The 56,412-nt window shown below is 72.5% G+C and carries 55 protein-coding genes (2 of these 55 cut by a window edge); 24 read left to right on the top strand and 31 right to left on the bottom strand.

The features are described from left to right. Both HF526_RS09330 and HF526_RS09325 read right to left on the bottom strand, forming a co-directional pair. Positions 1-918, bottom strand: the 5' portion of a protein-coding gene (locus HF526_RS09330; protein ID WP_239028476.1) for an aldose 1-epimerase family protein. It extends 21 nt beyond the left edge of the window; 918 of the gene's 939 nt are visible here — the first part of the coding sequence; it begins with the start codon at positions 916-918; its stop codon lies off the left edge, out of view. Positions 919-983: 65 nt separating this feature from the next. Then, a complete protein-coding gene (locus HF526_RS09325) occupies positions 984-1,724 on the bottom strand; it encodes an IclR family transcriptional regulator domain-containing protein (RefSeq protein WP_169380943.1) in 741 nt (246 codons plus the stop codon). 47 nt (positions 1,725-1,771) lie between these two features. Between HF526_RS09325 and HF526_RS09320 the strand changes: the two genes are divergently transcribed. After that, positions 1,772-2,956: an FAD-dependent monooxygenase gene (locus tag HF526_RS09320; RefSeq protein WP_338051378.1), complete on the top strand. Its 1,185-nt coding sequence runs from the start codon at positions 1,772-1,774 to the stop codon at positions 2,954-2,956. Positions 2,957-2,985: 29 nt separating this feature from the next. Here the strand turns inward: HF526_RS09320 and HF526_RS09315 are convergent, their stop codons facing one another. Beyond that, positions 2,986-3,612 carry a response regulator gene (locus HF526_RS09315; RefSeq protein ID WP_169380942.1) on the bottom strand — a complete coding sequence of 209 codons (627 nt, stop codon included), beginning with the start codon at positions 3,610-3,612 and terminating at the stop codon, positions 2,986-2,988. After that, positions 3,609-5,255 carry a GAF domain-containing protein gene (locus HF526_RS09310; RefSeq protein WP_169380941.1) on the bottom strand — a complete coding sequence of 549 codons (1,647 nt, stop codon included), beginning with the start codon at positions 5,253-5,255 and terminating at the stop codon, positions 3,609-3,611. Before HF526_RS09310 ends, HF526_RS09315 begins: the two co-directional genes overlap by 4 nt. A gap of 208 nt (positions 5,256-5,463) precedes the next feature. On the opposite strand from HF526_RS09310, the gene HF526_RS09305 reads away from it, so the two are divergent. The 5 genes from HF526_RS09305 to HF526_RS09285 all read left to right on the top strand — a co-directional run bounded on the left by HF526_RS09305 (position 5,464) and on the right by HF526_RS09285 (position 10,668). Then, entirely contained in the window at positions 5,464-7,803 is a 2,340-nt protein-coding gene (locus HF526_RS09305; RefSeq protein ID WP_169380940.1) for a penicillin acylase family protein, read from the top strand. 26 nt (positions 7,804-7,829) lie between these two features. Further along, positions 7,830-8,750: a polysaccharide deacetylase family protein gene (locus tag HF526_RS09300; protein WP_169380939.1), complete on the top strand. Its 921-nt coding sequence runs from the start codon at positions 7,830-7,832 to the stop codon at positions 8,748-8,750. Positions 8,751-8,848: 98 nt separating this feature from the next. Continuing rightward, on the top strand, positions 8,849-9,754 hold the full coding sequence (locus tag HF526_RS09295; protein WP_169380938.1) for a 2-dehydropantoate 2-reductase: 906 nt from the start codon (positions 8,849-8,851) through the stop codon (positions 9,752-9,754). A 233-nt stretch (positions 9,755-9,987) separates the two neighbouring features. Then, complete coding sequence (locus HF526_RS09290; RefSeq protein ID WP_169380937.1) at positions 9,988-10,344, top strand: DUF5335 family protein; 357 nt, start codon at positions 9,988-9,990, stop codon at positions 10,342-10,344. Positions 10,345-10,371: 27 nt separating this feature from the next. Further along, positions 10,372-10,668: a hypothetical protein gene (locus HF526_RS09285; protein ID WP_169380936.1), complete on the top strand. Its 297-nt coding sequence runs from the start codon at positions 10,372-10,374 to the stop codon at positions 10,666-10,668. 339 nt (positions 10,669-11,007) lie between these two features. Here the strand turns inward: HF526_RS09285 and HF526_RS09280 are convergent, their stop codons facing one another. After that, positions 11,008-11,613 (bottom strand): MarC family protein, encoded by a 606-nt coding sequence (locus HF526_RS09280; protein WP_169380935.1) that lies wholly within the window; start codon positions 11,611-11,613, stop codon positions 11,008-11,010. A gap of 168 nt (positions 11,614-11,781) precedes the next feature. On the opposite strand from HF526_RS09280, the gene HF526_RS35230 reads away from it, so the two are divergent. The 3 genes from HF526_RS35230 to HF526_RS09265 all read left to right on the top strand — a co-directional run bounded on the left by HF526_RS35230 (position 11,782) and on the right by HF526_RS09265 (position 13,784). After that, the gene (locus HF526_RS35230) at positions 11,782-12,081 is read left to right on the top strand and encodes a DinB/UmuC family translesion DNA polymerase (protein WP_476705396.1); all 300 of its coding nucleotides are present in this window, start codon (positions 11,782-11,784) and stop codon (positions 12,079-12,081) included. 327 nt (positions 12,082-12,408) lie between these two features. Continuing rightward, positions 12,409-12,840, top strand: a complete 432-nt coding sequence (locus HF526_RS09270; RefSeq protein ID WP_169380933.1) for an Hsp20/alpha crystallin family protein — start codon at positions 12,409-12,411, stop codon at positions 12,838-12,840. A gap of 518 nt (positions 12,841-13,358) precedes the next feature. Then, positions 13,359-13,784: a hypothetical protein gene (locus HF526_RS09265; protein ID WP_211176981.1), complete on the top strand. Its 426-nt coding sequence runs from the start codon at positions 13,359-13,361 to the stop codon at positions 13,782-13,784. 19 nt (positions 13,785-13,803) lie between these two features. Here HF526_RS09265 and ald read toward each other — a convergent pair whose 3' ends face one another. Further along, on the bottom strand, positions 13,804-14,922 hold the full coding sequence (gene ald, locus HF526_RS09260; protein ID WP_169380932.1) for an alanine dehydrogenase: 1,119 nt from the start codon (positions 14,920-14,922) through the stop codon (positions 13,804-13,806). A gap of 67 nt (positions 14,923-14,989) precedes the next feature. Between ald and HF526_RS09255 the strand changes: the two genes are divergently transcribed. After that, positions 14,990-15,514 carry an Lrp/AsnC family transcriptional regulator gene (locus tag HF526_RS09255; RefSeq protein ID WP_169380931.1) on the top strand — a complete coding sequence of 175 codons (525 nt, stop codon included), beginning with the start codon at positions 14,990-14,992 and terminating at the stop codon, positions 15,512-15,514. Between the two features lie 16 nt (positions 15,515-15,530). Here the strand turns inward: HF526_RS09255 and HF526_RS09250 are convergent, their stop codons facing one another. Further along, entirely contained in the window at positions 15,531-16,238 is a 708-nt protein-coding gene (locus HF526_RS09250) for an FCD domain-containing protein (RefSeq protein ID WP_169380930.1), read from the bottom strand. 146 nt (positions 16,239-16,384) lie between these two features. Between HF526_RS09250 and HF526_RS09245 the strand changes: the two genes are divergently transcribed. Next, on the top strand, positions 16,385-16,930 hold the full coding sequence (locus HF526_RS09245; protein WP_211176980.1) for a gluconokinase: 546 nt from the start codon (positions 16,385-16,387) through the stop codon (positions 16,928-16,930). 3 nt (positions 16,931-16,933) lie between these two features. After that, positions 16,934-18,355 carry a GntP family permease gene (locus HF526_RS09240; RefSeq protein WP_169380929.1) on the top strand — a complete coding sequence of 474 codons (1,422 nt, stop codon included), beginning with the start codon at positions 16,934-16,936 and terminating at the stop codon, positions 18,353-18,355. 59 nt (positions 18,356-18,414) lie between these two features. Here HF526_RS09240 and HF526_RS09235 read toward each other — a convergent pair whose 3' ends face one another. Beyond that, positions 18,415-19,293, bottom strand: coding sequence for a YceI family protein (locus tag HF526_RS09235; RefSeq protein ID WP_211176979.1), 879 nt, complete (start codon positions 19,291-19,293; stop codon positions 18,415-18,417). A 418-nt stretch (positions 19,294-19,711) separates the two neighbouring features. On the opposite strand from HF526_RS09235, the gene HF526_RS36860 reads away from it, so the two are divergent. Continuing rightward, complete coding sequence (locus HF526_RS36860) at positions 19,712-20,404, top strand: GntR family transcriptional regulator (protein ID WP_338051377.1); 693 nt, start codon at positions 19,712-19,714, stop codon at positions 20,402-20,404. 33 nt (positions 20,405-20,437) lie between these two features. Here HF526_RS36860 and HF526_RS09225 read toward each other — a convergent pair whose 3' ends face one another. The 6 genes from HF526_RS09225 to HF526_RS09200 all read right to left on the bottom strand — a co-directional run bounded on the left by HF526_RS09225 (position 20,438) and on the right by HF526_RS09200 (position 27,679). Then, positions 20,438-21,370, bottom strand: coding sequence for a fumarylacetoacetate hydrolase family protein (locus HF526_RS09225; protein ID WP_169380927.1), 933 nt, complete (start codon positions 21,368-21,370; stop codon positions 20,438-20,440). 9 nt (positions 21,371-21,379) lie between these two features. Then, entirely contained in the window at positions 21,380-22,321 is a 942-nt protein-coding gene (locus HF526_RS09220) for an MBL fold metallo-hydrolase (protein ID WP_169380926.1), read from the bottom strand. 28 nt (positions 22,322-22,349) lie between these two features. After that, on the bottom strand, positions 22,350-22,880 hold the full coding sequence (locus tag HF526_RS09215) for a (2Fe-2S)-binding protein (RefSeq protein ID WP_169380925.1): 531 nt from the start codon (positions 22,878-22,880) through the stop codon (positions 22,350-22,352). After that, positions 22,877-23,719 (bottom strand): FAD binding domain-containing protein, encoded by an 843-nt coding sequence (locus HF526_RS09210; protein WP_169380924.1) that lies wholly within the window; start codon positions 23,717-23,719, stop codon positions 22,877-22,879. The genes HF526_RS09215 and HF526_RS09210 overlap by 4 nt, the downstream gene beginning before the upstream one ends. Continuing rightward, entirely contained in the window at positions 23,716-26,115 is a 2,400-nt protein-coding gene (locus HF526_RS09205; protein WP_169380923.1) for a xanthine dehydrogenase family protein molybdopterin-binding subunit, read from the bottom strand. The genes HF526_RS09210 and HF526_RS09205 overlap by 4 nt, the downstream gene beginning before the upstream one ends. Positions 26,116-26,182: 67 nt before the next feature. Next, positions 26,183-27,679 (bottom strand): helix-turn-helix domain-containing protein, encoded by a 1,497-nt coding sequence (locus tag HF526_RS09200; RefSeq protein WP_169380922.1) that lies wholly within the window; start codon positions 27,677-27,679, stop codon positions 26,183-26,185. Positions 27,680-27,798: 119 nt separating this feature from the next. On the opposite strand from HF526_RS09200, the gene HF526_RS09195 reads away from it, so the two are divergent. The 8 genes from HF526_RS09195 to HF526_RS09160 are packed head-to-tail and all read left to right on the top strand — an operon-like array spanning position 27,799 to position 37,883. Then, the gene (locus HF526_RS09195; protein ID WP_169380921.1) at positions 27,799-28,932 is read left to right on the top strand and encodes a DUF917 domain-containing protein; all 1,134 of its coding nucleotides are present in this window, start codon (positions 27,799-27,801) and stop codon (positions 28,930-28,932) included. Further along, entirely contained in the window at positions 28,922-30,478 is a 1,557-nt protein-coding gene (locus HF526_RS09190; protein ID WP_169380920.1) for a hydantoinase/oxoprolinase N-terminal domain-containing protein, read from the top strand. Before HF526_RS09195 ends, HF526_RS09190 begins: the two co-directional genes overlap by 11 nt. Positions 30,479-30,525: 47 nt before the next feature. Then, the gene (locus tag HF526_RS09185; protein WP_169380919.1) at positions 30,526-31,428 is read left to right on the top strand and encodes an FAD binding domain-containing protein; all 903 of its coding nucleotides are present in this window, start codon (positions 30,526-30,528) and stop codon (positions 31,426-31,428) included. A 7-nt stretch (positions 31,429-31,435) separates the two neighbouring features. After that, entirely contained in the window at positions 31,436-31,909 is a 474-nt protein-coding gene (locus HF526_RS09180; RefSeq protein ID WP_169380918.1) for a (2Fe-2S)-binding protein, read from the top strand. Beyond that, positions 31,906-34,215, top strand: a complete 2,310-nt coding sequence (locus HF526_RS09175; protein WP_169380917.1) for a molybdopterin cofactor-binding domain-containing protein — start codon at positions 31,906-31,908, stop codon at positions 34,213-34,215. The genes HF526_RS09180 and HF526_RS09175 overlap by 4 nt, the downstream gene beginning before the upstream one ends. Beyond that, complete coding sequence (locus tag HF526_RS09170; RefSeq protein WP_169380916.1) at positions 34,212-35,243, top strand: LLM class flavin-dependent oxidoreductase; 1,032 nt, start codon at positions 34,212-34,214, stop codon at positions 35,241-35,243. Before HF526_RS09175 ends, HF526_RS09170 begins: the two co-directional genes overlap by 4 nt. Further along, positions 35,243-36,811: a hydantoinase/oxoprolinase N-terminal domain-containing protein gene (locus HF526_RS09165; protein ID WP_169380915.1), complete on the top strand. Its 1,569-nt coding sequence runs from the start codon at positions 35,243-35,245 to the stop codon at positions 36,809-36,811. Before HF526_RS09170 ends, HF526_RS09165 begins: the two co-directional genes overlap by 1 nt. Then, complete coding sequence (locus HF526_RS09160; RefSeq protein WP_169380914.1) at positions 36,798-37,883, top strand: DUF917 domain-containing protein; 1,086 nt, start codon at positions 36,798-36,800, stop codon at positions 37,881-37,883. The genes HF526_RS09165 and HF526_RS09160 overlap by 14 nt, the downstream gene beginning before the upstream one ends. A gap of 144 nt (positions 37,884-38,027) precedes the next feature. Here the strand turns inward: HF526_RS09160 and HF526_RS09155 are convergent, their stop codons facing one another. The 10 genes from HF526_RS09155 to HF526_RS09110 are packed head-to-tail and all read right to left on the bottom strand — an operon-like array spanning position 38,028 to position 46,650. Further along, positions 38,028-39,566: an NADH-quinone oxidoreductase subunit N gene (locus tag HF526_RS09155; protein WP_169380913.1), complete on the bottom strand. Its 1,539-nt coding sequence runs from the start codon at positions 39,564-39,566 to the stop codon at positions 38,028-38,030. Then, a complete protein-coding gene (locus HF526_RS09150) occupies positions 39,566-41,050 on the bottom strand; it encodes a complex I subunit 4 family protein (protein WP_169380912.1) in 1,485 nt (494 codons plus the stop codon). Before HF526_RS09150 ends, HF526_RS09155 begins: the two co-directional genes overlap by 1 nt. Next, positions 41,047-42,825 (bottom strand): NADH-quinone oxidoreductase subunit 5 family protein, encoded by a 1,779-nt coding sequence (locus HF526_RS09145; protein ID WP_211176978.1) that lies wholly within the window; start codon positions 42,823-42,825, stop codon positions 41,047-41,049. Before HF526_RS09145 ends, HF526_RS09150 begins: the two co-directional genes overlap by 4 nt. Continuing rightward, positions 42,822-43,139 carry an NADH-quinone oxidoreductase subunit NuoK gene (gene nuoK / locus HF526_RS09140; RefSeq protein WP_169380911.1) on the bottom strand — a complete coding sequence of 106 codons (318 nt, stop codon included), beginning with the start codon at positions 43,137-43,139 and terminating at the stop codon, positions 42,822-42,824. Before nuoK ends, HF526_RS09145 begins: the two co-directional genes overlap by 4 nt. 1 nt (position 43,140) lies before the next feature. Beyond that, entirely contained in the window at positions 43,141-43,695 is a 555-nt protein-coding gene (locus HF526_RS09135; protein WP_169380910.1) for an NADH-quinone oxidoreductase subunit J family protein, read from the bottom strand. Next, positions 43,692-44,171, bottom strand: a complete 480-nt coding sequence (locus HF526_RS09130; protein WP_169380909.1) for a 4Fe-4S binding protein — start codon at positions 44,169-44,171, stop codon at positions 43,692-43,694. The genes HF526_RS09135 and HF526_RS09130 overlap by 4 nt, the downstream gene beginning before the upstream one ends. Further along, positions 44,168-45,127, bottom strand: a complete 960-nt coding sequence (nuoH, locus tag HF526_RS09125; protein ID WP_169380908.1) for an NADH-quinone oxidoreductase subunit NuoH — start codon at positions 45,125-45,127, stop codon at positions 44,168-44,170. Before nuoH ends, HF526_RS09130 begins: the two co-directional genes overlap by 4 nt. 4 nt (positions 45,128-45,131) lie before the next feature. Continuing rightward, positions 45,132-45,764 carry an NADH-quinone oxidoreductase subunit C gene (locus HF526_RS09120; RefSeq protein ID WP_211176977.1) on the bottom strand — a complete coding sequence of 211 codons (633 nt, stop codon included), beginning with the start codon at positions 45,762-45,764 and terminating at the stop codon, positions 45,132-45,134. After that, a complete protein-coding gene (locus tag HF526_RS09115) occupies positions 45,761-46,288 on the bottom strand; it encodes an NADH-quinone oxidoreductase subunit NuoB (RefSeq protein WP_338051376.1) in 528 nt (175 codons plus the stop codon). Before HF526_RS09115 ends, HF526_RS09120 begins: the two co-directional genes overlap by 4 nt. Beyond that, on the bottom strand, positions 46,279-46,650 hold the full coding sequence (locus tag HF526_RS09110; protein WP_211176976.1) for an NADH-quinone oxidoreductase subunit A: 372 nt from the start codon (positions 46,648-46,650) through the stop codon (positions 46,279-46,281). Before HF526_RS09110 ends, HF526_RS09115 begins: the two co-directional genes overlap by 10 nt. A 218-nt stretch (positions 46,651-46,868) precedes the next feature. Here HF526_RS09110 and HF526_RS09105 point away from each other — a divergent pair, with 218 nt between their 5' ends. Further along, entirely contained in the window at positions 46,869-47,078 is a 210-nt protein-coding gene (locus HF526_RS09105) for a hypothetical protein (protein WP_169380906.1), read from the top strand. Between the two features lie 22 nt (positions 47,079-47,100). Here HF526_RS09105 and HF526_RS09100 read toward each other — a convergent pair whose 3' ends face one another. From HF526_RS09100 to HF526_RS09075, 6 genes are all read right to left on the bottom strand, one after another. Further along, positions 47,101-48,249, bottom strand: a complete 1,149-nt coding sequence (locus HF526_RS09100) for an NADH-quinone oxidoreductase subunit D (protein ID WP_169380905.1) — start codon at positions 48,247-48,249, stop codon at positions 47,101-47,103. Continuing rightward, positions 48,246-49,250: an SAM-dependent methyltransferase gene (locus tag HF526_RS09095; RefSeq protein WP_169380904.1), complete on the bottom strand. Its 1,005-nt coding sequence runs from the start codon at positions 49,248-49,250 to the stop codon at positions 48,246-48,248. The genes HF526_RS09100 and HF526_RS09095 overlap by 4 nt, the downstream gene beginning before the upstream one ends. A gap of 1 nt (position 49,251) precedes the next feature. Next, positions 49,252-50,148, bottom strand: a complete 897-nt coding sequence (locus HF526_RS09090) for a LysR substrate-binding domain-containing protein (RefSeq protein WP_169380903.1) — start codon at positions 50,146-50,148, stop codon at positions 49,252-49,254. Between the two features lie 31 nt (positions 50,149-50,179). Then, positions 50,180-51,133, bottom strand: coding sequence for a phosphoribulokinase (locus HF526_RS09085; protein WP_169380902.1), 954 nt, complete (start codon positions 51,131-51,133; stop codon positions 50,180-50,182). Between the two features lie 124 nt (positions 51,134-51,257). Further along, entirely contained in the window at positions 51,258-51,710 is a 453-nt protein-coding gene (locus HF526_RS09080; protein WP_169380901.1) for a histone-like nucleoid-structuring protein Lsr2, read from the bottom strand. A gap of 208 nt (positions 51,711-51,918) precedes the next feature. Further along, positions 51,919-52,638, bottom strand: coding sequence for an SDR family oxidoreductase (locus HF526_RS09075; protein ID WP_338051375.1), 720 nt, complete (start codon positions 52,636-52,638; stop codon positions 51,919-51,921). Between the two features lie 529 nt (positions 52,639-53,167). Here HF526_RS09075 and HF526_RS09070 point away from each other — a divergent pair. Then, on the top strand, positions 53,168-55,447 hold the full coding sequence (locus HF526_RS09070) for a molybdopterin cofactor-binding domain-containing protein (protein ID WP_239028475.1): 2,280 nt from the start codon (positions 53,168-53,170) through the stop codon (positions 55,445-55,447). A gap of 9 nt (positions 55,448-55,456) precedes the next feature. Next, complete coding sequence (locus tag HF526_RS09065; protein WP_169380898.1) at positions 55,457-55,933, top strand: 2Fe-2S iron-sulfur cluster-binding protein; 477 nt, start codon at positions 55,457-55,459, stop codon at positions 55,931-55,933. Between the two features lie 37 nt (positions 55,934-55,970). On the opposite strand, the gene HF526_RS09060 is transcribed toward HF526_RS09065, so the two are convergent. After that, positions 55,971-56,412: the final stretch of a threo-3-hydroxy-L-aspartate ammonia-lyase gene (locus HF526_RS09060; protein ID WP_169380897.1), read on the bottom strand. The gene runs 533 nt beyond the window's last position; the window shows 442 of its 975 coding nt (coding positions 534-975); its start codon lies off the right edge, out of view; the stop codon is at positions 55,971-55,973.

The raw sequence follows: 56,412 nt of genomic DNA, 5'->3' as shown, positions 1-56,412 counted from the left end.
GCTGCCGGTCCAGGTCTCTCCCGGCGCCAGCGTGATCAGGTCCTGCCCGGAGTTCAGCGCGTCGGGTGGGCAGGTCATCGGTTCCACCGCGACGACGCGACCCCGGCCGGGGCGGTCGTCGGGGGTGTAGACCTGCACCCAGCGGAAGTCGGGATCGGCCCACAACTCGACCGCGCCGTCCGGGGCGTCCAGCCGGTGCCGGACGAGATCGTCCCCGGGTGCCGGCGCGGCACCGCCGAACGCCGCGTCGAGCACCCGCCCGCGCAGCGGCAGGCCGCCGCGGAAGTCGTCGTCGCCGGTGACGGGCACCGCGGGACCGGCAGGCAGCTGCCGGTCGTCGAGCGGCAGCACCGTGCTCGCGGCGAGGGTGAGCACGATGTCGTCGGTGGCGGCCTCGCCGACCCGCGGGTAGGGATGCGCACCGACGCCGAAGGGCACCGGCTCGGGGCCGGCGTTGCGCACGGTGTGGGTGACCCGCAGCCCGTCCGGGCCGACGGCGTACCGGACGGTCGTGGCCACCGGCACCGGCCACCCGGGTTGCGGTACCGCCACCGCGGCCAGCGTGATCGAGTCCGGGGTGCGCTCCACCGGCCGCCACTGCGTGTAGCGCAGCAGGCCGTGGATGGCGTTGCCCGCGGCCGGCTCGGTCAGCGCGAGCTGCTGGGTCGTGCCCCGCCAGGTCCAGCGCCCGTCGCGGACCCGGTTCGGCCACGGCACCAGCACCGAGCCGGACCCGCGCGGCGGGCGCTCGGTCTCGTCGAAGGTCTCGGCATAGGCGCGCCCGTCGACCTCGAACGCGCGCAGCACGGCGCCGACCTCGGTGACCACGGCGCGGGTGCCACCGTCAGCGATCACGAACTGCTCGCCGGTCGGCGGCATCGGTGCGTTCACGGCGTACAGACAACCATCCTCGCTCATCGGTGGTGCCCGCCCTCCCCTCCGCCACCCGGTGAAGGGGCCGCGGTGTGAGTCCGCCGCCCGCGCTACGGCTGAGCCGCCAGGTCCCGCTCGATCCCGGCGACCGCCCGGGACAGTGCGCCGACCAGGCCGGGCAGCCGGTCGCGGTCGAACCGGACGCTGGGCAGCGAGACCGACACCCCGGCCAGCGGCACGCCGTGCGGATCGCGCACGGCCATCCCGACGGCCATCACCCCGGGCTCGGTCAGCTGGTCGTTGATCGCGAAGCCGCGCTCCCGGATGAGCTCGAGCTCGCGGGCGAGCACGGCCCGGTCCGGTCCGCCCGCGGCGCAGCGCGCGTCCACCTCGGACGGCGCCAGCGCGGCCAGCAGCGCCTTGCCGCCGGAGACCAGGTGCGCGGGCAGCTCGCGGCCCTCGCGATCGCCGACGCGGAGCACCTGCTCGCTCTCCACGGTGGCCACGAACCGGATCACCGTGCCCACCAGAACCTGCAGGTTCGCGGTCTCCCCGGTGCGCTCGACGAGTGCGCGCAGGTGCGGCAGCGCGACCCCGCGCAGCACCGTGACCGGTTCGGGCGTCACGCTCGCCGGGCGCAACGCCGGTCCGGCACGGTAGCGGCGCTCGTCGTCCTGCACGGCGAAGTCGCGGTAGACCAGCATCGCCAGCAGCCGGTGCGCCGTGGACCGCGCGATGCCCAACCGCTCCGCGGCCTCGGAGACCCGCAGCGGGCCCTCCACCTGCAGGATCCGGGCCAGACGCAGGGCGTGGTCCACCGACGTGATCGCGTACGCGGGCTGGTTCCGCACAGCAGAACGATAGATCCCGGCGAGCAGAACCCACTTACGGTGCGGGCGTGCACACTGTGACGGGTGACGTCGATGTGGTCGTCGTCGGTGGGGGCATCGGAGGCCTGGCGAACGCCTACGCGCTCTCGCTGGCCGGTCTGCGGGTGCGGGTGCTCGAACGCGCGGCCGCGTTCGGCGAGGTCGGGGCCGGCCTGCAGCTCGCGCCCAACGCGACCCGGATCCTGCGCGAATGGGGCCTGCTCGACGAGGTCGTCGGGCGCGGCTGCATGCCTCGCAGGCTGGTCTTCCGTGACGCGGTCGACGGCACCGAGCTGACCCACGTCCCGCTCCGCGACGACGTCGAGGCCCGGTACGGGGCGCCGTACGCGGTGATCCACCGCAGTGACCTGCTGGACGCGCTCTACGCGGCCTGCCGGCGGATCGGCGTGGACCTGGTGACCGACAGCGCCGTCACCGACGTGCGGACCGACGGCCGGTCCGCGACCGCGATCACCGCGCGGCAGCAGCACACGGCCGCGGTGGTGCTCGCCGCCGACGGCCTGCACTCCACGCTGCGCGCCCGGTTGAGCCCCGACGAACCGGTCTGCTCGGGTTACGTGGCCTACCGCGGCACCGTCCCGACCGCGGACCTCGATGCCGACCGCGCCGCCGCACTCGACGACGTCACGGTGTGGTTCGCCCCCGGCTGCCACCTCGTGCAGTACCCGCTGCGCGGCGGTGCGCTGCTCAACCAGGTCGCCGTCTTCGCCTCCCCCGCATGGGCGCACGGCGCGAGCACCTGGGGCACCCCCGGCGAACTCGACGCCGCCTTCGCCGACACCTGCGCCCCGGTGCGCGGCGCGCTCGGCGACCTGTGGCGGGACCGGTGGTGGCCGATGTACGACCGGGCGCCGATCAGCCGTTGGGTCGACGGCCGGCTGGCGCTGACCGGTGATGCCGCGCACCCGATGCTGCAGTACCTCGCGCAGGGCGCCTGCCAGGCCCTGGAGGACGCGTACGTGCTGGCCGAGCAGGTCGCCAAGGGCGGTGACGGCGGCGAGCCGGACTGGGACCGGGTGCTGCGGGCCTACCAGGAGCTGCGCGAACCCCGCACCACCCGGATCCAGCGGACGGTTCACGTGTGGGGCGACATGTGGCACTGCGACGGGCTCACCCGCACCTTGCGCAACGCCCTGTTCCGCGACCGGGATCCGCTCGACCACAAGCACATCGGCTGGCTGTGGGGCGGCTGAGGTACCGGGCGGGCAGGCCTGCCCCGTCCTCAGTCCAGGACGTGCAGCTCCATCGCGAGCCGGACCAGCTCGGCACGCCGTCGCAGCTCGTGGCGCCGCAGCATCGTGGTGACATGGAACTTCACGGTGTGCGGGCTGATATGGAGCCGCTCGCCGATCTCGTGGTTGTTCTCCCCCCGCGCGATCCGGCGCACGATCTCGAGCTCGCGTTCGCCGAACGCCTCGGGCGTCGCGGACGGCGATGCCGACCGGCGCAGCAACCGGCCCGCGATGCGGGGGTCGAAGTAGCTGCCGTTGCGGCGGAGCTCGCGCAAGATGTCGGGGATCCGGGCGGTGCTGGTGTCCTTGAGGACGTAGCCCGCCGCGCCCGCCCGGATCGCCTGCGACAGCAGCTCGGCGTTGCCGTAGGCGCTGAAGACCAGAACGGTCAGCTCGGGAAACCGGCGGGTGAGCTCCGCGCACAGGTCCGTGCTGTTCTCCTCGCCCAGCCGCAGGTCGAGCAGCAGCACATCGGGCCCGGCCCGCTCGATCAGGGCCGGGGCGTCGGCCGGGGAGGTCGTCGCCCCGGTGAACTCGAGGTCGTCCTCGCGGGCCGCCATCGCCCGCAGGCCGTCATGGACGATCTCGTGGTCGTCCACCACGCAGAAGCGGATCACGCCGGTTCCGGCCGGGCGTCGTGCGGGATCACCGCGCGCACGGTCAGGCCGCCCGCGGTCCCCGGCTCGACGCAGACGTGGCCGCGGGCGCGCTCGGCCGCCGCCCGCATCGCCCGGAAGCCGAGGTGCGTTGCCGCTCCGGCGAGCACCTCGTCGAGCGCGGCTGCATCGAGCCCGCAGCCGTCGTCGCTCACGGTCAGCACAGCGTCGGTCGCGGTCATCTCGAGACAGATGCTCGCACGCCGGCACCCGGAGTGGATCTCCGCGTTGACGAGTGCCTCCCGGCCGATGCGGACCAGCGCGTCCGCGATCGGGCCGGCGAGCAGGGTGTCCGGACCGCGCAGCTCGAACGAGCGGGTGACGCCCGCCCGGCGGCCGGCTGCGGCGACCCGGTCCAGCACCTCCGACGCGCGGGGGCCGACCGGGCCGTCGCGGTCCTCGGTAAGCAGCACGAGCTGGCCGCGCAGCTTCTCCATGCACTGCTCGGCGGCCAGCCCGATGGTGGCCAGCCGGCTGCGCAGCGCCGGATCCGTCGCGGTGAGCCGGCCCTCCTCGGCCGCGAACCCGATCTCCACGAGCCCGCGGACGACGGAGTCGTGCACGTCGAAGGCCAGGCGTTCGCGCTCCTGGCGCTGGATCATCCGGACCCGGTAGTCCTCGACCGCGCGCCGCTTGAGCCCGAGCGTGGCGTATCCGGCGAACTCCCCGAGCAGGTCCTCGTCGAGGTCGGTGAACGGCCGCAGGCGCCGGTTGCCGATGTAGAGCACGGCCTTGATCTCGTCCTCGACGAGGACGGGGGCCGCCATCGCCGACACGATCCCCTCCCGGACGGTCTCGGCGACCGGCGCGGCGTACAGGCGCCCGTCTCCGGCGTAGTCGAGGGAGCGCACCGGGCGCTGCAGCGAGCGGGCCAGCCCGCCGAGCCCCTGGCCCAACCTGATCCGCAGATGCCGGAACTCGGCCGTGCGGATGCCCAGGACCTGGTCGAACGTGAACGTGTCCACGTCGTGCTCGGGTAACGAGAGGTAGGCGACCTCGGACCCGAACAGGTCGCGTACCGAGACGAGCATCGACGCGAGCGCCGCCGCCACGTCATCGCTCGTCACCGCCGCCTCGGCGACCTCTCTGACGGCCCGCTGCAGGTCGGCGTTGATGCGCAGCGCGCCGGCACGCCGGCCCCGCCGCAGGGCGGCGCCGACGGCGCGGCTGCAGCGCGCCTGCATCTCCGGCTCGGCAGTGCGCGGCAGGGGCTGCGGTGAGGTCGTGCCGACGACGACGGCGCCAGCCCCGAAGGCATCGGTCCACGGGATGGCGACGGCCGAGCGCAGCAGCAACCGGTAGGGCCGCAGGGCCGAGGCGATCTCGAGATCCACGAGCACCCGCGGCGATCGCCGCGGTACCGGCCGGCCGAGCACCAGTGGCTCGTTCGGCAGTGGCAGGTCGCCGGGATCGCGGGCGCTGGCGGCGAGCACGAGGACATCGGCGCCGGGCGTGTCCGGTCGGTAGACGACGAGCCCGATGTCGGCGCCGAGCAGCATGCGGATTTCCGCGAGCACCGGCTGCAGGGCGTCGTCGATGGCGTTCGAGCGGCCGGCGTCGACGTGGTACTCGGGGCGCAGACCCACTGTTGACGTCGGGGGCACCGGCGCCCTCCCTTCCGCTGCCGACCGGGCCCGCCCAGTAAAGCCCCACACCGGGCCCGGCGAAACTCCGGCGCACCGGTCGGGATTGCCCGAACGGGCAGGTGTCGCATGGCCGTCTCGGCATGGGTTTTCTGCCGACACCGGTACCTGCGGTCTTGATTCACTCGGCGTGCCGCCCGCCGATCCGCGTCCCACGAGGAGACACCGCATGACATCACCCACCCGGACGTCGTTCGTGCTGCCCGGGCTCACCGAACCCGCGGAGATCGTCGTGGACCGGTGGGGGGTGCCCCACATCTATGCGGAGAGCACCTACGACGCCTTCCGTGTGCAGGGCTTCAACGCCGCCCGCGACCGGCTCTGGCAGATCGACTTCTGGCGCCGGCGCGGGCTGGGCCGGTTGTCCGAGGTGTTCGGCGACGAGCACGTCGAGCGGGACCGGGCCGCCCGGCTGTTCCTCTATCGCGGCGACATGCACGGCGAGTGGCTGTCCTACGGCTCGGACACCAAGCGGGCGTCCACGGCGTTCGTCGAGGGGATCAACGCCTACGTCCGGCTCACCCGCGACGACCCGGACCTGTTGCCGGTGGAGTTCCGGGAGCTGGGTTACCAGCCGGCGTTCTGGGAGCCGGCCGACGTGGCGCGGATCCGCAGTCACGGGCTGTTCTACAACCTGCGCGAGGAGGTCGCCCGCGCGCTGACGCTGCGCGACCATCCGGCCGAGGTCGAGGAGCTGCGCCGCCGTCGCGAGCCGGAGCGCACGCTGTCCATCCCGGACGGACTCGACCTGAGCCTGATCCCGGACGACGTGCTGCGCGTCTACGATCTGGCCACCACTCCACCGGTCTTCGCCCCGCCCGCTCCGTACGACGCCGGGGGCAAGGTCCTCCCCGAGGGCAGCAACAACTGGGTACTGGCCGGCGACCGCACCGCGACCGGCCGCCCGATGCTGGCTAACGACCCGCACCGGGCGGCCGCGGCGCTGCCCGGCCTGCGCTACCTGGCCCATCTGTCCGCCCCGGGCTTCGACGTGATCGGCGGCGGCGAGCCCGGGCTGCCGGGCATCTCGATCGGGCACAACGGCCGCATCGCGTTCGGCCTGACGATCTTCTCGATCGACCAGGAAGATCTCTACGTCTACGAGACCAACCCGGAGAACCCGCGCGAGTACCGCTACCAGGACCGCTGGGAGCCCATGCAGGTGGAGCGGGAGACGATCGCGGTGCGCGACGGGGCGCCGGTCGAGGTGGAGCTGCTGTTCACCCGGCACGGACCGGTGATCTACACCGACGAAGGCAAGCGGACAGCGTTCGCCGTCCGGGCGGCCTGGCTGCAGCCGGGGATGGCCCCCTACCTGGGCAGCATGGACTACATGCGGGCCCGGGACTGGGACGAGTTCCTGGCCGCGATGAACCGCTGGGGCGCGCCGCCGGAGAACCAGGTCTACGCGGACACGGACGGCAACATCGGCTGGAAGACCGGCGGGCTGACCCCGATCCGGCCCAACTGGGACGGCACCCTGCCGGTCCCCGGTGACGGCCGCTACGAATGGGCCGGCTTCTACGACATGGACGAGCTGCCCGGGTCGTTCAACCCCGAGCAGGGCTTCATCGCCACCGCGAACGAGATGAACCTGCCCGAGGACTTCCCGTCCGACCGGCACATCACCTACGACTGGTACGCCCCGTACCGGCGGCACCGCATCGACGAGGTGCTGGCCGCCGCGACGGCGCCGACGCTCGCGGACATGGTGGCGTTGCAGGGCGACTACGTGAGCGTGCCCGCCCGGCGGATCCTCGCCCGGGTCGCGGCGCTGCCCGTGCAGGCCGACGTCGACGGTCTGGATCTGCTGCTCGGCTGGGACGCCGACCTGCGGCCCGACTCGGCGGCCGGCGCGCTGTTCGAGGTCTGGTACCGCCGCCACCTGCGCCCGGCGCTGATCGCGAAGGCCCTCGAACCGCTGGTCGGAGCCGAGCGGGTCGCCGGCACGATGGCGCGGATCGCGAACTCCGAGGACCTGCTGGCCGACGCCCGGATCGACCTCGAGCTGATCGAGAAGCCCGGCGACCGGCTCGGCGCCGACCCGGAGCGGTTCCTGACCGGCACCGTGGCGGCCACCCTGCCCGCCGCCGTCGCCGAGGTCGAGCAACTGCTGGGCCCGGACCGGGCGGCCTGGAGCTGGGGCCGGTTGCACGTCGCCCGGGCCGTGCACCCGCTCAAGGCGCTGCTCACCCGGGTGCCCGAGGACCAGCTGGTCGCCGGCCCGCTCCCCCGCGGCGGCAGCGGCGACACCGTCGGCAACACCGCTTACGGGCAGAACTTCGTGCAGAGCGCGGGTTCCACCTTCCGGATCGCCATCGACGTCGGCGAGTGGGACGCCTCGCTGGCGATGAACGCGCCCGGGCAGAGCGGGCGCCTCGACGATCCGCACTACACCGACCTGTTCGAGCCCTGGGCGCAGGGCGCTGCGTTCCCGCTCGTCTACTCGCGCGAACGCGTCGACGAGGCCGCCGAGCAGATCATCTCGCTCGCTCCCCCCACCAGCTGATCCCCACGAGGAACGGAGACCGACGCATGGGACACCTGCAACTACCCGCCGGCAAGAAGATCGCCGTGAACCTGGGTACCGACTTCGACGCGCAGTGCCTCTGGCTCGGCGCCTTCAACCGGACCAGCCCGGCGTTCATGTCGCGCGGCGAGTTCGGCGCCGAGGTCGGCGTGCCGCGGCTGCTGGAGCTCTACGACCGCTACGACGTCACGTCGACGTGGTTCACCCCGGGCCACTCGGTGGACACCTTCCCGCAGTGGTGCAAGAAGATCCTCGACGCCGGCCACGAGTTCGGCCACCACGGCTACTACCACGAGATCCCGCCGGCGATCAGCCGCGACACCGAGCGCCGCCTCGTCGACCTCGCGTTCGCGACCTACAAGAAGGTCCTCGGCATCCGGCCCACCGGGTACCGCTCGCCGTACTGGGACTACAGCGAGAACACCCTCGACATCATCGAGGAGTCGGGCTTCCGCTACGACACCAGCCTGATGGCCCGCGACCTGGTGCCGTACCACCCGCGGCGCTGGCAGGTGAACTGGGAGCAGGGCAACGTCGCCGGCAAGGCCAGCGAGGTCCTGGAGATCCCGGTCAACTGGTACCTCGACGACTTCCCGCCGCTGGCCTACACCGGCACCTCCACCGGCATGCAGGACACCGAGACGATCTTCCGGCGGTGGCGGGACATCTTCGACTACGCCTATGAGCGCGTCGAGAACCCGGTCTTCGCCTCGTGCGTGCACCCGCAGATCATCGGGCAGGCACACCACATGCTCTGGTACGAGCGGCTCATCCAGCACATCGCGTCCAAGGACGGCGTGTGGTTCGCGACCTGCGACGAGATCGCCCAGGCCTGGGTCGACGACGAGGACGACAAGAAGCTGATGGCACTGGAGGACGTCCGCGGGGTTCAGCCCCCGCCCGCGGACTCCAGCTGGGCGCAGTAGCGCCCGTGCGCCCGGCGGCGGCCACTGACAGGCCGTCGCCGGGCGGATGACAGGCTGGGGCCGGCCCGGGCCACGGACCCGGCAGGACAGGAGCGCCCATGACCGCGACGGCAGCCGATCCCGTGGCCGTGGTGGGCGCCGGCGCGGTCGGCAGCACGCTCGCCGCCGGACTCGCCGAGGCCGGCCACCCCGTCGTCGTGTGCGGCGGGACCCCCCTCGACGCGATCACGCTCACCGACCACCGCGGCACGCACCGCTACCCGGTCCGCTGGGCCGAGCGCCCCGGCGACCTGCCGCAGGTCCGCTGGGTGTTGCTCGCCACCAAGATCCACCAGACGCCGTCGGTGCTGTCCTGGCTGTCCGCGCTGGCCGGCCCGGACAGTCACGTGATCGCCGCGCAGAACGGCGTCGACCACCGCGACCGGCTCTCCCCCGTCGTCGACGGCGCCGTCGCACCCGCGCTGGTCTACATCAACGCCGAGCGCACCGCCCCCGGCACCGTGCGCGCCCGCTTCACCGAGCGCGAGCTCGTACTGCCTGACGACGAGGCCGGCCGCGCCGCCGCGAGCCTGTTCGGCGACACCTGGGTGCGCGCCGAGGTCGTCGCGGACTTCCGCACCGCCGCCTGGCGCAAGCTGCTCACCAACGCCACCGCCAACCCGATCACCGCGCTGACCGGGCGCCGGATCGAGGTGCTCAGGGAGTCCGTCGTCGCCGAGCTGGCCACCGGCGTGCTGCGCGAGGCGGTCGCGGTCGGCCGCGCCGAGGGCGCCACGCTGCCCGACGAGTGCGTCGAGCAGACCCTGCGCTGGCTGCAGGACCTGCAACCGGGCAGCACCTCGTCGATGTTGCAGGACCGGCTGGCCGGCCGGGCGCTGGAGTACGAGGGCCTGACCGGCACGATCGTCCGGCTCGCCGACCGGCACGCCGTCCCGGTGCCGGCCAACCGGGCGCTGCTCGCGCTGCTGAGCGCGCTGGAGCCGGGCTCAGGCCGGTCCGGCTAGTCCCGTCGAAGCGCGCCCGGATCACGTCGCGGGCCGCGCCGGCCCGATCGGCGGGCTCAGGATCGGGAGATCGACGCCGGCCTCTCGGAAGGCCGCAAACCGTTCCTGACAGCGCATGTCCACGCGCATGTCCAGTGGTAGCGCCGTTCGTGCGGTTGCGTTTTCGACGACCCCTGCTGGGTACGTGGGATTCGGCGGACCGAGACGGCCCCGGAGCAGGAAGGCGGACCTCCATGACCCAGCCAGACACGAAGGTCGACAAGGACGACTGGCGACGCGTCCTCGACCAGCTGACCGCGGAGCACGAAGGCGACTACATCACCATCGAGCTCAACGCCCCCGAGATCGGTCACGAGCACGAGGCGGAACAGAAGCCTTTCGCCTATGCGACCTACGACCCGAAGGACGACGTCGTCATCGTCGCGGTGGGCCAGGACGATCCGGAGGAGCCGGTGCTGCGGCACATGGTCTGGCACCCCACCGAGGTCATCGCGGCGCTCGATTCCGACAGCCCACCGGCGTTCGAGGTGGTCGAGCCGGACGGGACAACGACGCTGGTGACGTTCTACCCTCAGCATGTGATGGCCTGAGGTTGTAGATACCGATCGGAGAATCCGATGACAACCGGTGCGCAGACCCACGCGGATCACGATCACGAACACGGCGCCGGCTGCGGGCACGTCGCGTTCCAGCACGGCGACCACACCGACTACGCCCACGGCGGACACGTGCACAGCAAGCAGGGCGATCAGTGGGGCGAGTGCGAGGTCAGCGGGCACACCACCCACGACGCCCATGACCACCAGCACGAGCACGGCTGCGGGCACGTCGAGGTTCCGCACGGCGACCACGTCGACTACGTGCACGACGGCCATCGGCACGCCGCCCACGCGGGTCACTTCGACGAGCACTGAGCGGCGCCGACCTCTGGCCCGCCGAATTCCCGGCGCACCGCGGTGCGCGCCGGAGGGCTGCCGCCAGGCGAGCCCGCGCGCCGGGCGGGATGGTCGTGGGATGGCCGAGGCCGTACTGATCGGCGGGGCGTGGGACGGTCATCGCGAGCAGGTCGCCCTGGGCGTGGACGGCCTGCCGCCCGAGGGCCTCCCCCGCTTCCGGGAGACGACGATCTACACCGAGGACACCGGGCACATGCCGGTCCGGGTCCCGGAGCGCGGTTGTCGCCGCCGCGGCCCGGATCCCGAGGACCCGGCGGGAACCCGCTGGCTCTACGAACCCGACGACGACCCGTTGGCTCAGGCGCCCTTGACGAACGCGGTGACGGAATTGGCCACCAGTTGCACCGCAATGGCCGACAGGAGCAGACCCGAGATCCGGGTGATGAGCGTGATGCCTCCGTCGCGGAGCAGATGGAGCAGGCCCACCGAATAGCGCATGATGAGCCACAGCGACAGGTGTACGGCGGTCACGCCACCGGCCAGGGCGATGGCGTCTGCGACGGTGTGGACCTGCCGGACGAAGACGATCGTGGCCACGATCGCTCCGGGACCGGCGAGCAGCGGCGTCCCGAGCGGGACCAGGGCGACGTTGACGTCGCCCGCCTGGGCCGGCATCTGCTCGTGCCCGGTCAGCAGTTCGAGGGAGACGAGCAGGAGCAGCAGCCCGCCCGCGCCCTGCATCGCGGCCACCGTGATGCCGAGGTAGTTGAGGATCGACTGGCCGAAGAGCGCGAAGACCGCGATGACGAAGAACGAGACGAGAACCGCTTGTCCGGCGAGCCGCTTTCGCTCCTGACGGCTGCGGCCGCCGGTCAACGCGAGGAAGATCGGGATCGTCCCGACAGGGTCCATGATGACGAACAGCGTCACGAAGACCGAGATGAAGAACTTCAGGCTCGTCACGGTCGGGTCTCGACAGCCACGTTCGGCGTCCCTTCGATCGTCCACGCCGGCCAGGACGGACGGATGCCGGGCCGCCGTGCGGCGGCCCGAAGCCTTGATTGCCACCTCGGGCCGCCGGAAAACGGATCGGGCTCCATCAATCGCGGCAATTCCCGGCACACTGCGGTCGTGTCCTCGGCGCGCTGGGTGCTGCACGTCGACCTCGACCAGTTCATCGCCGCCGTCACCGAGGTCGCCACGCTCGCCCGCCGGGTCGCCGCCGACGTCGTGGCCGACGGGCGCCCGGCCGTCCGGGTGGGCGTGAAGGTGCGGTTCGTGCCTTTCCTCACGCGCACCCACAGCCCGACGCTGGACGCCCCGACCAGCGACGCCGCTCACCTGGAGGCGGCCGCACCGGAGGTGCTCGAGCGGTTCGACCGCGACCGGCCGGTGCGCCTGCTCGGGGTGCGTGCGAAATTCTCGGAGTGACCGGCGCCGTCCGGGCGGCTGCACGATGTGCAGCCGCCACGGCCCGTCGGCACTCGGGTTGACCGTGATGTGGCGCTCGGCCGGCGCGACATCCTCGACGAGCAGCCCCCCGGCCCGGTGCGCACCGAGGTGCCGTCACCGGCGTAGGTCACGAGGTGGCCCCGCGCTGTGTTGCACAGGCTCTCCTGACGTGCATGGGCCTCAAAATTTCTACACTGATGACTACAGAACTCTTGCATCTACTGATGCATGTCGCCCATACTTTCGGGCACAGCTCCACGCTGCAGGTGGCATCGCAGTCCGAGCCTCAGAAGGGAGAGATCCGCGATGCTGATGCGTACCGACCCGTTCCGGGAACTGGACCGACTGAGTCAGCAGCTGTTCAGCACGACCGGTACCGCGGCGCGACCGGCCGTCATGCCGATGGACGCTTTCCGCCAAGGCGAGCAGTTCGTCGTGCAGTTCGACATCCCCGGCGTCGACCCCGGCTCGATCGATCTCGACGTCGAGCGCAACGTCCTCACCGTCCGGGCCACGCGCGACGGGCAGCTCCCCGACGACGTCGAGATGCAGGTCGCGGAGCGCCCGCGCGGGGTGTTCACCCGGCAGCTGTTCCTCGGCGACACCCTCGACGCCGACAAGATCGACGCGACCTACGACTCCGGCGTGCTGACCCTGCGCATCCCGATCGCCCCGCAGGCCAAGCCTCGCAAGATCCAGATCGGGGGCGGGTCCGGGGTACAGCAGATCGACGCCTGACCCGCGGGCGACCGGCTGGAGTGACGACCATGCCTGCACCAACACCGCACGGACGGTCCGCATCAGGCCCGGAAACCGAGCAGTTCGCCGAGATCATCTGCAATGATGCCGACTGGCTCCGGCAGGAGTTCGACGCGATCGTCGCCGCCGGCTGGCCCGTCGCCGACCATCCGGTTCCCTGCTCGCCACCGCCGCGGGTCGGCGTTCGCTGCGCCCGGCTGCCGGTCCCGGCCGGACTCCCGGGGCCGCACCGGCTCGTCGCGTCACCCGGCGTTCCCGGGCCCCCGCCCGGGCCCTACGAGCGGTCCCCGCCGCGGGGCACACCCGGATCGCCGTCCTCACATCAGCCAGGAAGCCGCACCACGGACGGAGGTGATCGTCTGGATCGACCGGCGAACATCACATCGACAAGAGTTTCTCCCTGACGGCGGGGCCCGGCGCGGTGCCGGGCCCCGCTCCGTGTACGGCTGCCCGGCCGACCCGCCACCACAGCCGTCCCCTGCGAACCCGGAGTGATGATGGCCCTGCACAACGTCTGGATCGCGACCGCCAGCGACGGCCTGGTCCGCGCCGATCAGATCGTCGGCATCGGTACCCACCAGACGCCCCGGCTCGCCGGCAAACCCGCCCACTGGCTGTTCTACGTCAACGTCGCCGTGCCGGCGGGCAGCGGCACCCCGGGCGGCTGGGACGTCGGCATCCTCAACCGCACCATCGTCCAGTGCTCGCAACAGCCGACCGAGGCGCCGGTCCAGCTGGCGCAACTGCTCTCCCACCTCGACGCCACCGGCGCCGCCGGGCTCGTCGAGGCCCGTTACTCGGGTCCGCGCGGCAACGGCGGGGACACCGCCGAGGTCGATCTCGGCTTCACGCCGTTCCCCGTCCTCGCCGCGCAGTCGCGAATCCACGCCGTGCAACCACAGCCCCCCGCCGACAGGACGTGACCGTCGGCGGTCCTCAGGGTCAGGCCGCGGGCAGCCGGGCGGCGTCGCGGCCGGGCAGCCCGTGGGCCTCGGCGACCTCGCGGCTGACCAGCTCGCCGTCGTGCGTGCTCAGGCCGCGGGCCAGGGCGGGATCGGCGGCCAGTGCCCGCTGCCAGCCGGCGTCGGCGAGGCGGGTGACGTAGGGCAGCGTGGCATTGGTGAGGGCGTAGGTGGAGGTGTGCGGCACCGCGCCGGGCATGTTCGCCACGCAGTAGAACGTCGACCGGTGCACGACGTAGGTGGGGTCGGCGTGCGTCGTCGGCCGCGAGTCGGCGAAGCAACCGCCCTGGTCGATGGCGATGTCGACGAGCACCGAACCGGGCCGCATCGCGGCCACGAGATCGTTGCCGACGAGCTTCGGCGCGCGGGCACCGGGCACGAGAACCGCGCCGATCACGAGGTCGGCCTCGGTGACCGCGCGCTCGACGGCGAGCCGGCTCGACGCGATCGTGCGGACCCGGCCGCCGAACCGGGCGTCGATCTCGCGGAGCTTCGGGATGCTGAGGTCGAGCACGGTGACGTCGGCACCCATCCCGACGGCGACGGCCGCAGCGTTCTGCCCGGCCACCCCACCGCCGAGGATCACCACCTCGGCGGGCTTGACACCCGGGACACCGCCGAGCAGCACCCCGCGCCCGCCCGCCGCGCGCATCAGGTGCGCCGCACCGGCCTGCGGGGCCAGTCTGCCGGCGACCTCGCTCATCGGGGCGAGCAGCGGCAGCGACCCGTCCGCCAACTGCACCGTCTCGTAGGCGATCGACGTGGTCCCGGCGGCGAGCAGTGCCTCGGTGCAGGCGCGCGACGCGGCCAGGTGCAGGTAGGTGAAGAGCACCTGGTCGCGGCGGAGACGGTGGTACTCCGACTCGACGGGCTCCTTCACCTTCAGCAGCAGCTCCGATTGCGCCCAGACCTCGTCTGCGGTGGGAACGATGGTCGCACCCGCGGCGACGAACTCCTCGTCGGTGATCGAGCTGCCTTCCCCGGCACCCTGCTCGATGAGCACCTGATGGCCCGAGCTGGCGAGCTCGTGGGCACCCGCCGGGGTCAGCGCGACGCGGTACTCGTGGTTCTTGACCTCGCAAGGAACTCCGATTCGCATACGGCAAGCATGAAGATTATGCGGATCTGCCGCAACAATTCCGCAGCATGTTCGGTAAACTGCCGCGATGAAGCCCGACAGTTCGAAATCGATCCGATCGCGGGGCCGTCCACCGCAGGATGTTCGGCCCGTCACACCCGCCCTGGACGACACCGACCGCGCGATCCTGCGCGCGCTCGCCACCGACGCCCGCATCCCGAACAACGCGCTCGCCGAGCAGGTGGGCATCGCCCCCTCGACCTGCCTCGCCCGGGTCCGGGCGCTGCGCGAACGCGGCGTGATCCGCGGCTTCCACGCCGACATCGATCCCCGGGCCGTCGGCCACGACCTGGAGGCGATGATCGCGGTCCGACTGCAGGCACATGCGCGCAGCAACATGGCCCAGTTCGTGGCCCGCATCAGCGCATTGCCGGAGGTCCTCGACGTCTACTTCGTCGCCGGCGCCAACGACTATCTGATCCACGTGGCCACCTCCAGCACCGATGAGCTGCGCTGGTTCGTGGCCGAGCAGCTCAGCCGCCACCCCGACGTCGCGAACACCGAGACGAGCCTGATCTTCGAGCACATCCGGGCGGCCGGGCGCAGCGCCTGACGGATCGAGGCCCTGGTCAGGGCCGGTCGCGGAGTATCGCCTGGGCAGCCTCCGTGACGATGTCGCGCATCGCCCGTTCCGCCGCTGCGACGTCTCCGGCCTGCACAGCCTGCGCGACGTCGGCGTGCAGCCGGATCGCGGCGGGTTCGGGATGAGGCGGCATCAGATCGTGGCGGGTGCGTCCGGCGAGCACCTCGGCCACGACGTCGACGAGCGCGGCGAGCATCTCGTTGCCAGAGGCCTCCAGCAACGTCCGGTGGAACCGGACGTCGGCCTCGAGGTAGGCCTGCAGGTCCCCGGAGCGGCCGTGCACGGCCATCTCCATGACCGCGCCGGTCAGCGCACCGCACTGCTCGGGGGTCGCACGGCGGGCGGCGAGCGCCGCGGCCATCGGTTCGACCCCGCCGCGCAGCTCGGACAGGGACCGGAGCTGGTCGGCGCGGCCGTCCCCCTCCAGCCGCCACCGGATGATGCGGGGGTCGTAGACGTTCCACTGCGCCCGGGGCGCCACGGTCACCCCGACCCGGCGCCGGCTGGTCACCATGCCCATGGACTCCAGCACCCGGATCGCCTCGCGGACCACGGTGCGAGAGACCCCGAAGCGGTTCTCCAGCTCGTCGGTGCGCAGTACCCGGCCCTCGGCGAGCTCGCCGGCGGCGAGCAGCCGGCCCAGGCCGTCGAGCACGCCGGCATGCAGTCCTGAGCCACCCGGGGTCGCCGTCACGCCCGAATCCTCGCACCTTTCCACCCAGCCAGGCCGCAGACGCTCGAATAGTACTATCTATATCGATTCAGTCTTGCAATAGTCATACTTTTGACGCACGCTCCCCTCACCTCATCCGGACCGGCGCTCATGAGAGGACTGCAACGATGCCCGTCCACCCACTCCCGGCACCCCCGCCGCTGCTGACCGTCATGGGCGTGTCCGGCTCGGGCAAGACCACGGTCGGCGCCGCACTGGCCCAGCGGCTGCGGGTGCCCTTCACCGACGCCGACGACTTCCACCCGGCCGCCAACATCGCCAAGATGTCGGCCGGGCGCCCCCTCGACGACGCCGACCGGATGCCCTGGCTGCGCGCGGTCGGCGCCTGGCTCGCCGGCCACGCGCAGACCGGCGGCGTCCTGAGTTGCTCGGCGCTCAAGCGCGCCTATCGCGACGTCCTGCGCGGATCGGCGCCCACGGTCGCGTTCGTGCACCTCGCCGGCAGCCCCGCCCTCGTCGCGCGCCGGGTCGCCGGCCGCCCCGGCCACTTCATGCCGGCGGCACTCGTGGCCTCCCAGTTCCACACCCTCGAGCCGCTGCAGCCCGACGAGCCCGGCGTCACGCTCGACCTGGGCCTGTCCGTCGACGACCTCGTCGAGAGCTACCTCGGCTACGTGGCCGCCGACGGGCGCCCCCTCGCGCAGGGGGCCTGAGCCATGTCCACCGCCACGTTCGCGCTGGCCCAGGCGGCCACCGCCTCCGGCCCGCGACTGCTCGCCGCGGCGCTCATCGGCATCGCCCTGATCGTCCTGCTGATCACCCGGTACAGCGTGCACCCGTTCCTCGGGCTGACCCTCGGCTCACTGGTCGTCGCCGCGATCGCCGGCCTACCGGTAGCCACGGCCGTCGACAGCTTCACCAAGGGCTTCGGCGACACCGCGGCCGGCGTCGGCACGCTGATCGCGCTCGGCGCGATGTTCGGAAAACTGCTGGCCGACTCCGGTGGCGCCGACCAGATCGTCGACACCATCATCGGCCGCTCGAGCACCCGCGCCCTGCCCTGGGCGATGGCCGTGGTCGGCGCGTTGATCGGGCTGCCGATGTTCTTCGAGATCGGCCTGGTGCTGCTGATGCCGGTGATCTTCCTGGTGGCCCGGCGGTCCGGGCTCTCCCTGATCCGGGTCGGGATCCCCGCGCTGGCCGGGCTGTCGGCGATGCACGGCCTGGTCCCGCCACACCCGGGCCCGCTCGTGGCGGTCGACGCCCTGAAGGCCAACCTGGGGATCACGCTGGCCCTCGGCGTGCTCGTCGCGGTACCGACCGTCGCGATCGCCGGACCGCTGTTCGCCCGCTACGCGGCGCGCTGGGTCGACGTCGGGGCGCCGGCGCTGTTCGCGGCCTCGCAGGTCGCTGACGAGAGGCCGGGCGCGGGCCCGGGTGCCGCGACCGCGCTGGAGACGCGGACCGTGCGGCGGCCGTCCTTCACGATCACCATCGCGACCGTGCTGCTGCCGGTCGTGCTGATGATGGGCAAGGCGCTCGCCGACATCTTCGCGACCGAGGGCCATCTCGCCCGCACGGCGCTGGACTTCCTCGGCACCCCGCTGATCGCCCTGCTCATCGCCGTGGTCGTCGCGATGTTCACCCTCGGCGGCGGAGCCGCCATGGGCACCAAGGCCGTCGCCGCCTCGCTCGAGCAGGCGCTGCCCCCGATCGCCGGCATCCTACTCGTCGTCGCGGCCGGCGGCGGGTTCAAGCAGACCCTGGTCGACACCAAGATCGGCGATCTGATCGCGGGCTGGGTCGAGGGCAGTGGGGCGTCGGTGCTGCTGCTGGCCTGGCTCGTCGCCGTCGCGATCCGCCTGGCCACCGGCTCGGCGACGGTCGCCACCGTGACCGCATCGGGCATCCTCGCACCGCTCGTGGCGCACCTCGACCCCGGCCAGACGTCGTTGCTGGTGCTGGCGATCGGCGCCGGCTCGCTGTTCTTCTCCCACGTCAACGACGCGGGGTTCTGGCTGGTCAAGGAGTACTTCGGGCTGAGTGTCGGGCAGAACATCAAGACCTGGTCGCTGATGGAGACGGTCGTCTCCGTGGTGGGCCTGGTGTTCGTGCTGCTGCTCGGCCTGCTGGTGTAGCCGGTGCGGTGCCCGGGCCGCCCGCCCGGGCACCGCACGCCGGACCGCACCGGCGGTGATCAGGTCTTCACGATGGCCTGCACGTCCAGCGTGATCTCGATCGTGGAACCGATCACGGGCAACCCGTGCGCGAGGGCCTGTGTCCAGTTCAGCGTGAAGTGCTCGCGGTGCAACTCGGTCCGCGCGATCGCGCCGGCCCGCGTGCCGTTCCATTCCTGCATGCCCAGGAACGTCGTGTTCAGCTGCACATCGCTGGTCAGGCCGTGCAGGGTGAGCTCGCCGTCGATGAGCCACTTGTTGCCGCCCCGGCCGGAGAACCGGGTGCTGGAGAACCGCAGCCACGGGAACCGCTCGACGTCGAGGAAGTCGGCCGAGCGCAGGTGGGCGTCCCGCTGCGCGATCTGGGTGTCGACGCTGGCCGCATCGATGACGACGTCGACGTGGGAGTCCTCGAACGGTTCAGCGATCTGGATCTGACCGCGGAACCGGTTGAACCGGCCGAACACCCGGGACATCGCGATGTGCCGAGCCACGAAACGGATCGAGGTGTGGTCCGGGTCGATGTCGTAGATCCCCGCTGCAGGCGGGGCCGCTGTGATGTCGGGCCGCAGTGTCAGCCGGCCGACCTCGGCGTGCCTGCCCCACTGGACCTCGACCACGTTGTCGACGGCCTGGAAGCCGCCGGCCTCGGCTCGGATCCGGTGCTCTCCGGGTGCGACGGCGGCGGCGAACAAGCCGTACGCGTCGCTGTCGACATGGGCCACGCGGCGGGTGGACCGGTCGAACACCGAGATCACGGCGCCGGCCAGGGGCCGCCCCTCGACGTCACAGACCTGGCCGCTGAGCAGCCCCCCGGTGAGCGGGATCGGGATCAGGGCGTTGCGCCCGGCATCGACCCCGCGTCCGGCCCGGTCACCTCGTCGCAGGAAGCCCAGCATCCCCAAAACAGCTCCATTCAGTCATCGGCCGCGATCGATTCACCACCCTCAGACGGTCCCCGCCTGCGGGGCGCCCTGGCACCCGCTGGCGCGGGCCGGAGGCCCCGGCCAGCCGTGGCGGGGCACTCCACCACGGCGCCCCGGGTGGGCAGCACCTGGGGCGGACCGCCCCGCCGGGGAGCGCAGGGACAACCTGACAGTAACGACGGCCCCCCATTCGTACCACGCAGCTGGGGTGAGCGATGACGCGTTAGCGGCCGATAGTCGCCCTCCGTAATCAATCCGCACGAACGCGACGATCAGGCCACGACCCTGCCGGAGGCGCCGCGTCACGGCCGCGGACTCAGCGCAGCGCCTCACGGCGGCCCTGCGGGGCAGGTCGAGAGAGTGCTCGGCACCCGCGGTCTAGAGTCATCAGGTGGCTGCTCCGCCGTCAGGTCCCCACGAGGCAGACGCTCGGCCTCGGGTCGACCGGATCACGGACATGCTGCGCGAGGCCATCCTGTTCCACGAGTTCGCGCCCGGCGAGAAGCTGCGCGCGGTCCAGCTCGCCGAACGGTTCTCCACGAGCCCGACACCGGTCCGCGAGTCGTTGGCCCGGCTGGCCGGCGAGGGGCTGGTCACCTACTCGCCACAGCGCGGCGCCCGGGTCGCCGAGCTGTCACAGGCCGAGATGGTCGACGTGTACGAGATCCGGGCCCTGCTGGAGCCGCTGGCCCTGCGGCGGTCGCTCGCCCGGGCGACCCCGGAGTGGATGGAGGCGGTGAACACGGCTCACCAGGCCATGGCCGACGCCCTCGTTCGCCCCTTCCAGGACATGAGCGCAGCGGAGTACGCGACCTATGAACGGCGGCACCTGGCCTTCCACAAGGCCCTGCTGGACAACTGCGGTTCCCGGTGGCTGCAGCAGTTCACGTCGCTGCTGGCCGAGCAGTCCAGCCGGTTCCGGCGGCTCTCGCTCGACGCGCGGGGCGGGCACACCGCGGTGAGCGCGGAGCACCAGACCATCCTGGAGGCCTGCCAGGCGCTCGATCCCGACGCCGCCTCCGCGGCGATGCAGGCGCACATGACGCGTACCCAGAACGCCATCGCCCATGTGCTGCCCGATTGAGGTCGCGTTGCCGGCCGGGCAGGACCGGATCCGTCAACGCAACGGGACGACCTCGGGCGCATGCAGGATCCGGGACCGGACGGCCCCCAGCCGTTCGATCTCCAGGACGACCTCGTCCCCCGGCGACAGCCAGGGGTACGCCTGCTCGCCGTGCACCCGGGAGAGTTCGAGGATGCAGCCGGTCCCCACCGTGCCGGAGCCGATGACGTCGCCCGGGCGCAGGGTCGTTCCCCGGGAGGCGTAGGAGATCATCTGGGCGAACGACCAGTGCAGGTCGGCCAGGTTCCCGGCGCTGTAGCGGCGGCCGTTGACCGTGGCGGTCATCGGCAGGTCGAAGGCGTTGCCGCCGCGGTGGTCGGCCAGCTCGTCGGGGGTCACCAGGTAGGGGCCAAGGCTCGTCGCTCCGTCCTTGCCCTTCGCCGGGCCGAGGCCTTGGCGCATCTCGTGATCCTGCAGGTCACGGGCGCTCCAGTCGCACAGGATCGTGTAGCCCGCGATGTGCGACTCGGCGTCCTCCACCCGGATGTTCGCCCCGGGCCTGCCGATGATCGCCGCGGCCTCCAGTTCGTAGTCGAACTGCGTGGAGCCCGGCGAGATCTCGACGTCGTCGCACGGGCCGCGCACCGCCGCGGGGTTGGTGAAGTAGAAGACCGGGATCTCGTACCAGACCGGATCGACGGTCCTTCCCAGCGCGGCCATCGAGGTGACCACGTGCTCCTCGAAGGCCATGAAATCGCGGATCGACGGGGGCACCGGGACGGGCGCGCAGAGCGTCGCGTCGGCCTCCGGGATCACCTCCAGCGGGTCGGACTCGATCGACCGGGCGGCCTCGGCGAGCCGCTCGCCGTCGTCACCGAACAGGTCCAGCAGCCGGTCCCGACCGCGGAGCCCGGCCACGGCCCCGCCGCGCACGAGGCCGATGTGCTGCTGCCCGTCGGCCGGGGAGAGATAGGTGACCCAGCGCATCGTCCGTCCTCAGGCGTAGCAGGTCAGCGGCTTGCCGCCGTTGTAGGTCACCATGTCGGCCAGCGCGGCGGCCAGATCGATCCGGGCCCCGCGCTCGGCGCCGTCGAGCTCGGCGTAGGCGCGGTGCAGGTTGCCGACGATGCGCTCCGCATCGAGCAGATCGGCGAACCGTCCGAGGTCGGCCTGCCGGGCCGCGTCGAGCGGGGACAGGCCGGCGGCCTTCGCCTCCCGGGCGGTGTCGCTGACGAAGCGCAGGTAGTCCAGGACCGGGTCGATGATCTCGGGCCCCCCGACCTCACCGTGTCCGGGCACGATCGTCGTGGCCGGGTACTGCTTCAGACCCTCGACGGCCTCGATCGCACCCGCGATCGAGCCCATCAGCAGGAACGGGGTGCCGCCGTTGAACAGCAGGTCGCCGGTGAACAGCACCGACTGCTCGGGCACCCAGAGGATCGAGTCGTTGGTGGTGTGCGCGGGCGTGCCGACGTGGCGCAGCTCGCAGCGCACGTCGTCGACCCAGACCGACACCTGATCGGTGTAGGTCAGGAACGGCGGGGCGAGCTCGACGTCGCCCCAGTCCACGTCCTGCCAGAACGGGGCCGAACGCGGCGGGCCGAAGGCCAGCATCTCCTCCCGGATCCGCTCGTGACCGACGATCGTGGCGCCGCGGAACAGGTAGTTGCCGAAGGTGTGGTCGCCGTGGTGGTGGGTGTTGATCAGCGTCCGCACCGGCTGGTCGCTGACCGTGGCGATCGTGTCGAGGTAGGCGCGGGTCCGGGCCTCGGTGGAACACGCGTCGACGCTGACGACCCCGGTCCGGCCGACGAGGAAACCGGTGTTGTTGATCCACCAGGTGCCGTCGGGCTGGATGTAGGCGAAGACGTTCTCCGCCACCTCCTGCAGGCGCGCGTCGGTGATGGCGACTCCCGGCGGCGGAGCGGACGTGCTCATCGTGACCTCCTCCTCATCGGTGACATCGTCAGGATTCTCCAGCCGCGGCGCAGCCGCGGACCCGGGCCGCCGCGTCGCGGATGGACGCGACGATGCGCTGGTAGCCGGTGCAACGGCAGAGGTTGCCGGCGATCGCCTGGCGGATCTCGTCGTCGCTGGGGTCGGGATGGGAACGGATCAGCTCGCGCGCCGCGAACAGGTGGCCGGGCAGGCAGAAGCCACATTGGAATCCGTCGTTGTCCCAGAACGCCTCCTGGATCGGGCTGAGGTCCCCGGGAGATCCCATGGCGTCCACGGTGGTGATCTCCGCACCCTCGGCACTGGCCGCGAGCAGCAGGCAGGACTTGACGATCCGGCCGTCGAGCTCCACCGTGCAGGCCCCGCAGTCCCCGTTCAGGCAGCCGACGTGGGTTCCCTTGAGGTTCAGCTGCTCCCGGATCACCTCGACCAGGAGCTGCCGGTCCTCGCAGCTCACCTCCCGCGGCCGGCCGTTCACCGTGAGGGTCAGGCGCCGGGCCGGAGCGGTACCGGTGGGGTCAGGGGTTTCTGCGACGCTCATCGCCGTTCACCGTTCCCGGTCTGTGCCAGGGCCCTGCGGGCGACCACGGCGGCCACGTCCAGCCGGTAGGACGCGGGGGCCAACTCGTCCTCCCACGGGTCGTCGATGTGCGACCGCACGAGCTCGTCGAACTCGCCGTCGTCGAGGGGCAGGCCTCCGGCGGCGATCACGGACGTGGCATCGATCCTGATCGGACGGCCACTGACCGCGCCCAACGTGATCACCGCACCCGCATCGTCGACCGTGGCGGCGGCGGTGGCGATCGGCCAGCTGCTCTCGGCCAGCTTGAGCTTGTAGTAGCCGGTCCGGGCGGGCCGCAGCGGCACCCGGATCGCCGTCACCATCTCGTCCGGCCGCAGTGCGGTACTGAAGGCGCCGCGGAAGAACTCGCCGGCCGGCACGTCGCGCCGCCCTTCCGGGCCGTGCAGCCGCAGCACGGCATCCACGGCCACCAGGCAGCCCGGGATGTCGGAGGCCGGATTCGCGTAGGCGGCAGAACCGCCGACGGTGCCCTGGTTGCGTAGCTGGGTGCCGCCGGTGATCCCCGCCGCGGCCGTGCGCAGCACCACGGCCGACCCGGCGAGCCCACGGGCGGCGAGGAGGTCCGAGTAGGTCGTCATCGCACCGATCTCGGCCCAGCCGTCCTCGATCCGCACGCCGGCCAGTCCCAGTTTCCTCAGGTCGACGACGTGGCCGTAGGTCTGGTCCCCGCGCACCATGGCGGGGACCAGCACCGTCCCACCGCCGAGCACGGCCGCCGATCCGCCGTGCTCGGCGAGCAACGCGGCAGCGGCGTCGAGGCGCTCGGGCGCGTGGTGGGTGAGAGGTGATCGGATCATCGCCGGCCTGCCTTTCTGATCGCCGCGAGGATCCGCGGAGCGCTCAGCGGCATCCGGTGGACGGACACCCCGAGGGGTGACAGTGCATCGTTGACCGCGTTCGCGACCGAGGCGACCGCGCCGGCCGTTCCGCTCTCCCCACTGCCCTTCATCCCGAGCAGGGCGAACGGCGACGGAGTCACCTCGTGACCGGTGCGGATCCACGGCAGGTCGGGCGCCCGCGGCATCAGGTACTGCTTGAACGTCCGCGCCCGCAGCCGCCCGTCGGGGCCGTAGGGCAGCTCCTCCCACAGCGCGCCGCCGATGCCCATCGCGATCGCGCCGAGGAACTGGCTCTCCACGAGCACCGGGTTGATGATCGTGCCGCAGTCGTGCACCCCGGAGTAGCCGCGCAGCGTCACCACGCCAGTGCCGGGATCGATCTCCACGACCGCTATGTGCGCCGAATAGGGAAACGACGGGTAGGGCGACCATCTCCCCTGCTCGTCGGGGAGGTTGTGCACGTTGGCGGGGGTGTAGGTCCGGGTCGACTCGAGCTGGGCGTCGTCGAGGCCGGCCACCGCGACGGTGCGCCGGAAGACCGCGCCGGCCAGGTCCCGGATGCTCATCGAGCGTTCCGGCGCCGCGACCCGGCCGCCGGCAAAGACGATCTTCTCCGGTGCCGTCTCCAGCAACACCCCGGCGGCACGGGCCAGGGTGTTGCGGACGTCGCGGGCGGCGAGCACCGCGGCCGCGCCGCCGACGGTCAGCGACCGGCTGCTGAAGTTGCCGTACCCGTAGGGGCACAGATCGGTGTCGCCCTGGATGACCGTCACGTCGCCGGGCGACATGCCCAGCTCGGCCGCGACCAGCTGGGCGATCGCGGTCTCGTTGCCGGTGCCGGGGCTCGTGACGCCGGTGAGCACCGTGGCCCGGCCGCTGGGGTCCATCCGGACCGTCGAGGTGTCGAAACCGCGCAGCAGCGCACCGGAGAAGTCCCCGCCCTCGGGCGTGAGCTCGAAGCCGATCCCGACACCGACGAGCCGGCCTGTCGCGCGATCCCGGGCCTGTTCGCGGCGGAGGTCGTCGTAGCCGGCCAGTTCGAGGGCGTGATCCAAGGTGGCGGCGTACCGCCCGCTGTCGAGGTGCTTGACCGCGGTCCAGTACGGGAACTCCTCGGGCGGGATGAAGTTGCGCCGGCGGACGCCGGCGGGGTCGAGCGACAGTTCGGCCGCGACGAGATCCACGATCCGCTCGATGGCCAGCGCGGCGGACTCCTTGCCGTAGCCGCGGGCGCCGTTCCACGGTGGCTTGTGGGTGACGACGGCGACCGACTCGACGTCGTAGTCGGTGATCCGGTACGGCCCCGGAAAGGCCATGCCGGCCACGAAGGCCATCCCCCACCCGCCGCTCGCGCCGAGTGCCCCGACGTTGGCGAGAATCCGGTCCCGCAGCGCGAGGATGCGCCCGTCGTCGTCGAAGGCGACCGTGAAGCGGTGCACGAACTCGCGGGCGCCGACGAGCATGCACTCCTCGCGGCTCTCCACCCACTTCACCGGTGCGCCCACCATGCGGGCCAGCAGACAGACCAGGGATTCCTCGGGGTAGCCGTGGAACTTGTGACCGAAGCCCCCACCGAGCCGGGTGGCGACGACCCGCACCGACGACTCCGGCACGTCGAGGATCTCGGCCAGATGCGACCGCAGTGGATGCGGGTTCTGGGTCGAGGCGTAGAAGGTCAGCCGGCCGTCGGGGCCCCACGAGGCCAGGTAGCCGCGAGTCTCCATGGGGGCGGTCTGGTACCGGGCGATGTGGATCTCGCCGTCGAGGACGTGCGGAGCCGAGGCGAGCACGGCGGCCGCGTCGCCCTCGGCGAACGGCAGCCGGATGAGCACGTTGTCGTCCCAGCCCTCGAAGAGCGTGGGGGCCTCCGGGGCGAGGGCCTCGTCGGCGTCCAGCACGAAGGGCAGCGGCTCGTAGTCCACGACGACCGCGTCGAGTGCCGCCTGGGCGTCGTGCACGGTCTCCGCGACCACCGCCGCGACCGGCTCCCCCTCGTAGCCGACGGTGTCGACGGCGAGGCAGCGGAAATCGGCGGTCCTGCCGCCGACCAGCGCCGGATCGAAGAAGTGCGGGATGATCCCCGCGGCGTCGCGGGCCTCCTGACCGGTCAGCACCAGCCGAACGCCCGGCCGGTCGTCGGCCGCCGAGGTGTCGATCCCGCGGATCCGCGCGTGCGGATGCGGGCTGCGCAAGACGGCGGCGTGCAGGGTGCCCGGGAGCACGACGTCGTCGAGGTATCCGCCCCGTCCGGTCAGGACGAGGTCGCCGTCCTTGCGGCGGATCTGCTCGATCGGCGGTGCTGCCGGAACCGGCGAGGGGGTTGTATCCACCTGCGGAGCGACGATCTCGGTCATACGGACCCGCCTTCGTTGGAGGACCCGCGAAATCTATAGATTTTTCGGGGGCAGGACAAGGGCCCGTTCATCCCAGCGAGCGGGCCCGGCACGCGAGCTGCAGCATCAGCACGGCGTCCGGATCCTCCGGGTCGACGTCGAGCAGCTCGAAGATCCGCCGCACCCGATAGGCGATCGCGTTGCGGTGCAGGTGCAGCACGGCCGCCGCACGGGTGGTCGAGCCCTGGTTGTCCAGGTAGACGCGCAGGGTCTGCAGCGCGGTCCGGCTCTTCTGGGGGCCGAGGTCGTCGAGCGGGCGCAGCAGTGAGTCGACGGCCTCGCGCGCGCTGTCGGAGGCGAACCATTCGATCAGCGTCCGCTGCAGCCCGACCTCGTCGAAGCTCGTCGGCACGTTGATCCGGCGCCCCGCGTGCCCGGCGGCCAGCGCGGCGCGGGCCTCGGCCAGCGTCGTCCGCAGGCCGGTGGCGCCGACGTGGGTGCTGCCGACACCACACACCAGCGCGATCTCCGGGAGCCGGGAGAGGATGCGCCGCAGGATCTGCGCGGCGGCGTGCGCGACGTCGCGACCGCCGCGGCTGCCCAGGTCGTGGCGCTCCATCCGGGTCAGCAGCAGCCCGGACCCGATCCGGGCCCGGTGCCAGACACCACCGGTGGCGCGGGCGGCCTCCAGGCCGAGCGTCGCGACCCGGTCGGTGATGCGCAGCGAGACCAGTTCGTCCTCCGCCGCGAGGGCGGGGAGGTTCTCGATGTCGATCAGGATCGCGGTGTGCCAGCCGTCGATGGTCAGGCCGGCCGCCCGCATGCGCTCCAGCAGCCGGTCGCCGTGGTCCGGGCGCGCGAGCACGAACTCGGAGATCAGCTCGCCGCGGGAACGGATCGGCGCGTCCTCGGCCTGGCGGGCGGCGGCGCGGGCCCGGGCGACGGCGGCCGCGGCCAGGTGCACGACGGCGTCCGCCGCGTCCTCGGCGTGGCCGTCTCCGCGCGGAGCGCTCACCATCGCCTCGATCTCGTCGGAGACGACGACCGGCGCGGCGATGTCGGCCGGCCCGGGGTCGCGCAGCTCGACGGGCGCGCCGAGCGCGCGCGTCGCGGCGCGCAGCAGGCCCTCGGGGGTGGCGGCGTCGGCGGTGCCGCCCTCGAGGGCGCGCAGCGCCGCCCGGATCCGCGCGAGCGCCACCTCGGGGCCGCCCGCCAGTTCGCGGTGCAGGGCCAGCAGCAGCGCGGCCAGGTCGCAGTCGGCGCGCGTCCGCAGGACGGCGACCGAGACCCGGCGGGCGAGCGCGGCGGCCGTCGGGGCGATGCCCTCGCGCCCGTCGGTGAGCACGACGGCACTGATGTCGCGCGAACCCACCGTGCGCAGCGCGACGTCGAGCCGGTAACTCACGGCGTCCTGCGACGCGGCGTGCGTCAGGACCGCGAGCGTGGCCTCCTCGAGGTCGCCGAGCCGACCGAGGTCCTCGACGAGGGCGATCCGGCGCACCGGGGCGTCGGAGTCCGGACCCGCGAGGCGCCGCAGCAGCAGGCGCAGGTCCGGCGCGTCCAGCAACGCCTGCAAGGAGTCCACGGCGCTGAAGTATCGAGTCGCGGTGCATGATGCACAAGAACTCGCGTGTTCAGTGGCGGACCGCCCAAAGACCGACACGGATGGGCGACACATACTTGCGGCCGAGGAGCGGAGCCACCATGACCCAACGCCAGGAGCGGGGCCGCGACAGCGGAACCCCCGCCGCGCGAGCCGACCGGGGATCGATCGACATCGACGATCTCCCGGCCCTCGCGCGCGGCTGCGCGGTCATGGGCGCCGGGGGCGGCGGCGATCCCCTGGTCGGCGTCCTCATGGCGCGCGAGGCGATCCGGCAGCACGGTCCGGTGCGGCTCGTCGGCCTCGACGACCTCGCCGACGACGGCCTCGTCATGCCGTGCGGGCTCGTCGGTGCGCCGACCATCGCGATCGAGAAACTCGAGAACGGCGGTGAGGGCGGCCGGCTCGCCGACGAGGTGGAGGCCCTGACCGGCCGGCCCGTCGCGGCGATCATGCCCTTCGAGATCGGCGGCGCGAACGGGCTCATCCCGCTGACCTGGGCGGCCCGGCAGGAACTGCCCTACGTCGACGCGGACGGCATGGGCCGCGCCTTCCCGACCATGCCGCAGATGACCATGAACCTCGCCGGGGTTCCCTCGAGCCCGTGCGTGATGGCCGACGAGCGGTTGAACACCCTGGTCATCCGGGCCGGCAGCGTCGAGTGGACCGAACGGCTGCTGCGCTCGTCGACCGCGGCCTTCGGCGGCGCCGCCGTCGCCGCGCTGTACCTGATGGACGTGGCGACCGCGCGCCGCGCGACCGTCCCCGGGTCGGTCTCCCGGGCGCTCGAACTCGGCGCCGCGATGACGCGCGCCGGCGCCGCCCCGATCGACACCGTGGTCGGCGAACTGGCCGCGGTGGAGCTGATCCGCGGCAAGATCATCGACGTCGAGCGGGAGACCTCCGGCGGGTTCGTCCGCGGTTCGGCGATCATCGAGGACGCCGCCGGCGAGGGCAGGCTGCTCCGCCTGGAGATCCAGAACGAGAACCTCGCCGCGCTCGAGGACGGCGAGGTCCGGGCCTGCGTGCCGGACATCATCACCGTGCTCGATGCCCGCACCGGCGAGGCGATCGTGACCGAGCGGCTGCGCTACGGGCAGCGGGTCGGCGTCATCGCCTTCCCCGGCCCGCAGGTGTGGCGAACCCCGGCGGGACTGGCGGCCGCCGGCCCGGCCGCGTTCGGGCTCCGCTTCCCCTACACTCCCGTCGACACCGGGGGCCTGCATGCGAGCTGACCTGCGCCTGGGGATCGACGTCGGCGGCACGAACACCGACGCCGTCGTCGTGGACCGTGCCGACGTGCTGCTGGCCAAGGCCAAGGCACCGACGACACCCGATGTGACCGCCGGCATCGCCGCGGCCATCGAGGCGGTCCTCGACGGGCTCGGCGAGGGCCGCGACCGCATCACGCACGCGATGCTCGGCACCACCCACGCCACCAACGCGCTGCTCGCCCGCGACGGGTTGCGCCGGGTCGCCGTGCTGCGGATCGGCGGCCCGGCAACCCTCGCGGTCCCGCCGCTGGCGACCTTCCCGGCGGACCTGCGGGCAGCGGTGGCGGTCGGCGCGACCGTCGTCGCCGGGGGCATGGAGTTCGACGGCACCGAGATCGCCCCGTTCGACGCGGACGCGACCGCCCGGTTCTTCGACTCCGTCGCCGGCCGGGCGCAGGCGGTGGCCGTCACCAGCGTCTTCCCCGCCGTCTCCGACCGCCACGAACTCGCGGCCGAGGCGATCGCGCGCGCTGTGCTGGGTGACGTGCACGTCTCACTCAGCCACGAGATCGGCAGCATCGGCCTGATCGAGCGCGAGAACGCCACAGTGCTCAACGCCGCGCTGGTGGGGGTCGCACACACCGTCGCACACTCGTTCGGTGACGCGCTGGAGCAGCACGGTCTGCGGCCGGCCCGCTACTTCGCGCAGAACGACGGCACGCTGATGGAGCTCGAGTACGCGCTGCGCTACCCGGTGCTGACGATCGGCTGCGGGCCCGCCAACAGCATGCGCGGAGCGGCCCACGTCAGCAGCCTGCGCGACGCCCTGGTCGCCGACGTCGGCGGCACCTCCACCGAGGTGGGGGCCATGGTGAACGGCTTCCCCGGGGAGTCCAACGAGTCCGTGGGCATCGCCGGCGTCCGGACGAACTTCCGGATGCCGGCCCTGGTCACGCTGCCGCTCGGCGGCGGCACGATCGTGTCCGGCGGAGACCGGCCGGTCCGCGTCGGACCGCAGAGCGTGGGTTACCGGCTGGCCGAGTCGGCGCTCGTGTTCGGCGGCTCCACGCAGACGCTGACCGACGCCGCGGTGGCCGCGGGGCGGGTCGAGGTCGGCCACTGCGCGCCGCACCCCCGGCACCACCCCGCGCTCGCCCAGGCGCTCGCCTGCTCCGACGCGATGCTCGCCGAGGCGATCGACCGGGCGAAGGTCGTGCCCGGGGACCAGCCCCTGGTCGTGGTCGGTGGTGGCGGGTTCCTGGTGCCCGACGACGTCCCCGGGGTCAGCGAGGTGCACCGTCCGCCCGACCACGAGGTCGCGAACGCGATCGGTGCCGCCATCGGGCTGGTGAGCGGCCAGATCGAGCGGATCGCGCGCTTCGGGGCCGGCGGCCGGACCGCGGCGATCGCCGAAGCCTGCGAGAGCGCCCGGCTACAGGCGGTACGGGCCGGTGCTGACCCCGAGTGCACCGAGATCGTCGACGTCGAGGAGGTCCCGCTCGCCTACCTCACCGATCCCGCGGTGCGGATCAGGGTCAAAGCCGCCGGGACCCTGCGGTTCGTCTGAGACCGCGGCCGAGCTCCCACGACGTGCGACAAGGAGGACGACACGCCATGACAACAGCAAGTCCACCCCGGCGGACCGACCCGGGTGCGATCACCCGGTCCGAGGTGCGCCGGCCGGCGTCGCTCGCGGACGCGATACGCGAGCTGGCCGAGCTCGGCACGGACGGCGCCCCGCTGGCCGGCGGCACCTGGGTGATGCGGGCGCCGCTGCGCGGCGCGCCGGTCGCCCGGGTCTACGTCGCCCTCGACGGTCTCGCGGAGCTGCACGGTATCCGGACCGGTGACGACGCGGTCGAGATCGGCGCGATGGTGACCCACGACGAGCTCGCGGCCCTCGACGCTCCCCCCGCACTGGCCGGGCTGATCGAGGCGGCCCGGCGTTCCGCCTTCCCCGCGGTACGCAGCGTCGCGACCGTCGGCGGCAACATCGCCGCTGTCGGGTTCCCGGAGGCCGACCTGGTGCCGGCGCTGCTGGCCGCCGAGGCCCGCGTCGTCGTGGCCGGCCCCGACGGGGAGCGGACCGAGGACCTCGCCGGCCATCTCGCCTCCCGGCGCGAGCGCCTCGCCGGCGAGCTGATCGCCCGCATCGTCGTCCCCACCCCGGCGGCCCGGCGTTCCGCGTTCGAACGGCTGACCGTCCGCGGCGGCGGCGAGTACGCGATCGCATCGGTGGCGCTGTCGGTGGACATCGAGGGCGCGACCGTGGCTGCCGCCCGGGTCGGCGTCGGCGGCGTCGAGGAGATCGCCCGGCTGTCCGACGCGGCCGCCGCGGTGCTGGTCGGCGCTGCGCTGGACGACGCGGCCGCCGAGCGGGCAGGCCAGGCCGCCGCGGACGAGTGCACCGCCCGCGAGGGCCTCGACGCCCCCGGCTGGTACCGCCTCGCCGTGCTGCCTGCGCTGGCCCGCCGCGCCGCAGCCACCCTCACCACCGCCGACGACCAGCAGAAGTGAGCAACCGATGCCCCACGCGTTCACACTGAACGAACGGCCCGTCGAGGTCGACGCGCCGGACATGACCCCGCTGTTGTCGGTACTGCGCAGCCGGCTCGGTCTCACCGGTGCCAAGCCGGGCTGTGCCGAGGGCCGCTGCGGCGCCTGCACCGTGCTCGTCGACGACCGGCCCGCCGTGTCCTGCCTGACCCCGGTCGCGCTGGCGCAGGGCCGAGCCGTGCGCACCGTCGAGGGCCTCGCGGACCCGGACGGCCCGCTCAACCCGCTGCAGGACGCCCTGCTCGAGCACGGCGGCGTGCAGTGCGGCGCCTGCACACCCGGCATCCTGATGTCGCTCACCGCGCTGTTCGAGCGCAACGCCACCCCGGACGAGGCCGCGATCAAGGAGTCGCTGGCCGGCAACATCTGCCGCTGCACCGGCTACCACAAGATCGTCGAGGCGGCGCTGGCCGTCGCCGGGGCGAACGGGGGCCGGTCGTGACGCGCGTGGTCGGGACCAACGCCCGCCGCGCCGACGGCGACGACAAGGTGCGCGGCGCCGCCGTGTACGGCATGGACTACGGCCAGACCGGCACGCTGCAGGCCAAGCTGCTGCGCTCGCCGGTGCCCGCGGGCCGGATCCGGCGGCTCGACACCGCGCGGGCGGCCGCGCTGCCCGGGGTTCGGGCGATCATCACGGCCGCCGACGTCCCGGACACCACCTCGGGCTGGATCCTCAAGGACCAGCCGATGTTCGCCCGCGAGGAGGTCCGCTACATCGGCGAGCCGATCGCCGCGGTGGCCGCGGACACGCTCGCGCAGGCCGAGGCCGCGGTGGCCGCGATCGAACTGGAGATCGACCCCCTGGAAGCGCTGACCGACATGGACGCCGCGCTCGCCGAGGGCGCCCGGCTGATCCACCCGGCCTGGGAGTCGTACCAGATGCTGGCGCCCGGGCCCCGCTCGGGCAACGTCGCCTGGGAGTCCACGCTGGACCGCGGCGACGTGGACGCCGCGTTCGCCGCTGCGCACCTCGTGGTGGAGGACGAGTTCAGCACCCAGCGCCAGCACCAGTCCCCGATCGAGCCGCACGCCGCGGTGGGCCGGTTCGAGGGCGGCCGCTACGTCGTGCACAGCCCGGCGCAGTTCCCGTTCCTGGTCCGCGACCGGCTCGCCGAGTGGCTCGGCATCGCTCCCTCCAAGGTCCGCGTCGTCGTCACCACGATCGGCGGCGGCTTCGGCGGCAAGATCGACGCGATGCTCGAGCCGTTCGTCTGCGTGCTCGCGCGCAGGACCGGCCGCGCGGTGCGGCTGGTCAACACCCGGGCCGAGGAGCTGCAGACCGCCGGGCCGCGGGAGAACGCGAAGATCCGCATCCGGACCGCGGTCTCCGCGAACGGCGAGATCCTCGCCCAGGAGGCCGACACGATCGCCGACAACGGTGCGTACAGCGGCGAGATCGTCGCGTGCGCGGCGGTGCCGGGGCTGGTGTTCGGCGGCACCTACCGGGTGCCGGTGGCCCGCTACCGCACCCGGGTCGTCTACACGAACACCGCCCCGACGGCGGCGTTCCGCGGTGTCAACGGCCCGTACGCGATGTTCGCCCTCGAGCAGCACCTCGACCACATCGCGGCGAAGCTCGGCATGGACCGCCGGGAGCTGCGGCTGCGCAACGTGGTCAAGGCCGGCGAGGCCATCGCCAACGGCCAGGTCCTCGACGATGCGGTCTTCGAGGAGGGCTTCGCGAAGGTCGAGCAGATCGCCCCGTGGGCCGCCCAGGCCCCGTCCGGCAACCCGAGGGGGTTGCGCGGCAAGGGCATCGGCGCGGTGACCTGGCTGACCAACCCGGGGCCGGGCGGCGCCACCGTCAAGATCAACGAGGACGGCACCGCCGGGGTGATCTGTGCCGGTGCCGAGATCGGCACCGGCGCGGTGGCCGCCGGGCTGCGCCAGATCGTGGCCGAGGAGCTCGGGCTGACCCCGGACGACGTGATCATCCTGGCCGCGGACACCGACGCCGGGACCTACGACGGCGGCGCCCAGGGCAGCCGGACGCTGTTCTCCCTGGGCAACGCGGCCGTGCAGGCCAGCGCGCAGGTCCGCGAGCAGCTCCTCGAGGTGGCCGCGAACCTGCTCGAGGCCAACCCGGCCGACCTCGAGCTCGCCGACGGGCACGTCCAGGTGACCGGATCGCCGGGCGCGAAGGTCCCGCTGGCCGCGGTGGCCCAGACCGCGCTCTACACCGCGGGCCCGATCTCGGCCACCGGCCGGCACATCACCCCGCCGGTGCAGTTCGACTCGGGCTGCCTCACCGGGGCGCTGTTCACCGGGTTCGCCACCCCGACCTACCACGTGCACTCCGCCGAGGTGGAGGTCGACCCCGACACCGGCAAGGTGACGATCCTGCGCTACGTCGTCGCCCAGGACGTGGGCCGCGCGATCAACCCCCAGCAGGTCGAGGGCCAGATCCACGGCGGCGTGCTGCAGGGTGTGGGGTACGCGCTCTACGAGGACCTGCGCGTGGCCGACGGCGTGACCGTGGACCACAGCCTGGAGAACTACCGGCTGCCGACGGCGTTCGAGGCACCGCCGATCGACATCGCACTGCTGGACAACCCGTGGCCCGACGGCCCGTACGGGGCGAAGGGCGCCGGCGAGCCCTCGCTCATCCCGGTCGCCGCGGTGATCGCCAGTGCGGTCTCCGACGCGATCGGCAAGCCGATCCGCTCTCTGCCCATCACCCCCTTCGACGTCCTGGCGGCACTGCGCGAGGAGTCCGAGAGCCCCGCGAAAGGAACAACGCGATGACCACCCCCGCAACTGACGGCTCCCCCGTCGGCCTGCTCGTCTCCAGCCAGGTCCAGCCCGAGCTGATCCCGGAGATCTCGACGCTGGCCGAGCGGGAGGGCTTCGGCGAGCTGTGGATCCCGGAGGACTACTTCTTCTACGGCGGCATCTCCGGCGCGATGGCGGCGCTGGGTGCGACCAGCGAGATCAAGGTCGGCGTCGGCGTCGTGTCGGCGATGGCGCGCCACCCTGCGGCGCTGGCCATGGAGCTCGCGACGATCGACCGCATGTACCCCGGGCGGGTCTGGCCCGGCATCGGCCTGGGCGTCCCGCACTGGGTGGAGCAGATGGGCGCCATGCCCAAGTCGCCCTACACCGCGATGCGTGAGACCGTGACCAACGTGCGCCGGCTGCTCGACGGCGAGGAGGTCACCTTCCAGGGCAAGGTCTACTCGTTCGACAAGATCCAGCTGGTGCACCCGGCCGCGACGAAGCTGCCGATCTACATGGGCGTGATCGGCCCGAAGATGCTGAACCTGTCCGGCGAGGTCGCCGACGCCACGCTGGTCTCCGTGCTCGCCGGCACGAAGTACCTGGGCTGGCTGCGCGAGCGGGTCGCCGAGGGCCAGGCCAAGGCCGGCCGGACCGGCGAGCACCACCGTGTCGCCACCTACGCCCTGTACTCGGTCGACCCGGACGGCGCGAAGGCCAAGGCGGAGGCGCGCACCGTGGCCGCCTTCTACCTCGCGGCGGTGCCGAAGTCCGGGCTCACCGACGTCTACGGCATCGGCGACGAGCTGTGGGACATGTACCAGCGCGGCGGCGACAACCCCGCCGAGCTGATCATGCGCGAGATGCCCGACCAGTGGGTCGAGGACCTCGTGGTCGCCGGGGACCCGGACGAGTGCGCGGCGAAGATCCAGGCCCTGATCGACGCGGGCTCGGACTCGGTGGCGCTGGCCCCGGTGGCCGCCGACCGCGTCAAGGAGGTCGTGGAGCTCACCTCCCGCGAGGTGCTGCCGAAGGTCCGGCACCGGGCGGGGGCCTGATGCGGATCGGGATCGACGTCGGAGGCACCAACACCGACGCGGTGCTGATGGACGGTGACCGGGTGCTGGCGGAGGTCAAGAGCCCGACCTCCGCCGACGTCACCACCGGCATCCTCGCCGGCCTGCGCAGCCTGCTCGGGCAGAGCGGGGTCGCGCCGGAGTCCATCGAGACCGTCATGATCGGCACCACGCACTTCACGAACGCCGTGGTGGAGGCGCGCCGGCTGCTGGAGGTCGCGAGCGTCCGGCTCGGGCTGCCCGCCACCCGCGCGCTGCCGCCGCTGATCGACTGGCCGGACCGGCTGCGCGCGGCCGTGGGGCAGCACGTCTACCTGTGCCACGGCGGCCACGAGTTCGACGGCCGCGAGATCGCGCCGCTCGACGGCGGCGAGCTCAAGCGGGTGGCCGACGACATCGCGGCGAAGGGCCTGCGTGCCGTCGCGATCTCGTCGGTGTTCTCCCCGATCAACGACGATCTCGAGCGGCGCGCCGAGGAGATCATCCGGGAGACCGTGCCGGACGTGGCGATCAGCCGGTCCGCCGAGCTCGGCCGGATGGGGCTGCTCGAACGCGAGAACGCGACGATCATGAACGCGAGCCTGGCCGAACTGGCCGTGCACATCACCGACGCGTTCCGCGCCGCGCTGCACGAGTCGGGCATCGACGCCCCGATGTACATCAGCCAGAACGACGGCACGCTGATGACCGTCGAGCAGGCGGAGCGCTACCCCGTCTCGACGTTCGCCTCCGGGCCGACGAACTCGATGCGCGGGGCGGCGCTGCTCTCCGGGTTGCAGGACTGCGCGGTCGTCGACATCGGCGGCACCACCTCCGACATCGGCATGCTCGTCAACGGCTTCCCCCGTGAGGCCAAGTCGACGATCGAGGTCGGCGGGGTGCGGACGAACTTCCGCATGCCCGACGTGCTCCCGCTCGGTATCGGCGGCGGCAGCTACGTGCGCTCCGACGCCGACCCCGTGGTCGGACCGGAGAGCGTCGGCTACCGGCTGCCCCAGCTCGGCCGTGTCTTCGGCGGGGACACGCTGACCGCGACGGACATCGCGGTGGCCGGGGGCCGGGCCGAGGTCGGCGACACGAGCCGGGTCGCCGGCGTGGACCCGGCTCTGGTGCGCCGTGCGCTGGAGAGCATCGAGGCCCGGATCGCCGAGGCGGTGGACCGGATGAAGACCACCTCGGACCCCATCCCCGTGGTGGTCGTCGGCGGCGGCAGCATCCTGCTCGGCGACACCCTGCCGGGCGCCGCCCGGCTGGTGCGCCCCGAGCACCACGCGGTCGCGAACGCGATCGGAGCCGCGATCGCGCAGGTCGGCGGCGAGGTGGACCAGATGTTCTCGGTCGGCCCGCAGCTGTCCCGGGACGCGGCGCTGGAACAGGCGCGGGAACTCGCCGCCGAGCGGGCGGTGGCCGCGGGTGCGGTGCCGGACTCGGTCCGGGTCGTCGACCAGGAGGAGCTGGCGCTCGCCTACGTGCCCGGCAACGCGGTCCGGATCAGGGTGAAGGCCGTGGGAGATCTCCAGCTCGGAAGGAAGACCGTTGCGACTCGTTGACGAGCGGCAGCTCACCGACATCGCCCTCGGCGCCGGCATCCTCGGCACCGGCGGCGGCGGAGACCCCTACATCGGCATGCTGCTGGCCCGCGACGCGATCCGCGAGCACGGGCCGGTGGAGGTCGTCGACCTCGACGAGGTGTCCGACGACGCGTTCGTGATCCCGTCGGCGATGATGGGGGCCCCCACCGTGATGGTGGAGAAGCTCCCCAGCGGCGACGAGGTCGTGACCGCGTTCCGCAAGCTCGAGCACCACCTGGGCCGGCGGGCGACGCATACCATGCCGATCGAGATCGGCGGGCTGAACTCGATGATCCCGTTCTGCCTGGCGGCGCGGGAGCGGCTGCCGGTGATCGACGCGGACCTGATGGGCCGCGCGTTCCCCGAACTGCAGATGTGCATGCCCACGCTGTTCGGTGGCAAGGCGGCGCCGATGTCGATCGCCGACGACAAGGGCAACGCCTCGATCATCGATGCGATCGACAACCGGTGGACCGAGCGCCTCGCGCGGTCGCAGACGATCGACATGGGCTGCGCCGCCCTGATCGGGCTGTACCCGCTGGCCGCCGCGCGGCTGCGGGACTGCACGATCCCGAACACCCTGCGGACGGCCGAGGAGCTGGGCCGGCTCGTGCGGGAGGCCCGGGAGGCGCACGGCGACCCGGCAGCGGTGGTCCCGAAGTACCTCGGTGGGGTCCAGCTGTTCGCCGGCAAGGTCGTCGACGTGCACCGCCGGACCGAGGGCGGCTTCGCCCGCGCCGAGGTCCGCATCGAGGGCCTGGGCGACGACGCCGGCGCCATGCTGCGCCTGCAGACGCAGAACGAGCATCTGGTCGCCGAGCGCGACGGCGAGATGCTCGCCTCGGTCCCGGACCTGATCATGGTCCTGGACTCCGAGACCGGCCAGCCGATCACCACCGAGGACCTGCGCTACGGGTTCCGGGTCACGGTCGTCGCCGCGCCGTGCGATCCGCGGTGGCGGACCCCGGCCGGGCTCGAGGTCGTCGGCCCGCGCTACTTCGGCTACGACTTCGACTTCGTGCCGATCGAGGAGCGCATGGCAGTGCGCTGAAGCCGCTGCGCCGGTACCGGTGCCCCGGGGTGCCGGTACCGGCGCAGGCCGGTGCCTCCACCGGCAGCATGATCGACGTATCCGGGACATTCCGGCCACGGATGGCCGTACGGTCCCGAAACCGGCGATCATTGCAGCGGCGGCTCAGCCCGTCCCGGTCAGCGACCAGCCGGCGAGGACCGGTTCGGGGAACACCGACAGCAGGACCAGGCCTGCCACCGCCACGGCGATCGCGACCGCGATCGGACGGCGCAGCGCGCCGAACGCGGCGCCGTCGGCCGCCGGTGGTGCGAACAGGCGGACCGCCCAGGCCAGGTAGTAGTACAGCCCGATCACGGTGTTGACCGCCACGATCACCGCCAGCCAGCCGTGGCCGCCGTCCACCACCGCCCGCACCACGACGACCTTGGCGAAGAGCCCGGCCAGCCCCGGGGGCAGCCCGGCCAGGCAGGCCAGGAAGAACGCGAACGCCACACCGACGACCGGGTGGGTGCGGGCCAGCCCCCGGTAGCCGTCGAGGTCGGTGCCGTCGTTCCCCGGCGTGATCCGGCCGATGAAGGCGACCACCGCGAACGCGCCGGTCGTCATCAGGGCGTAGATCACCAGATAGCCGACGGACGCCGCGACCAACTCCTCGCGCAGCTCCGGCCGCCCGGCCATCCCGGCCAGCGCCCCGAGCGGGGCGAGCACGTACCCGGCCTGCGCGATCGAGGACCAGGCCAGCAAGCGCAGGGCACCTCGCTGGCGCAGCGCGACCAGATTGCCCACGGTCATCGACGCCGCGGCCAGCACCGCGACGAGCGGTGCCCACACCGGTGCGAACCCGCCGAACCCCAGGACCAGCACCAGCACCAGCCCGGCGAACCCGGCGACCTTCGAGACCACGGCGAGCACCGCGGCGACGGCGACCGGAGCGCCGGCGTAGGTGTCCGGCGCCCAGGTGTGGAACGGCACCGCGGAGACCTTGAAGCCGAACCCGACCAGCACGAGCACGATGCCCACCGCGGCCGCGGGTGGGGCCGCGGCCGGGTTCAGCGCCACGGCGATGCGATCCAGGTACATCGACCCGGCCAGCCCGTAGACCAGGCTGATCCCGTACAGCATCACCGCGGTCGAGGCCACCGACACCAGGAACATGGTCAACGCGGACTCGGTGGACCGGCCGTCGTAGCGGCGCAGCGCGACCAGCGCGAAGACCGGCAGCGAGACCAGCTCCAGGCACACCACGAGCGTCACCAGGTCGCGGCCCGCGGGCAGGGCCACCGCACCGGCCACCGCGGTGAGAAGCAAGAAGCAGAACTCACCGGCGGGCAGCCGGGTGCGCCGGATCTCCGGCACCGCGAGCAGCAGCGCCGCGGCGCCGGCCAGCAGCGCGACGAGTCCGAGCAGGACCGCGAACGGATCCACCACATAGGAGCAGGACGCCGGCCCGGTCCCACGCAGCGCCGCAGGCAGGCAGAACGTCGCCCGCGACCGGCCACCGCCCAGGACGTCGGCGGCCAGCACGAGTTCGGCGGCCAGGGCCAGCCCGGCCCCGGCCAGGGCGGTGGTCGCGACCAGGCGGGCCGCGGGCCGGAAGGCCTCGACGAGCAGCACCACCAGCGCCGCCGCCGCGAGCAGCATCGGCGGCGCGATCGCGAGCAGGTCGACGCCCTGCACGGCGGTCGTTGCCGGACCGGTCATCACCTCACCCCCAGCAGGGCGCGCACCGCGCCGTCGGTCACGCCGAGCACGACCGCCGGCCAGAGCCCGGCGACCAGCACCGCGGCCACCAGCGGGCTCCAGGTCAGCAGTTCGGCGCGGCTCATGTCGGGCATCGGGACCGACGACCGGGGCACGCCGTAGACCACCCGGCGCAGCATCACCAGCAGGTAGGCCGCGGTGAGCACCATGCCCACACCGGCCACCGCGGCGAGGGCCACGTACAGCCCGCCGGGCAACTCCGCAGCGGGCCGGAACGCCGCCAGCACGGCGAGTCCCTCGCCCCAGAAACCGGCCAACCCGGGGAGCCCGAGGCTCGCGACGGCACCGAAGACGACCAGCGCGCCCAGCCGCGGGGTGGCGGCGAGCAGCCCACCACCGAGCCGGCCCATGTCCGTGCTGCCGTAGCGCTCGGAGATGCCGCCGACCAGGAAGAACAGCAGGCCGGTGATGACGCCGTGGGCGATGTTGGCGAACAGCGCCGCGTTGATCCCGACCGCGGTGAGGGTGGAGATCCCGAGCAGCACGAACCCCATGTGCCCGATGCTGGAGAACGCCACCAGCCGCTTGAGGTTCGACTGCCCCAGGCAGGCCAGCCCGGCGTAGACGATGCCGACCACCCCGAGCACGCCCAGCACCGGGGCGAACGCGGCCGCGCCCTCCGGCAGGATCGGCACCGCGATCCGCACCAGCCCGTAGGTGCCCATCTTCAGCAGCACCCCGGCCAGCAGCACCGATCCCACCGTCGGCGCCGCGGTGTGCGCGTCGGGCAGCCAGGAGTGCAGCGGCCACACCGGGATCTTGACCGCGAGGCCGCCCGCGATGGCGAGGAACCCGACGACCTGCACGGTGTGGCTCAACCCGGCGCCGCCGCGCTGGGCCAGCACCACCATGTCCAGCGTCCCGGCCGCCACCCCGACCAGCACCAGCCCGACCAGCATGACCCCGGAGCCGACGAGGGTGTACAGGATGAACTGCCGCGCCGACGGGCGCCGGTCCGCTCCGCCCCAGCCGGCGATGACCGCGTACATCGGGACCAGCACGATCTCGAAGGCCACGAAGAACAGCAGCAGGTCCAGCGCGACGAACGTGCCGAGCATGCCCACCTCGAGCAGCAACAACAGGGCGACGAACGCCTGCGGCCGGGCCGGCCGGGCCGCCGACCGCAGCAGGTAAGCCGCGCAGAGCGTGGTCAGCAGCGCGGTGAGCAGCACCAGCGGCAGCGAGATGCCGTCCACGCCGAGGTGGAACCGCAGCCCGATCGCCGGGATCCACGCCGCGTCCACATCGGACCGGCTACCGCGGGCGTAGTGCACCGCGAGGGCGACGGCGTCGAGCAGGGTCAGCGCGGTGGCGGCGAGGCCCACGGGCAGCGCCCGGTGCTGCGCCCATCCGCGCGGGGAGACGAGCAGGACCAGGGCGCCGGCCAGCGGGACGGCGAGCAGGAGGACCAGCAGCACGTTCATCCCAGCATCGCCACCCCGACCGCGATGAGCAGCACCCCGGCGAGCACGCCGGTGACGTAGAACTGCGGGTTGCCGGTCTGCGTCAGCCGCAGCGCCCCGCCGAGTCGCCGGGCCGCGTTCCCGGTGCCGCGCACCGCCGCGCCGACGCCGTCGTCGGCCCGGACCACCCGGGTGGCCAGGCGCTGCACGACGGGGACCAGGGTGCGCTCGTACAGGTCGTCGGTGCCGAACGCGGTGGCCAGCACCCGCGGCGCCGACCAAGCCGGCGCGCGGCGCCACCCGAGGTACCCGGCGACCACGCCGGCGAGAGCGAATCCGGTGCAGGTGAGCGCGACCGCCCGGTCCACCCGCAGCGCCCCGGTCGTGACCCAGTACACCCCGAGACCGAGAGCGGGCACCGCGAGCGCGACCAGCGGACCGGTCAACAGCGCCGGCACCTCCCGGACCCCGGGCTCCCGCACCGGCCCGGCGAAAGTACGCAGCCAGGCCCGGGTGACGTAGGCGCCGGTCACCGCGGTGGTCAGCAGCGCGCTGCCGAGCAGGATCGTGGCGACGGGGCCGCGGCCGTGCCACATGACGTCGACGACTCCGTCCTTGCTGACGAACCCGCTGGTCGGCGGCAGCGCGGCGAGCGCCGCGAACCCGACCGTCGCGGTGGCGAACGTGACCGGCATGCCGCGGCGCAGCCCACCCATCCGGCTCAGCTGCGAGCCGCCCACGGCCACCGCCACCGCGCCCGCGGCGAGGAACAGCAGCGCCTTGAACGCGGCGTGCGCGAGCAGGTGCGTGAGGGCGGCCGTCGCACCACCGGCCGCCAGCGCGCCGAACATCAGCCCGAGCTGGCTGACCGTGGAGTAGGCCAGCACCCGCTTGAGGTCCTCGGCACCCAGTGCCGCCAGCGCCGCGCCCAGCATGGTGATCGCGGCCAGCACCCCGAGCACGGCGAGCGTGACCGGTGCGGCCAGGAACGCGGGATAGAGCCGGACAACCAGGACCACCCCGGCCGCGACCATGGTCGCGGCGTGGATCAGCGCGCTGACCGGTGCCGGGCCGGCCATCGCATCGGGCAGCCACGAGTGCAACGGGAACTGGCCGGACTTGGCGACCACGCCCAGGGTGATCAGCAGGGTGCCGGCAAGCACCGGGCCCGGGGACATCCCGGGCACCGCGTCGAGTACCGCGGTGATCCGGAACGACCCGGCGGCCAGGCCCAGCACGACGATGCCGAACAGCAACCCGACGTCGCCGACCCGGGTCATCAGGAACGCCTTGAGCGCCGCGGCCGTCGTGGGGCGGTCCTCCCAGTGGTGGCCGATGAGCAGGTAGGAGCACACCCCCATGACCTCCCAGCCGACGTAGACGATCAGCAGGTCGGCGGAGAAGACCACGGTGAGCATGGCCGCGGTGAACAGCGAGATCAGCGCGGAGAACGAGGCGTAGCGCGGCCGGCCGCGCATCAGCCCCGCCGAGTAGACCTGCACGGCGAGCGCCACCACCCCGACCATCACCCCGACCGTCGCGGACAGCGCGTCGACCCGGGCGCCGAGCACGATCGGGATACCTCCGGTCGGGGTGAACGGCACCCACGCCTCGGCCGGCCCGGCCCCGGCGCCCGACGCCACCAGGACGGCGAGCACCGCACAGCCGGTGGCACCGGTCACGGCCACCACGGCCGGGCCGCCGGGTGAGCGGCGGCCGGCCAGCAGCCCGAGCGCGGCGGCGAGGAAGGGGACGAGCACCGCGCAGGTGGCGAGCGCGATCACGGACGTGATCATCGGCGCACCGCCTCACCGCGACCGTCCAGAGTGTCCACCGAGATGCTCGCCCGGTTGCGGAACAGCAGCAGCACGATCGCCAGGCCGACCCCGACCTCGGCCGCCGCGATCACGATGACGAACAGCGCCAGCACCTGCCCGGAGCGCGACGGGTCGCCGAGCAGCGCGTCGAACGTGACGAGGTTCAGGGTGACCGCGCCGAGCATCAGCTCGACCGACATCAGGATCAGCACCGCGTTGCGCCGGGCGAGCACGCCGTAGATCCCGATCGCGAACAGCACCGCGGCCAGCACGGTCGGATAGGCGATCCCCATCTCAGCCCTCCCGGCCGGAGACCGGCGCGCCGGGCACCTCGCGTGGGCCGACGTCGGCGCGGGTGAGCACGATCGCGCCGATCAGCGCGGCGAGCAACAGCACCGAGAGCACCTCGAAGGGCCACACCCAGCCGGCGAACAACGCCGTCCCGACCGCCTCGGCACTGCCGGCCACGACGGCCCCCGGCCCACCGATCGGCAGCCGCGCCCCGGGGAACGCCGCCGGCACCACCGCCACCAGGACCGCGCCGGTGCCACCGGCCACGAGCAGCGCGGCCGGCCGGTTGCGCGAGTCGGCGTCGGCGGACGGCGCGATCGGTGCCCGGGTGAGCATGATCCCGAACAGCAGCAGCACGACCACCGCGCCGACGTAGATCAGCACCTGCACCCAGGCCACGAACTCGGCGGTGAGCACGATGAAACAGCCGGCCAGCGCGCCGAAGGCGACGACGAACCAGAGCGCGGCGTGCACCATGCGCCTGCTCGTGACCACCAGCAGCGCGGCGCCAAGGACCACCCCGCCCAGCAGCACGATCATGATCTCGCTTCCGGTCATCGCGTCATCGACTCCGGTTCGGGCACCGGATCGGTGCCCGCCCTCTCGGGCACCGCGTCCAGCCAGCGGCCCAGCATGTCGCGCTCGTGGGTCAGCTCGACCACGTCGTAGGCGGCGTAGTCGAACGCCGGCGCCCAGTACAGCGCGTCGAAGGGGCACACCTCGATGCAGATCCCGCAGTACATGCACAGCGAGAAGTCGATCGCGAAGCGGTCCAGCTGGTTGCGGGTGCGCTCACGGCCGCCCTCGGTCCCGGCCGGCTCGGTCTCCTTGTGCGACTCGATGTAGATGCACCAGTCCGGGCACTCGCGGGCGCACAGCATGCAGGAGGTGCAGCTGTCCTCGTGCAGGGCGATGACCCCGCGGCTGCGGGGCGGCAGCTCGGGCTGAACCTCCGGGTACTGCTGGGTCACCGAACGGCGCAGCATCCGCCGCAGCGTCACGGCGAGCCCGGTGACCAGGCCGGGAACCTTCACGACATCACCACCCGGATCACGCCGGTGAGCGCCAGCTGGGCCAGCGCGAGCGGGACGAGGACCTGCCAGGCCAGCTTCTGCAGCTGGTCGCTGCGCAGCCGCGGATAGCTGGTGCGCAGCCACACCACCACGAACGCCAGCGCGAACACCTTGAGCAGGGTCCACAGCCAGCCGAGCTGCGCGTCGAGGAACGGGCCGCGCCAGCCGCCCAGGAACAGCACCGTGGTCAGGGCGCAGACCACCACGATGCCGGCGTACTCGGCGAGCAGGAAGAAGGCGAAGCGCAGTCCGGTGTACTCGGTGTAGGGGCCCATGATGATCTCGGCGTCGGCCACCGGCATGTCGAACGGCGGCCGGTGCAGTTCGGCGAGCCCCGCCACGAAGAAGATCACCGCGCCGGTGCCCTGCCAGAGCAGCCACCACGGCGACCAGGCGCCGATGATCCCGGTCAGCGACAGCGTGCCGGCGGCCAGCGCGACCGAGGCCGCGGTGAGCACGAGCGGCAGCTCGTAGGCCATCAGCTGGGCCGCCGAGCGCATGCCGCCGAGCAGCGCGTACTTGTTGGCGCTGGCCCACCCCGCCATCACCGAGCCGAGCACCCCGACACCCAGCACCGCGAGCGCGTAGAACAGCCCGATGTCCAGGTCGAGTGCCACCAGGCCGGGGCCGAGCGGGATCACCAGCAGCACCAGCAGGTACGGCAGCAGCGCGACCGCGGGCGCGAGCGAGAAGATCGTCCGATCGGCGTGCTCGGGGACGACGTGCTCCTTCTGCGCGAACTTGACCCCGTCCGCGATGAGCTGCGCCCAGCCGTGGAAGCCCCCGGCGTGCATCGGGCCGAGCCGGGACTGCATGTGCGCCATCGCCTTGTGCTCCATCTGCCCGACCAGCAGCGGGAGGGTCAGGAACGCCACGAACACGGCCACGAGCCGCAGCCCGGTGTCGAGCAGGCCCATGGGGCTACGCCCCCGCGGCCCGGCCGGCCGCCGGGCCCCAGTGGGCCGGGTCGGGCACCCCGGGCGGACGGTTGCGGCCCGGGCGCCGCGCCGCGTCCCCGGCCGACTGGCCGGGGTTGACCGCACCCGGCCACGCCTTGGCCACCCGGGAGGCCAGCACGAAGTCCTTGCGCAGCGGATGGCCCTCGAAGCCGTCGGGCAGCAGCAGCGGGTCGAGGTTCGGGTGGCCGGTGAAGACCACCCCGAACATCTCGTGGGTCTCCCGCTCGTGCCAGTTCGCGCCGCGGAACAGCCCCGTCGCGGTGGGCAACCGGAGGTCCTCGGCCGGCGCCACGGTACGCAGGAGCAGGTGGTGGCGCCCCCGGGGGCAATGCAGGTGCGCCACCACCGAGATCCCGGCAGGGGCGGCGTCGCGTTCGTCGACGCCGCACAGGAAGTCGAAGAACGTGCAGCCCAGCTCGTCACGTGCCCATTCCAGGGCCGGCAGCCAGGCGGCGCGCTCGACGCTCACCGTGAGCAGACCGTGCTCGATCGCGGTCTCGCACACGGCGAGCGCCGCGCCGGCCAGCAGGGCCATGTCCTCGGGGTCGATCCCCGTGCCGGCGGTCCGCAGCCGGCTGTCGACGTCGCTGCTCATCGGCCCGCCTCCGGGCGCAGGACCTCGCCCAGCGACTGCGCGGCGATCTTCTTCTGCAGTTCCACGATCCCGTGCAGCAGGGCTTCCGGCCGGGGCGGACAGCCGGGCACGTAGACGTCCACCGGCACGATCTGGTCGACGCCCTTGGTGACGCAGTAGGAGTCCCAGTACGGGCCGCCGCTGTTCGAACAGGAGCCGAACGAGATCACGTACTTCGGCTCGGGCATCTGCTCGTAGAGCCGTTTCACGGCGGGCGCCATCTTGTCCGTCACCGTGCCCGAGACGATCATCAGATCGGCCTGGCGCGGACCGTGGGCGAACGGGATCACGCCGAGCCGGATGAAGTCGTGCCGGCTCATCGACGTGGCGATGAACTCGATCGCGCAGCACGCCAGCCCGAAGTTGAACACCCACAGCGAGTACCTGCGGCCCCAGTTGAGCACGAACCGGATCGGCTCCGGGATCTGGTCGAACGCATCGGCACGCGGGCGCCGCGACGGCGGCGACAGGTCGATCACACCCACGTCAGGACTCCCTTGCGCCAGGCGTAGACGACGCCGGCCGCGACGATGCCGAGGAAGACGAACATCTCCGCCAGCGTCACGGCGCCGAACCCGGGCCGGGCGAACACCGTCGCCCACGGGAACAGGAACACCGCGTCGACCGCGAAGATCAGGTACAGGAACGCGAAGACGTAGTAGCGGACGTGCGACTGCGCCCAGCCGCCGCCGGCCGGGTCGAGCCCGCACTCGTATCCGCGCCGCTTCTCCGGTGTCGGGCGGTGCGGCCGCAGCAGCCGGTTGGCCGCGAAGCTCACCGCCACGAAACCCGCCCCGACCACGAGGAGCAGGCCCACGAGGGCGTACGAGCCGAAGTATCCGTCCACAAAGGCATCCCGTCGACCGAGGCAGGAAGGACCACACCGGCCGGCGGAGAACCGCAGACCGTCCTGTGTGCCGCTCCACCATGGGGGCCGCGAGACACAACTGTCTATTGAGACTTCACCGCGAACCATCAAGGTTCCGTTTGATGGTCTCCGCCTCCCCCGCCGGCTCCCCCGCACCGGGGAGGTACCGGTGCGGGAGAACCCCTACCGTGGCCGCGATGCAGGCCACCGTCGCGTCCTTCTCCCCCGAATCCCGCATCGGCACCGTGCTGCTCGACGACGGCGCCGAGCTGCCCTTCGGCGCGCCTGCCTTCGACGCCAGCGGACTGCGCCTGCTGCGCTCGGGTCAGCGCGTGGCCATCCGGGTGCGCGACGGGGTCGTCGTCGCGCTCAACCTGGCCACCCTGCCCCTGGACGGGCCGCGCTGAGCGCCTCTGCGATCAACCCCGGTCAGCGGTCGACGTCGCCGACCACGAAGAACATCGATCCCAGGATCGCGATCATGTCGGCGACCAGGGCGCCGGGCAGCATCTCGCCGAGGACCTGGATGTTGTTGAACGAGGCCGACCGCAGCTTGAGCCGCCACGGCGTGGTCTCGCCCCGGGACACCAGGTAGTAGCCGTTGACGCCGAGCGGGTTCTCGGTCCAGACGTAGGTGTGCCCGGCCGGCGGCCGGATCCGCTTGCCGGTCGGGGCCGCGATCGGCCCCGGCGGCAGCTCCTCGAGCTGGTCGAGGCACGCCTCGGCCAGCCGCAGCGAGACCCCCACCTGCTCGGCCAGGCACTCGAAACGGGCCAGGCAGTCACCCGCGGTGCGGGTCACGACCGGCACGTCCAGCTCGCGGTAGGCCAGGTACGGGTCGTCCCGGCGCAGGTCGACGTCCAGGCCGCCGGCCCGGGCGATCGGCCCCGACACCCCGTACTGCGCCGCCTGCGCCGCAGACAGCACTCCGACCCCGCTGGTCCGGGCCCGGAAGATCTCGTTGCCGCCGATGAGCGCGTCGATGTCGGCCATGCCGCGGCGCACCGCCGCGATCGCGGCGCGGGCGCGGCCCGGCCAGCCCTCCGGGATGTCGGCCGCCAGACCTCCCACCCGGTTGAACATGTAGTGCATGCGGCCGCCGGAGATCTCCTCCATGACCGCCTGCACGGTCTCCCGCGCGTCGAACGCGTAGAAGACCGGGGTGATCGCGCCGAGCTCCAGCGGGTAGGAGCCGAGGAACATCAGGTGGTTGAGCACCCGGTTCAGCTCGGCCAGCAGGGTGCGGAGCCAGACCGCGCGCTCCGGCACCTCGATGTCCAGCATCCGCTCGACGGCCAGCGCCACGCCGAGTTCGTTGCCGAACGCCGACAGCCAGTCGTGCCGGTTGGCCAGCATGATGATCTGGCGGTAGTCGCGGACCTCGAACAGCTTCTCCGCGCCCCGGTGCATGTACCCGACGATCGGTTCCGCAGTGACGATGCGCTCCCCGTCGAGGGTGAGCCGCAGCCGCAGGACGCCGTGCGTCGCCGGGTGCTGCGGGCCGATGTTGAGGACCATGTCCTCGGTCGCGAGCCCGGCGGCGCCCGCTCCCATGCCGACCGTCCGCTCGACGGTCATCGGGCCGGGGGGACAGGGAACGCGGCGGATGCGTCCATGTCGATCGTCTGGACGAGCCAGCCGAATCGGCCGAGTCCGCACGGATCCATCAGTTCTGCCTCCTCTCCTGCGCGCTGGAGTTCGCGCAGGTAGTGGGTGGGAGCGGAGTGGGCGAGCTGGTGCGGGGGCCGCGCGCCCCGCAGGCCCAGGGCGCGCAGCGCGGCACGCTGGGTGGTGAGCAGGGTGTCGTGGGCCCCGGCCCGCGCGCCCGCCGCCGCACAGGCGTCCAGCGCGACGTGGGCGGTGATGTCGCACGACCCGTCAGGGACCGGGACGACCGCCCGGCCGCCGCGGTAGCCGGCCAGCGTGCCGAACGGGGGCCGCGCCGACCGGTCGTGGGCGTAGTCGGCGGCGACCGCCAGTCCGCGGTGCAGCCGCCGGACCACATCGGCCCAGGCCTCGTCCCGTGGCCGGCCGACCTCGGCCCGGTCGCCCGGCTCGGTCAGCGGCCACCAGCGTCGCAGCCAGGCCGCGTCGGCCGCCGTGGGCGCCGGGCCCCGTCGCTCGTCCCCGGTCACCGGGTCCACCAGCAGCAGCCGGTCGCCGTCCGCGGTGCGCACGACCACGTCGACCGGGATGTTGTCCAGCCACTCGTTGGCGATCACCACACCGGTGATCACGTCGGGCGGGCAGGATCGCCAGCCGATCTCCGGGGCAAGCCCGTCGGGACGCGCGGCCCGTTCCACCGCCGTGAGCCGCAACCGGGACCGGAGCTCGGCGGGCGCCGCGGCGCGCAGGCCGAGCAGCAGCTCCGCGCGGCCGGCGCCGACGTCGACCACGTCCAGCACCGCCGGGTGCCCGAGCGCCGCATCCACCCCCTGCAGCAACGTCGACAGCGCCGCGGCGAACCGCGCCGACGCGTGCACCGAGGTGCGGAAGTGCCGGCACGGCGCGCTGCGGCGGTAGAAACCGCGCTCGGCGTAGAGCGCCCGGTCGGTGGCCGCCCGCCACCCCGTCCACATGTCAGGACGCCGGTGCTACGCGCTGGAACGTGCCGATCTCCCACGCGCAGCGGACGAGCAGGGCGGCTGTCGCCGCCGACCGCCCGCGGTGCGCGGCCAGGAACAGCGGCCGTCGCAACGGGGTGGCCCCGGTGGGGACCTCGACGAGCTCCCCCGAGGCCAGTTCCGCCGCGACGCCGTCCCGGGAGACCAGCGTGACCCCCAGGCCCAGCAGCACCGACTTGAGGACGCCGCCGTTGGACCCGACGGTCATCGTCCGCGGGGTGAGCCCGAGCTCGGCGAGGACCGCCTGGGTGCTCGCCCGGGTGTTCGAGCCGCGCTCCCGCAGCAGCCAGGTCTGCTGCCCGAGCCAGGGGACGGTCGGGGACACGCCGCTCTCGGCGAGCAGCTTCGCCGGCGCGACCACGATGAGCTCGTTCGGACGGACGCCGACCACGACGCCGAGGTCCTCGGGGCGGGACCCGATGGCCAGGTCGACCTCGTTGCGGGCGAACAGGGTGTGTACCCGTTGCTGGTTGTCGACCTCCAGCAGCACCCCGGCCTCGGGATGGCGGTCGCGGAAACCGGCGAGCAGAGCGGGCAGGACGTGCTCCCCGGCGCTCGTGACGGCGGCCAGCCGGACCGTGCCGCGCTCCGGGTCGGCCTCGCCCGCCGCGGCCAGCCGGGCCTCGTCGAGCAGGCCGAGCACCCGCTGGGCGTACCCGGCGTAGACCTCGCCGGCCGCGGTCAGCCGCAGCCCGCGGCCCTCGCGGCAGACCAGCTCCACGCGCAGCGAGTCCTGCAGGGCGGACAGGGCCGCCGAGACCGCCGACGCGGTCACCACCAGGCGGTCGGCCGCGGCGCGCACCGAACCCGCCTCGGCCACCGCGAGGAACGTGCGCATCTGGGTCAGCGTCACCGGTGATCCCCCGGGCTGCGTAGCGGCGCGCTCAGCGTCCGGCCTCCAGTACGTGGTGCAACAGCAGCAGCTGGGTGATCGCCAACGGCTCGCTGCGGGCGCCGGAGCCGCCGAGCAGACCCAGACTCTCCGGAACCTCCCCCGGTTCGTCGAGCTGCGCCCAGATGATCTTCTGCAGGGTCCGGCTCTCCTCGGTCGGGACGTAGCCGTGCACGTGCAGTGTGTCGACGGGCCTGCCGTCGGTGTCGCGGGCCAGCTTGAGGTGCATCGTCCGGAGCCCCTCGGCAGGCGCCGCCTGCGCCAGGACGGCGCTCAGGTCCGGGTGCCGGATCGTCGGGCGCAGGAGGAGCTCGGCGGACAGCGGGGTGCCCGGGGGGTCGTCGCGGACCGGGATCGGGGCGAACCGGACCACGATGTCGGCGTGCCGGCGCTGCGGCCGCACGTACGCCGCCGAGTCCGGCTCACGCCGCTGCAGCTCCGCCAGCACCTGCGCCGCGGAGTACCCGCGGCTGGCGGTGTCCCGGGCCAGCTTCCAGGCCCGGCGGACGTCCTCGGCCGGGTCGAGGAACACGGTCACGTCGAAGCACGCGCGGGCCAGCCTGCTGTGCAGCGGGAACAGTCCCTCGACGATCATGAACTCGCGCGGCTCCACCCGCTCCGGGCGGGTCAGCAGGCCGGTGGCGTGGTCGTAGACCGGTTTGAGCACCGGCTGCCCCGTGGCCAGCAACTGCAGGTGCTGCTCCATGATGTCGAGGTGGTTGCAGTCGGGGTGCAACGCGGTGAAGGGCAACCCCCGACGCTCCACCCGGTCGTAGCGGTGGTAGTCGTCCACGCACAGTGACGCGCAGCGCTGTGGCCCCAGCGCCTCGACCAGTCCTCGCGTCAGGGTGGTCTTACCGGCGGCGCTGTCGCCCGCGATGGCCACCATCACCGGTCTCGGGCGAGAGGCGCCCGCACGCGCCATCCGCATCGCCTTGTCGGCCATCTCCGCACCTCCCACCGGCCCGGGCGGTCCGGTCGCCCACTCGGAGGTGCCGAGGCTAGGAGGGATGCGGCGTCGCGGACTCCCCCGCTGTGGGGGTCGGACGGGGGATCCGGGCGGTGCGGCGCTAGCTGGCCGCCTGGTCCAGCGCGAACGGGTTGGTCACCTGCACGCGGCGGGTGCGCTTCTTCGGGGCCTCGGCCGCCTCGGCGGCCGGCTGCTCCGGAGCAGCCGCGGCGGCCGGGGCCGAGTCGCGGGCCTCGTAGGCCTGAAGGATCTGCGCCGGGATACGTCCGCGCGCGGAGACCTGGTGGCCGTTCCCCCGGGCCCAGGCCCGGACGGCGTCGTTATGAGCCCGATCGACCGGGGACGTCACCCGTCCGCGCGCCGGTGCCGCTGCCCGGCGTCCTGCACGACGGGCCGCGGCCAGGTACGGCCGCAGCATGTCGTCCAGCCTCCTGCGGTTGTCCTCGGACAGATCGATCTCGTAGTCCCGGCCGTCGAGCGCGAAACTGACGGTGGTCGACGCCTCCGACCCATCGACGTCGTCGATCAGCCGAACTTCGACCTTCTGAGACATGGAGACGTCCGCCTTTCGAGTCATGCAGTGATTACCGTCGATTTTCCGGCGGCAACCGGACCTGTCAAGCTCGACAACCCCCTCGTGGCCGGAGGCACACTGTCGCCCATATCACAGATCCTCCATTGTTTCAGTAAATTCGACGAGTCGAACGGAGCGTCGGCGCACATTCAGCGCCTTTTCTCGCGGCGCCCGCCCGCGTGCGGAGTCAGACCAGCCGACCACCGCCGTCGACGTGCACCGTGGCACCGGTCATGAACGGGTCGGCCAGGGCCACCAGGGCCGCGGCGGAGATGTCGGCAGGCCGCCCGATGCGCCGGGCCGGAATGCGCGCGGCGACATCGGCGAACATCTTCTCCTTCTCGGCGCCGAGGTGGTCCCACGCCCCGGAATCGACGATCCCGGGCGACAGTGCGTTGACGCGCAACGGCGCCAGTTCCACGGCGAGCGCCCCGGCGAGGAAGCTCACCGCACCGTTGGTGGTCGCCATGACCACCAAACCCGGTTCGGGCTTCCACGCCGCGATGCCGGAGAACAGCAGCATCGAGCCACCGTCGCGGAAGCGACCGGCCAGATGTTTGGCAAGCAGCAGCACGCCGATGACCTTGGCGTCGAAGGCCCGCACGATCGCGTCTCGCCGAAGCTCGGTGACGGGCCCGTTGGCGTGGTTCGCGGCCAGCGACACCAGGTGGTCGAGCTCCCCGACCTGCTCGGCCAGCGCGATGACGGACCCTTCGTCGTCCAGATCGAGCCGGGCGGTATCGACCTCCCCGATCAGCTCGGCCGCGGACTGCTCGAGTCGGGCCTGGTCGCGGTCGGCGAGGACGACCGAAGCGCCCCGGTCCAGGGCGTCACGGGCGATGCGCCTGCCGATGCCGGAGCCGCCTCCGACGATGACGATCTTCTTGTCACGCAACGCTTCGTCCACCGTTGCTCCTCCCGGGTCCGGGTCCGTCCGGCCGATCGCGCCCGGACTGAGGCGCACCCCCGCCCGTCGGCACCGGATGGTTCCCGCCAGGGCCGGATGCATGCGTCGCGGCGCAGCCGCCGGGCGCGGCCGGGCCCTGACGTGCGCACGATCGCCACCGGGGGCGTGCTTCCGGTCGCCCGGCTGACATGCGGACGAACAGCGACACACGCCCGGGTGATCCGCCGGAGGCCCGCAGCGTCGACGACCCCGGTCGAAAGCTGCCGATTCGCTCTCACTGCCAGATTGCTCCCGCTTCTACATGGATGCCGACCGGCACCCACACGGCCGATTTTGTGACTTTCCGTGTTCGTAAATGCTCCTTTACCGCTCCTGCTGTCAATTCGGTCGCATCCGCTGCTGACATAGCTCGTTGAGTCGGCATCTGACCTGACGGCACCCGCTGCTCTCCCGTTCAGGCAAGAAGAAGGGACTGTCGATGCCCGCACATCGCCGTGCACCCCTGCGAGCGGCCCCCGGACGCCGCGACATGGGCCGCCGTCGCTTCCTCGGTTACCTACTGGCAGCACCGACGTTGGCGGTGGCGGCCGGAGTGACCTGGGAATCGATCAAACCCGACTCGGCGGAGGCCGCGATTCCGTCGGCCCCGGCGCCCGAGGAGGCTTTCGATCTCGGCGATCTCCAGGACCTCGCCGCGGCGCCGACCTCGCACCTGATCTCGATCCAGGTGAACTCCGACGGCACCGCGTCGTTCGCGGTGCCCCGCGCGGAGGTGGGACAGGGCATGACCACCGCGGTCGCCATGATGATCGCCGATGAGATGGACCTGCCGCTGGACAAGGTCACCGTCACGCTGGCGGATGCCCGTCCCGAACTGGTGTTCAACCAGCTCACCGGCGGATCCAACTCGATGCGCAGCCTCTGGGTCCCGGTCCGTACCGCGGCGGCGATCGCCCGGCAGCGATTGGTCGACACCGCGGCGGCACAGTGGAAGGTGCCGGCCTCCGAGCTGAGCACGAAGGGCGGCGTGGTCACGCACCCGAGCGGGAAGACAACGACCTACGGATCGCTCGCGGTCCCGGCCGCCGTGTCCACGCTGACCTCGACCTCGGTGCTGCTCAAGCCCTCGTCGCAGTTCACGATCCTCGGCAGGCCGCAGAACCGCATCGACGCGCTCGACATCGTGACGGGCCGCAAGACGTTCGCGATGGACCTCGAGATCCCGAACGCGAAGCCGACGATGGTGCGCCGGCCACCGACGATCAACGGCACGGTGACATCGGTCAACAACGCCGACGAGGTCAAGAAGTTGCCCGGCATCACCGATATCGCGGCGATCACCCACGGCGTCGCGGTGCGCGGGGAGACCTTCGGCCAGTGCATCGACGCGATCCGGGCGCTGGACGTGACCTGGGGCCCCGGCACGGTCGACGACGAATCCGACGACACCGTGCTGGCCAAGCTCAAGGCGGCGGCCCTGCCACTGGCGGTGCCGAAGCTGCTGACGAGCTCGATCGACGCCGAGTTCACGTTCGCATTCGCCAGCAACAGCCCGCTGGAGCCCGACTGCGCGGTCGCCGACGTCCGGCGCGACCGTGCCGAGATCTGGGCGAGCCTCAAGGTGCCGATCGACGCCCAGGAGGAGATCGCGCAGATGCTCGGCCTCCCGACGAGCGCCGTCACGATCCACGTGACCCAGGGCGGCGGCTCGTTCGGACGCCACCTGTTCCACGACGTGGCCGCCGAGGCGGCCGAGGCGTCGCAGAAGATGGGCAAGCCGGTCAAGCTGATGTGGTCGCGCACCGACGACTTCCGGCAGGGCCGCACCCACCCGATGTGCCTCGCCCAGATCCGCGCGACCTACGCGGGCGGAAACGTGGTCAGCTACGAGCAGCGGCACACCAGCGTGCAGACCGACTTCAGCCACGGACTCGGAGAGATGATCACCGCGACGGCGGCCAAGGCGCCCATCGCCGGCAATCTGAGCTTCGCCCAGACGATCTTCGAGCTGACCCAGTCCTCGCCCTACAACTTCGGCGTCACGACGCAGCTGCTCAACGAGGTACCGCTGACGTTCAACACCGGCAGCATGCGCAACATCTACTCGCCGAATGTGGTGTGTGCACAGGAACTCGTCGTCGACCAACTCGCCGCGAAGATGGGCCAGGATGCGGTGGACTTCCGCCGCGCGTTCCTCAGGGACGACCGGTTGAAGGCCGTACTGGAGAAGGCCGTCGATGTCGGCGACTGGGGTAAATCACTTCCTGACGGGGTCGCGCAGGGAATCGGGCTGCACTCGGAATATCGAGGGGCCATCGCGGTCCTGGCCGAGGTCGACTGCCGGCCCGAAACCGTGAATCGGAAGATCCGGGACGCGGTGACCGGTCCACGCGTGACGAAGGCGTTGATCGTGGTCGACCCGGGCCTTGCCATCAATCCCCGCGGGCTGGAAGCACAGATGATCGGCGGCATGAACGACGGCATCGCCATGGCGCTCACCTCGAGCCTGCACATCAAGAACGGCATCCCGCTCGAAGGCAGCTGGGACAACTACTTCTACACGCGGCAGTGGAACACACCGCTGGAGATGCAGGTCGTCATCATGCCGACCACGACGGGCAAGCCCGGTGGCGCAGGCGAACTGGCCGTCGCGCCCGCGTTCGCCGCGGTCGCCTGCGCCTACGCCCGGGCCACGGGAACCATGCCGACCTCGTTCCCGATCAACCACAACACCCTCGGCTTCGAGCCGTATCCGGCGGAGCCGTCGTCGCCCCAGTCACCCACCGACGGCCTGGACTACGCCTACTAAGGAGCCCCTGTGCCGACACACACCTTCACCCTGAACGGCAACCAGGTCTCGGTCGACTGCGACGACGACGTCCGGCTGCTGTGGGTGCTGCGCGATCTGCTGGGCGTTCACGGCCCGAAGTACGGCTGCGGCCTGGACGTCTGCAAGGCCTGCACCAGCCACATCAACGGCAAGGCGTTCAACCCCTGTTCGGTGCCGGTCTCGAAGATCGCGCCCACCGACGAGATCACCACGATCGAGGGCCTGCCGGCGACCGTCGGCAAAGACCTGCACCCGATGCAGGAAGCCTGGCTCGAGATGGACGTCGCCCAGTGCGGATACTGCCAGCCGGGTCAGATCATGACCGCCGTCGCGAAGGTCAGGCAGGCGAGGGACGCCGGCCGCGACATCACCGACGACGACCTCGACGAGATCCGCAACATCTGCCGATGCGGCACCTATTCCCGCATCCGCCAGGCCATCAAGGCGGGCGCCAAGAAGATGTAGGAGTGCTCCGCGGGCGCCGCGTGCTTCCGGATCCGGCTCACGACCCGGCCGTCTGCATCAGCGCCGTGAACTGGGCCAGCCCGATGTTGCCGCCGGAGAGCACGACGCCGATGCGCCGCGGGAGCGACTCGATGCGCCCGGCCAGCAGGGCGGCGAGCCCGGTGGCGCCGCTGGGTTCGAGGACGATCTTCAGCCGCTCGAACCCCAGGGCCATCGCGGCGCGGATCTCGTCGTCGCTGACGACCACGACGGCGTCGAGCAGCTTCTGGTTGATCGCGAACGTCAGCTCACCAGGGGTCTCGGCGGCCTGGCCGTCGGCGATGGTGCGGGGCACCGGGATCCGCACCCGGTGGCCGGCGGCGAGCGAGCGCCGGGTGTCGTCGCCGTTCTCCGGCTCGACGCCGATCATGCGGATGCGGCTGTCGAAGGACGTCGCCGCGGTGGCGCACCCCGCCATCAGCCCGCCGCCCCCGACCGGC

The organism is Pseudonocardia acidicola, from assembly GCF_012911935.1.
Lineage (GTDB): Bacteria > Actinomycetota > Actinomycetes > Mycobacteriales > Pseudonocardiaceae > Pseudonocardia > Pseudonocardia acidicola.
Note: the sequence above shows the minus strand (reverse complement) of the source record. Positions and strands in the feature narration are given on the sequence as shown.

What these genes read in the sequence shown, in the direction of transcription:
- HF526_RS09095 (WP_169380904.1), bottom strand. Translation starts at nt 49,250, where the DNA reads ATGTGGACGGGGTGGCGGGCGGCCACCGACCGGGCGCTCTACGCCGAG.
- HF526_RS09255 (WP_169380931.1), top strand. Translation starts at nt 14,990, where the DNA reads ATGAAGCCCGACAGTTCGAAATCGATCCGATCGCGGGGCCGTCCACCG.
- HF526_RS09185 (WP_169380919.1), top strand. Translation starts at nt 30,526, where the DNA reads ATGACAACAGCAAGTCCACCCCGGCGGACCGACCCGGGTGCGATCACC.
- HF526_RS09240 (WP_169380929.1), top strand. Translation starts at nt 16,934, where the DNA reads ATGTCCACCGCCACGTTCGCGCTGGCCCAGGCGGCCACCGCCTCCGGC.
- HF526_RS09165 (WP_169380915.1), top strand. Translation starts at nt 35,243, where the DNA reads ATGCGGATCGGGATCGACGTCGGAGGCACCAACACCGACGCGGTGCTG.
- HF526_RS09220 (WP_169380926.1), bottom strand. Translation starts at nt 22,321, where the DNA reads ATGAGCACGTCCGCTCCGCCGCCGGGAGTCGCCATCACCGACGCGCGC.
- HF526_RS09290 (WP_169380937.1), top strand. Translation starts at nt 9,988, where the DNA reads ATGACCCAGCCAGACACGAAGGTCGACAAGGACGACTGGCGACGCGTC.
- HF526_RS09150 (WP_169380912.1), bottom strand. Translation starts at nt 41,050, where the DNA reads ATGAACGTGCTGCTGGTCCTCCTGCTCGCCGTCCCGCTGGCCGGCGCC.
- HF526_RS09215 (WP_169380925.1), bottom strand. Translation starts at nt 22,880, where the DNA reads ATGAGCGTCGCAGAAACCCCTGACCCCACCGGTACCGCTCCGGCCCGG.
- HF526_RS09120 (WP_211176977.1), bottom strand. Translation starts at nt 45,764, where the DNA reads ATGAGCAGCGACGTCGACAGCCGGCTGCGGACCGCCGGCACGGGGATC.
- nuoK (WP_169380911.1), bottom strand. Translation starts at nt 43,139, where the DNA reads ATGGGGATCGCCTATCCGACCGTGCTGGCCGCGGTGCTGTTCGCGATC.
- HF526_RS09080 (WP_169380901.1), bottom strand. Translation starts at nt 51,710, where the DNA reads ATGTCTCAGAAGGTCGAAGTTCGGCTGATCGACGACGTCGATGGGTCG.
- HF526_RS09285 (WP_169380936.1), top strand. Translation starts at nt 10,372, where the DNA reads ATGACAACCGGTGCGCAGACCCACGCGGATCACGATCACGAACACGGC.
- ald (WP_169380932.1), bottom strand. Translation starts at nt 14,922, where the DNA reads ATGCGAATCGGAGTTCCTTGCGAGGTCAAGAACCACGAGTACCGCGTC.
- HF526_RS09300 (WP_169380939.1), top strand. Translation starts at nt 7,830, where the DNA reads ATGGGACACCTGCAACTACCCGCCGGCAAGAAGATCGCCGTGAACCTG.
- HF526_RS09105 (WP_169380906.1), top strand. Translation starts at nt 46,869, where the DNA reads ATGCAGGCCACCGTCGCGTCCTTCTCCCCCGAATCCCGCATCGGCACC.
- HF526_RS09155 (WP_169380913.1), bottom strand. Translation starts at nt 39,566, where the DNA reads ATGACCGGTCCGGCAACGACCGCCGTGCAGGGCGTCGACCTGCTCGCG.
- nuoH (WP_169380908.1), bottom strand. Translation starts at nt 45,127, where the DNA reads ATGGGCCTGCTCGACACCGGGCTGCGGCTCGTGGCCGTGTTCGTGGCG.
- HF526_RS09100 (WP_169380905.1), bottom strand. Translation starts at nt 48,249, where the DNA reads ATGACCGTCGAGCGGACGGTCGGCATGGGAGCGGGCGCCGCCGGGCTC.
- HF526_RS09145 (WP_211176978.1), bottom strand. Translation starts at nt 42,825, where the DNA reads ATGATCACGTCCGTGATCGCGCTCGCCACCTGCGCGGTGCTCGTCCCC.
- HF526_RS09170 (WP_169380916.1), top strand. Translation starts at nt 34,212, where the DNA reads ATGACCACCCCCGCAACTGACGGCTCCCCCGTCGGCCTGCTCGTCTCC.
- HF526_RS09205 (WP_169380923.1), bottom strand. Translation starts at nt 26,115, where the DNA reads ATGACCGAGATCGTCGCTCCGCAGGTGGATACAACCCCCTCGCCGGTT.
- HF526_RS09305 (WP_169380940.1), top strand. Translation starts at nt 5,464, where the DNA reads ATGACATCACCCACCCGGACGTCGTTCGTGCTGCCCGGGCTCACCGAA.
- HF526_RS09180 (WP_169380918.1), top strand. Translation starts at nt 31,436, where the DNA reads ATGCCCCACGCGTTCACACTGAACGAACGGCCCGTCGAGGTCGACGCG.
- HF526_RS09070 (WP_239028475.1), top strand. Translation starts at nt 53,168, where the DNA reads ATGGGCCGCCGTCGCTTCCTCGGTTACCTACTGGCAGCACCGACGTTG.
- HF526_RS09190 (WP_169380920.1), top strand. Translation starts at nt 28,922, where the DNA reads ATGCGAGCTGACCTGCGCCTGGGGATCGACGTCGGCGGCACGAACACC.
- HF526_RS09195 (WP_169380921.1), top strand. Translation starts at nt 27,799, where the DNA reads ATGACCCAACGCCAGGAGCGGGGCCGCGACAGCGGAACCCCCGCCGCG.
- HF526_RS09135 (WP_169380910.1), bottom strand. Translation starts at nt 43,695, where the DNA reads ATGACCGGAAGCGAGATCATGATCGTGCTGCTGGGCGGGGTGGTCCTT.
- HF526_RS09235 (WP_211176979.1), bottom strand. Translation starts at nt 19,293, where the DNA reads ATGCTGGGCTTCCTGCGACGAGGTGACCGGGCCGGACGCGGGGTCGAT.
- HF526_RS09210 (WP_169380924.1), bottom strand. Translation starts at nt 23,719, where the DNA reads ATGATCCGATCACCTCTCACCCACCACGCGCCCGAGCGCCTCGACGCC.
- HF526_RS09225 (WP_169380927.1), bottom strand. Translation starts at nt 21,370, where the DNA reads ATGCGCTGGGTCACCTATCTCTCCCCGGCCGACGGGCAGCAGCACATC.
- HF526_RS09265 (WP_211176981.1), top strand. Translation starts at nt 13,359, where the DNA reads ATGGCCCTGCACAACGTCTGGATCGCGACCGCCAGCGACGGCCTGGTC.
- HF526_RS09245 (WP_211176980.1), top strand. Translation starts at nt 16,385, where the DNA reads ATGCCCGTCCACCCACTCCCGGCACCCCCGCCGCTGCTGACCGTCATG.
- HF526_RS09270 (WP_169380933.1), top strand. Translation starts at nt 12,409, where the DNA reads ATGCTGATGCGTACCGACCCGTTCCGGGAACTGGACCGACTGAGTCAG.
- HF526_RS09295 (WP_169380938.1), top strand. Translation starts at nt 8,849, where the DNA reads ATGACCGCGACGGCAGCCGATCCCGTGGCCGTGGTGGGCGCCGGCGCG.
- HF526_RS09085 (WP_169380902.1), bottom strand. Translation starts at nt 51,133, where the DNA reads ATGGCCGACAAGGCGATGCGGATGGCGCGTGCGGGCGCCTCTCGCCCG.